Below are 56,273 nucleotides of genomic sequence, written 5' to 3' on the forward strand. Positions count from 1 at the left end.
TTATTCCGCCATAGCTCAGTTGGTAGTAGCGCATGACTGTTAATCATGATGTCGTAGGTTCGAGTCCTACTGGCGGAGTAGTTAGTTAAAGGAGGTATCAGCCTCTTTTTTATTATGTAATTAATAATCTAGGCTTTTTTCAACTGTAGTGGGTTGAAGAAAAGGCTAAGATCGAGAAAGGACACATTTCGTCCTTTCTTTTTTGATATTCAGAGCGATAAAAATCCTTTTTTTGAAGTTTTCAAAGTTCCGAAATCCAAAGGCATTTCGCTTGATAAGTTTAATGAGATTATTAGTCGCTTCTAATTTGGCGTCGTAATATGAAGTCTCTTCAAAGCAGGTAGGAGTTGCATTTTGAACCACTTTATAAATAGGAGCTATAAACTCTCCCTCTACTTTTCCTGAAACAATTGAAGTCCGCTCAAAACGCCGTCTGATAATATTTTCATAGACTTTCTCCTCTCTAGGAGCCCGTGCATCATAAGGACGATAGAGGTAGGGGGCGATTCCCGTTTCGTCAATATAGTAGATTGGAACTAGAATAGTATGTTACAACTGCTAAAAATATTTCTAGAAATTAATTTGACTTTCCTAATCGATTTATTCATCTCTTATTTCAATTTACTAGATATGCATAGCTTTATTATAACATGCGCATTTTAAACTAAGCGACTATACAAAATTAAGCATACCATCAGCTATTATAGATAATGCAAAATTACATAGATTTGAATATCTGATAATATGCGTTTTTCTTATTTTAAGATTTTTTCCTCAGTCTCTTTTAGTATTTAACGCAGTCAATAAGGTTTTTATCAAAGTCTAATTTAGGTAGTAAATTTATTTCTATTCTGTCAACTTTTCCTATTTTTTCTCTTGTTGAGGTTGGTATTTTAACAATTCAGGAGTTATTAATGATTAATTAAAATTTTTTGTTAGAATAAGATCATAAAAAGTAAAGGAGTGTATGCTTACGCTACAAAATATTTATGATCAGATGACTGATTTCTATGACAGTATCGAAGAAGAGTATGCTACTTTCTTTGATAATAGTTGGGAATGGGAACATTTTCATTTTAAATTTTTGATTTATTATTTAGTTCGATATGGCATTGGGTGTCGTAGGGATTTTATCGTTTACCATTATCGTGTTGCTTATCGTTTGTATCTTGAAAAATTGATAATGAAACAAGGTTTTGTTGCTTGTTGAGACAATGTGAGTTAATTTCCGAACAAATTTAACTTTTTGTGGAAAAATAATAATAAATAGCCGAAATTTTTTCTAAATCATTTTTTAATAGTTGGAAATAGCAAATCTTTCTATTGTTTCTTCTTGATAAAAAGGAGATTTTTTCTTATAATAAATTGTAAGATATAATTGCAGGTGAGAGTCCTGCCATGTATGTGAGAAAGGAAGAGCTTGAGGGCTCAGACAAGATTATGACTTCAGTTGTTGTTGTAGGTACCCAGTGGGGTGATGAAGGTAAAGGGAAGATTACAGACTTCCTTTCAGCGAATGCAGAAGTGATTGCGCGTTACCAAGGCGGTGATAATGCTGGTCACACGATTGTGATTGATGGTAAGAAGTTTAAATTGCACTTGATTCCATCTGGGATTTTCTTCCCTGAAAAAATCTCTGTTATTGGGAATGGTATGGTTGTAAATCCTAAATCTCTTGTAAAAGAGTTGAGCTATCTTCATGAGGAAGGTGTTACAACTGATAACTTGCGTATTTCTGATCGAGCGCATGTTATTTTGCCTTATCATATCGAGTTGGATCGTTTGCAAGAAGAGGCTAAGGGTGACAATAAGATTGGTACTACAATCAAGGGAATTGGTCCAGCTTATATGGACAAGGCTGCTCGTGTTGGGATTCGTATTGCAGATCTTTTAGATAAAGATATTTTCCGTGAGCGTTTAGAACGTAACCTTGCTGAAAAGAATCGTCTTTTTGAAAAATTGTATGACAGTAAAGCGATTGCTTTCGATGATATTTTTGAAGAGTATTACGAATATGGTCAACAAATCAAGAAATATGTGACAGACACATCTGTTATCTTGAATGATGCGCTTGATAACGGTAAACGTGTGCTTTTTGAAGGGGCACAAGGTGTTATGCTAGATATCGACCAAGGTACGTATCCATTTGTTACGTCATCAAACCCTGTGGCTGGTGGTGTGACCATTGGTTCAGGTGTTGGGCCAAGTAAGATTGATAAGGTTGTAGGTGTATGTAAAGCCTATACGAGTCGTGTAGGAGACGGTCCTTTCCCAACTGAGTTGTTTGATGAAGTGGGAGAACGTATCCGTGAAGTTGGTCATGAATATGGTACAACAACTGGTCGTCCACGTCGTGTGGGTTGGTTTGATTCAGTTGTCATGCGTCATAGCCGTCGTGTTTCTGGTATTACTAACCTTTCATTGAACTCTATCGATGTTTTGAGTGGTTTAGATACAGTGAAGATCTGTGTGGCCTATGATCTTGATGGTCAACGTATTGACTACTATCCAGCTAGTCTTGAGCAATTGAAACGTTGCAAGCCTATCTATGAAGAGTTGCCAGGTTGGTCAGAAGATATTACTGGAGTTCGTAATTTGGAAGATCTTCCTGAGAATGCGCGTAACTATGTTCGTCGTGTGAGTGAATTGGTTGGCGTTCGTATTTCTACTTTCTCAGTAGGTCCTGGTCGTGAACAAACAAATATTTTAGAAAGTGTTTGGTCCTAAGAGATTTTTAAGATTTGTTTAAGATAGGTCGGGTATACTATAGACAGTTACAAGAAGACCTCCTAACTTGTTGTAACAAATATCCTAAACTTTTCTTTTTCATAATAATCTCCCTATAAAGTCACCGCATTCGGTGGCTTTTTTTGTATTGGGATTCATGATATAATAATAAAATCGACAAGTAGTAAAAGGGAAATTGATGAATTATACAGTTGAAGAAAAAGAAGTCTTTATGAGGGAAGCTTTGAGAGAGGCTGAGATTGCTCTTGAACACGATGAAATTCCAATTGGTTGTGTGATTGTCAAAGATGGCAAAATCATTGGTCGCGGGCATAATGCGCGTGAAGAGTTGCAACGAGCGGTTATGCATGCGGAGATTATGGCCATAGAGAATGCGAATCTGAGAGAGGAGAGTTGGCGCTTGCTGGATTGCACGCTTTTTGTGACTATTGAGCCGTGTGTCATGTGTAGTGGTGCGATTGGACTCGCCCGTATTCCAAACGTGGTCTATGGGGCTAAAAACCAGAAATTTGGCGCTGCTGGGAGTTTGTACGATATCTTGACAGATGAGCGTCTCAATCATCGTGTGGAGGTTGAAACGGGAATTTTGGAAGATGAATGCGCAGCTATTATGCAGGACTTTTTTAGAAATAGACGGAAAAAATAATTTTGCTTTTAAAATGAATAGGAATGTGATATAATTAACAGTGGAGCAACAGTTCTGCGTGAAGCGGGTCAGGGGAGGAATCCAGCAACCCTAAGCGATTTGAATTGTGTGCTCTTTTTTTCGTGCTTTTTCCGAATAAATAAGATAGAATAATCTAGAATAAATGATAATAGAAAAGAGAAGATGATGAAAATTCGTGGTTTTGAATTGGTTTCTAGTTTTACAGATGAAAATTTATTGCCCAAGCGTGAGACAGCGCATGCGGCTGGTTACGACTTAAAGGTTGCTGTGCGTACGGTTATTGCGCCAGGAGAGATTGTATTGGTTCCGACAGGGGTTAAGGCTTATATGCAACCGACTGAGGTTCTTTACCTTTATGATCGTTCTTCAAACCCTCGTAAGAAGGGCTTGGTCTTGATTAACTCGGTTGGTGTCATTGATGGGGATTATTATGGAAATCCTGGAAATGAAGGGCATATTTTTGCGCAGATGAAGAATATCACAGATCAAGAGGTTGTTCTTGAAGTTGGAGAACGTGTTGTCCAAGCTGTCTTTGCTCCTTTCTTAATTGCAGATGGAGATGCGGCAGACGGCGTGCGGACTGGTGGTTTTGGATCGACTGGGCACTAGAATGAAGATTATCTTTGTACGTCATGGGGAGCCAGATTATCGTGAGGTAGAGGAGCGTTCTTATACGGGATTTGGGATAGATTTGGCACCCTTGTCTGAGAAGGGACGGCAGCAAGCCCAGAAATTGAGCACCAATCCCTTGCTTCCTTCAGCTGAAATAATCGTATCTTCTGCAGTCACAAGAGCTTTAGAAACGGCTTCTTATGTAGTTTGTGCTACGGGACTTCCTTTGAGAGTGGAGCCATTATTGCATGAATGGCAGGTTTATGAAAGTGGCACAGATAATTTTGAAAAAGCTCGTACTATGTTTCTAGAAAATAAGGGGAAGTTACTTCCTAATAGTCCTATTCGATATGAGACAGCTGCGGAGATGAAGTCTCGTTTTCTAGAATGTATGTCTAAGTATCGAGAACATCAGACTGTGGTAGTTGTTGCTCATCGAATGCTCATGCGCCAATTTGTACCAGACGAGAAGATTGATTTTTGCCAAGTGATTGAGTATGAGTTAGAGATATAGAAAGAGGTTTATCATCGCAAAGAAAAAAGCGACATTTGTATGTCAAAATTGTGGGTATAATTCCCCTAAATATCTGGGACGATGCCCCAACTGTGGGTCTTGGTCTTCTTTTGTAGAAGAGGTTGAGGTTGCCGAGGTCAAGAATGCGCGTGTGTCCTTGACAGGTGAGAAAACCAAGCCCATGAAATTGGCTGAGGTGACTTCAATCAATGTCAATCGAACCAAGACGGAGATGGAGGAATTCAACCGTGTACTTGGAGGCGGAGTGGTACCAGGAAGTCTCGTTCTCATTGGTGGGGATCCTGGGATTGGGAAATCAACCCTTCTTTTACAAGTCTCAACCCAGTTGTCTCAAGTGGGGACAGTTCTCTATGTCAGTGGGGAGGAGTCTGCCCAGCAGATTAAGCTACGAGCAGAGCGCTTGGGAGATATTGATAGCGAGTTTTATCTCTATGCAGAGACCAATATGCAGAGTGTTCGAGCTGAGGTGGAGCGCATCCAGCCAGACTTCCTCATCATCGACTCTATACAGACGATTATGTCTCCTGAGATTTCAGGAGTTCAAGGCTCTGTTTCTCAAGTGCGGGAAGTAACAGCAGAGCTCATGCAGCTGGCTAAGACCAATAACATCGCCATCTTTATTGTTGGTCATGTGACCAAGGAAGGAACCTTAGCTGGTCCGCGTATGTTGGAACATATGGTGGATACGGTGCTTTACTTTGAAGGGGAACGTCACCATACCTTTCGTATCTTGAGAGCGGTCAAAAACCGTTTTGGTTCTACCAATGAAATTGGGATTTTTGAGATGCAGTCGGGCGGTTTGGTTGAGGTACTCAATCCGAGTCAAGTTTTCCTAGAAGAGCGTTTGGATGGAGCAACTGGTTCATCAATCGTTGTGACCATGGAAGGGACGCGTCCGATTTTGGCGGAGGTTCAGGCCTTGGTAACACCGACCATGTTTGGAAATGCCAAGCGTACTACGACAGGTCTTGACTTCAATCGCGCTAGCTTGATTATGGCTGTTTTGGGAAAACGGGCAGGTCTTCTCTTACAAAATCAGGATGCCTATCTCAAATCTGCTGGGGGTGTCAAATTGGATGAACCTGCGATAGACTTGGCCGTTGCGGTTGCTATTGCTTCGAGCTATAAAGACAAGCCAACTAATCCTCAGGAATGTTTTGTAGGAGAACTTGGCTTGACTGGAGAGATTCGGCGCGTGAATCGTATTGAGCAACGTATTAATGAAGCTGCTAAACTTGGGTTTACTAAGATTTATGTACCTAAGAATTCCTTGACAGGAATCACTCCGCCCAAGGAAATACAGGTCATTGGGGTGACAACGATTCAGGAAGTTTTGAAAAAGGTCTTTGCATAATCCGTGACAAATCCTCTTAAAAATGATAAGATAGGAGAAATATTTGACTATCAAATTTTCAAGGAGGGAATCGTGTCGTATTTTGAACAGTTTATGCAAGCCAATCAGGCTTATGTTGCCCTACATGGGCAGTTAAATCTGCCACTTAAACCCAAAACCAGAGTAGCTATTGTGACCTGTATGGACTCACGTCTGCACGTTGCGCAAGCTCTAGGTTTGGCACTTGGGGATGCTCATATCTTGCGGAATGCAGGTGGCCGAGTGACTGAGGACATGATTCGTTCGCTAGTTATTTCCCAGCAACAAATGGGGACAAGAGAGATTGTGGTATTGCACCATACAGACTGTGGTGCTCAGACATTTGAAAATGGCTCTTTTCAGGAGTATTTGAAGGAAGAATTGGGTGTCGATGTGTCAGACCAGGACTTCTTGCCCTTCCAAGATATAGAGGAGAGTGTACGCGAGGATATGCAACTCCTTATCGAGTCTCCCCTAATACCAGACGATGTCATTATCTCTGGTGCTATTTACGATGTGGATACAGGAAGTATGACAGTAGTAGAATTGTAAATACTTCATTTAGAAAGAAAGTGTATGAAGAAAAACAGTATTTTATTTATTTTTATTTTATTGCTATGTATTGGTTTGCAGTATGAAACCATCTACTATACGGACGGTTCGATGTCAGGTGCGGAATATGGACTAATGGGAGTTTCTATCTTTCTAGCTCTCTTTTACATGATTCCGGCTCTTTATTTCCTTTTCCGTATTGGGAAAAAATGGGAATTGCCAAAGAACGCCTTGATCTTGTCTTTATTGGGCGGGATGTTCCTTTCAGGCTGGCTATCTAGCTTTGCGAATACCTATATCCATGATTTGCTTGGCGTTCTTTTCCCAGATAGTGCATTTTTAAATGCCTTTGAAAGTGCGATTGTGGCTCCTTTGGTAGAAGAGCCCTTGAAATTGTTGCCACTTGTCTTTGTTTTAGCTTTGATTCCTGTGCGAAAATTAAAATCTTTGTTTTTACTAGGGATTGCTTCTGGTTTGGGATTCCAAATGATTGAGGATATTGGCTACATTCGTACAGATTTGCCAGAGGGCTTTGATTTTACCATTTCAAGGATTTTGGAGCGTATCATCTCAGGAATTGCCTCTCACTGGACTTTTTCAGGTCTGGCTGTAGTGGGTGTTTACTTGCTTTACAGAGCTTATAAAGGACAGAAGGTTGGCAAGAAACAGGGACTTATTTTCCTAGGTTTAGCCTTGGGAACTCACTTCTTGTTTAATTCTCCTTTTGTAGAATTAGAGACAGAGTTGCCTTTAGCGATTCCAGTGGTTATGGCTATTACTCTCTATGGTTTTTATCAGGCTTATCGTTTTGTTGAGAAGAACGATGAGATAATGAATTAGAATATTTTTCAAAAGAATGATGCAAGGGTACAAATATGGTGCCCTTCTTTTATTTTTGATTGAAAAATAGTGTAAAAAGCGCTACAATGGTATATGGAAAATCTTGTGAAAAGCACAAGTGATACATATATACCGGAGGAAATCATGTCTTTTTCTGATTTAAAGCTGTTTGCCCTTTCTTCTAATAAAGAATTGGCAGAACGTGTGGCGCAGGAGATTGGGATAGAGTTGGGGAAATCAAGTGTTCGCCAATTTTCAGATGGAGAGATTCAGGTCAACATCGAAGAATCAATCCGTGGGAAACACGTCTTTATCCTACAATCAACTAGCTCGCCTGTAAATGACAATCTGCTTGAAATTTTGATTATGGTGGATGCTTTGAAGCGTGCGAGTGCAGAATCTGTCAATGTTGTCATGCCTTACTATGGGTATGCACGTCAGGATAGAAAGGCGAGAGCGCGTGAGCCAATCACTTCAAAACTTGTAGCAAATATGCTTGAAGTAGCTGGAGTGGATCGTTTATTGACCATCGACTTGCATGCTGCGCAGATTCAAGGATTCTTTGATATTCCTGTGGATCATTTGATGGGAGCCCCTCTGATTGCGGATTATTTTGAGCGTCGTGGCATGGTTGGTTCTGACTATGTGGTTGTCAGCCCAGACCATGGAGGGGTGACTCGTGCTCGTAAGTTGGCAGAATTTTTGAAAACATCTATCGCTATCATTGACAAACGTCGTAGCGTTGATAAGATGAATACTAGTGAAGTCATGAACATCATCGGTAAGGTAGAAGGCAAGACTTGTATCTTGATTGATGATATGATTGATACTGCTGGAACTATTTGTCACGCGGCAGATGCCCTGGCAGAAGCTGGTGCTGTTGAAGTCTATGCAAGCTGTACGCACCCAGTTCTTTCTGGTCCTGCTATGGACAATATCCAAAATTCAGCTATTAAGAAATTGGTTGTTTTGGATACCATCTATCTGCCAGAAGAGCGTTTGATTGATAAAATTGAGCAGATTTCAATCGCTCATCTCCTAGGGGATGCTATCGTTCGTATCCATGAAAAACGCCCACTTTCTCCACTTTTCAGTATTGAGAAAAAGATTTAATGACCAAGCCTGAGATGATTCTCAGGTTTTTTTCATCTCTTTTCCGAATAAATAGATAGTAGCAGTGAATCTAGTAAACCTAGATTTAAAACTGTGGTATAATAAAAGGAGGAAAAGGATGATTCTCAGACATCCGGGCATCAGCCCAACCAATGATTTGGTTGCTAAGAAGATTTTTAGCAATCCAGAAATCACTTGTCAATTTATTCGCGATATGTTGGACTTACCAGCCAAAAATGTAACTATTTTGGAGGGGAGCAATATTCATGTCTTGCCTTCCCTGCCGTACTCAGCCCAGGATTTCTATACCAGTATAGACGTCTTGGCAGAGTTAGACAATGGGACACAAGTAATTATTGAGATTCAGGTGCATCATCAGAATTTTTTCATCAATCGCCTGTGGGCTTACCTGTGCAGTCAGGTCAATCAAAATCTAGAAAAAATTCGTCAGCGAGAAGGTGATACACACCAGAGTTACAAGCATATTGCACCTGTTTACGCAATCGCTATTGTGGCTAGTAATTACTTTCAGGATGATCAAGCTTTTCATAGTTTTAGCATGCGAGAGGATACGACAGGTGAGGTCTTAACTATCACAAATAATGAACAGGAACATCATCTAGTCAAGATGGCATTCTTGGAACTAAAAAAATACAGAGAAACCAGTAAAGACGAGGTTCGCAAGCCGTGGTTGGAGTTTTTCGGGAATAAACCATTTACCCAAGAACCAGAGCGAGCCATCAGCCAAGCAGACCAACTGCTGGACTACAAGAGCTGGTCCGAGGAGGACAGGAAAATGTTTAGTCAACTACGTATGCGCGAGGAACAAGCTTTGTTAGCACAGGACTATGCCTTGGAACAAGCTGAGGAGAAAGGTTTAGAGCGTGGACGAGCAGAGGGAATTGAACAAGGTTTAGAACAGGGACTGGAGCGTGGTCGAACTGAGGGGATTGAACGAGGAAAACTCTTTGCTTTCTTGGACATGGTTCGCCAACATGCTCTAACTTCCGAATTCGCGAGTGAACAATTGGGTATGTCAGTAGCGGAGTTTGAAGCGCTGTTATAAGACCAGCACTAACGGTCAGGAAAACCATCTGGTTAAGATGGCGTTCTTGGAATTAAAAAATACAGAGAAACCAGCAAAGACGAGGTTCGAAAGCCGTGGTTAGAGTTTTTCGGGAATAAACCCTTTACCCAGCAACCTGAGCGAGCTATCAGCCAGGCAGACCAACTGCTGGACTATAAGAGCTGGTCCGAGGAGGACAGAAAAATGTTTAGTCAACTACGTATGCGTGAAGAACAAGCATTATTGGCTCAGGATTATGCCTTGGAAACTGCTAGGGCAGAGGGTATCGAAGAGGGATTAAAAGTAGGTTTAGTAAATCTCGTTCGCCAACATCTTTTAACTGCTGAGGTTGCCAGCCAGCAATTGGGTATGTCAGTAGCTGAGTTTGAGGAGCTATTGAAAGACCATCATAAATAAGACCTAAAATACAGAAAAACCAGCAAAGATGAGGTTCGCAAACCATGGTTGGAGTTTTTCGGTAACAAGCCCTTTACCCAAGAACCCGAGCGAGCCATCAGCCAGGCAGATCAACTGCCGGACTACAAGAGCTGGTCCGAGGAGGACAGGAAAATGTTTAGTCAACTACGTATGCGCGAAGAACAAGCCTTGTTAGCACAGGACTATGCCTTGGAACAAGCTGAAGAAAAAGGATTAGAACGTGGCCGTGCAGAGGGTATCGAAGAGGGGTTAAAAGTAGGTTTAGTAAATCTAGTTCACCAAGGTCACCAAGGTCTTCTAACACCTGAGGTAGCTAGCCAGCAATTAGGTATGACTGTCGCTGAGTTTGAGGCGTTGTTGTAAGATTAGCAATAATGGTCAAGAAAACCATCTAGTCAAGATGGCGTTCTTGGAACTAAAAAAATACAGAAAAACCAGCAAAGATAGCATTCGCAAGCCATGGTTGGAGTTTTTTGGGAATAAGCCATTTACCCAAGAATCTGAGCGTGCCATCAGCCAGGCAGATCAACTGCTGGACTACAAGAGCTGGTCCGAGGAGGACAGGAAGATGTTTAGTCAACTACGTATGCGCGAAGAACAAGCCTTGTTGGCACAGGACTATGCCTTGGAAACTGCTAGGGCGGAAGGTATTGAACAAGGTTTAGAACGTGGGAAACTCTTTGCCTTCTTAGACATGGTTCGCCAAGGTCTGCTGACTTCCGAGATAGCAAGCCGGCAATTAGGCATGACTGTCGCTGAATTTGAGGCTTTATTATGAGTTCAATCTTTATATAGTAGAAAGTTTATGAAATGGCAAGTGTTATCCAAATACTTGCCGTTTTTACTTGACTTTTACAAGGGTTTGTAAGATAATACCAAGGAAGTAAGTTCTGTCTAACTATCTATATAGTTTAGATATAAAAGATATCATCTGAGGGATGAGTAGTTGCGAAATGTCAACTTGGAAGCTAGAGTATTTCAGGGGGAATTTTTTCGTGAGTTAGTTTTCTTCTCCTTTTTTCGAAGAAATAGGTAAAAAGTTTAAAAAACATAAGAAAACTCTTGACAAATCCTGCAAATATTTATATACTGTATGGTAGTAAGATAGTCTTACGAAAAAATATATAATGAAAAACAAAGGAGATAAAACGATGAAAAAAGTTTTATTGACAAGCGCAGTCGCTCTTGCAGCATTTGGTGCTGTTCAAGCTGTTTCAGCAGACGTTAATGGTGGGGCTAACCTTCCAGGTGCATACGATCAACCATTAGTAGGTGGTGGAAAGTATGATGTTTATAACAGCCAAACAGAATTTATTACTGCTGATAGAGTTAATGAATATATCGCAGCTCACAATGAAGACCTCAAAGTGAAGAAAGCAGAACTTGAAAAAGTTCAAGCAGAATTAGCAAACGCTGAGGCAGAATTTAATAAAACTGTAGCAGAGTATGGTAAAGCAGAAAATGCTCCAGAAAATTTTGCTCATGACCGTGATGTACGTTTAGCTCCATACAAATTAGCAGTTGTTAAAGCTAAGACAGCTTATGAAGAAGCATATGCTAAGGTTAGAAATGAAGCGATTAAACATTTCCAAACAGTTTGGAATACAGCTGTTAAAAAAGAAGGTAAGTACTACATCTTGAATGAAACACCTGAGCAAAGAAATGCTCGTTACTTTAGAGAGCATGGTCAAGCTACTCAAGGTTGGGCTAAAAACGCTAAAGGTCAATGGACTTACTTGAAAGATGCTCAAGGAAATAAAGCAACTGGATGGCTTAAAGATAACGACACTTGGTACTACCTAGATAAAGATGGTATCATGCAAACAGGTTGGGTTAAAGACAACGGAACTTGGTACTACCTAGATGGTTCAGGCGCAATGCAAAAAGGTTGGAAATATGTAGGTGGTCACTGGTACTACCTAGATGGTGCAGGTGCAATGCAAACAGGCTGGAAATATGTAAGTGGTCACTGGTACTACCTAAATGCTTCAGGTGCTTTGCTTGTAAATACAACTACTCCTGACGGTTACACAGTTAACGCAAGTGGTGAGTTGGTATAATACCGATATATAAATAAGACTAGGAGAACAATCTCCTAGTTTTTTCTTTTTTTGACAGGTCTAGTTATTGGGGCATGAGGAATTGTATTAAATATATGCTACATAAAGAAGAGCTTTTTACCTTTAAATATTTCTACACTTTTTATGTTTTTTATTGCATTAATTATAGAAAAGGAATATAATGAAATAAATTTAATAGGTTAACAAAGGAGGTTTTTCTTATGAAGAAAACACTTACAGGTATCTTGCTAGCTACTTCTGCGCTAGCTATGGCTGCAATTCAACCAGTGAACGCTGAAAGTACAGGAACTGGTACATCGTCTACAGGTGCTCAATCGACTTCATCATTTAAGGAAATTCATTTTGTAACATTCCAAAATGGTAGACTAGTTGATATTAAAGAAGCTCTTGCAGGATCAGCTGCATCTAATACAAATCATCCAGATATTGCTAATTATAAATATACTAGCAGTAGAGAGGAAGAGGGTATTCTTTACCATATGTATGCTCCTACTAGTACCACAAGTAGTACGAATAGTATTCCAACAAATCCATATCATAGAGATAATAACCAAAACAATACTGCTAGTACTGATAATAATCACGGTTCAACATCTAGCTCCAATTTTACAATAAAGACAGTTCGCTTTGTAGAATACAAAAAGGGTAGTGATATCCCTATTGATATTAAGGCTCCCCGTACAGGAACTGCAGCATCAGATACAAGTCATCCAGATATTCCAAAATATAAATACTCTACTGGTAAATTGGTAGATGGTGTTCTTTTCCATGTGTATACACCAGAAAAATCTACAGATGATACTGGAACGACTAACAATAGTAATGTGAATAATAGTGGAAATAGCAACCCAAATAATGCTAATGCCAATAATGGTGCAGGCAATAACCAAAATCAAGGTACGAATGCAAGCGTGGGACAGTTCAAAACCGAAGATGGGAAAGTCTACTATATCAGGGATGGTAAAAAAGTTACTGGCTGGCAAAAGATTGATGGTAAGACCTACTACTTTGAAACTGATGGAGCAATGAAAAAAGGGCTACTAACCTTAGGTGATAAACAATACTATCTAAATGAAAAAGATGGTGTTTTGACACCTAATATTGTTGTAATTGATGGTAAAAAATTCTTTATTGATAATGAAGGGAACCGATCAGTTGGATGGAAGAAAATTGACGGTGACTGGTATTATTTCTCTAAAGAAGATGGAATGAAGACAGGTTGGCTTAAAGATGGCTCATGGTATTACTTGGATGAAACTGGTGTGATGGGAACTGGTTGGAAACAAGTTGATGGCAATTGGTACTATCTCAATGATTTAGGTGCCATGCAAACTGGCTGGAAACTTATAAATGGTAGTTGGTACCATCTCGACAGTTTAGGTAAAATGAGTACTAGATGGATAAAAGAAAATGGTACATGGTATTATCTAGGTGGCTCAGGTGCTATGCAAACAGGTTGGAAACTTGTAGATGGTAAGTGGTATTATCTCAATAATTCAGGTGCCATGCAAACCGGCTGGTTGAACCAAAGTGGTACATGGTATTATCTTGATGGTTCAGGCGCTATGAAGACAGGCTGGTTCCAAGTTGGAGATAAATGGTACTATGCTTATAGCTCAGGTGCCCTTGCTGTTAGCACTACAGTTGATGGTTATTACGTAAATGCCAACGGTGAGTGGGTGTAGTTTGAATTTGTTTATGTCACTAGGAGATTTTTAGCTTAGTTTTTTATAGCATATACTTGCTGATATAATACTTATCAAGCCCCAGCTGCGAAAGCAGAAGATAAGAAAGAACTTCCTAACACTGGTGGTAAAGATAATGTTGCAATTGCATCATTGGGATTCCTTGGATTGCTCCTAAGTGCACTTCCATTTGTGAAACGCAAAAACTAATTAGTTGAAGATATAAAAGAGAAGGATTTATGACCTTCTCTTTTTGGGATATGGACTATAGTGAGAATTCTGTTGAAAAGAAGAAAAAAGTGAACAAAACGATGTTTCAGCTTTGTTCACTTTTATGTTATTCTATAAACTTACAATAGTGCCTCAAACTCAGCGATGCTCATGCCGAATTGCTCACTTGCAACCTCAATGGTTAAAAGATGTTTGCGAACCATATCTAAAAAAGCAAGCAGTTTTCCATGTTCAATACCTTTTTCCTCAGCTTGCTCCAAGGCATAGTCCTGTGCCAACAATGCCAGTTCTTCTCGCATACGTAGTTGACTAAACATTTTCCTGTCCTCCTCGGACCAGCTCTTGTAGTCCAGCAGTTGGTCTGCCTGGCTAATGGCTCGCTCGGGTTGTTGAGTAAAGGGCTTATTACCGAAAAACTCCAACCACGGTTTGCGAACCTTATCTTTGCTGGTTTCTCTGTATTTTTTAGTTCTTATTTGTGATGTTCTTTCAATAGTTCTTCAAATTCAGAGACAGTCATGCCCAATTGCTCACTCGCAAATTCAGAAGTTAGAACATGTTGGCGTACTAAATCTAGAAAGGCAAAAAGTTTCCCACGTTCTAAGCCCTTTTCTTCAGCTTGCTCCAAGGCATAGTCCTGCGCTAACAAAGCTTGTTCTTCACGCATACGTAGTTGACTAAACATTTTCCTGTCCTCCTCGGACCAGCTCTTGTAGTCCAGCAGTTGGTCTGCTTGGCTGATGGCTCGCTCGGGTTGCTGGGTAAAGGGTTTATTCCCGAAAAACTCCAACCACGGTTTGCGAACCTTGTCTTTGCTGGTTTCTCTGTATTTTTTTAATTCCAAGAACGCCATCTTAACCAGATGGTTTTCTTGTCCATTATTGGTGATGGTTAAAACCTCACCTGTCGAATCCTCTCGCATGCTAAAGCTATGAAAAGCCAAGTCATCTGAGAAATAATTGCTATCCACAATAGCGATTGCGTAAACTGGTGCGATGTGTTTGTAACTCTGGTGTGTATCACCTTCTCGTTGGCGAATTTTTTCAAGATTTTGATTGACCTGACTGCACAAATAAGCCCACAGGCGATTGATGAAAAAATTCTGATGATGAACTTGAATTTCAATGATAACTTGGGTTCCATTATCCAACTCCGCCAAGACATCTATACTGGTATAGAAATCCTGAGCCGAGTAAGGTAGGGAAGGTAAGATGTGAATGTTACTCCCCTCCAAAATGGTTACATTTTTTGCTGGTAAATCCAACATATCGCGGATAAATTGACAAGTGATTTCTGGATTGCTAAAGATTTTCTTAGCAACTAAGTCATTGGTCGGGCTAATGCCCGGATGACGTAATGTCATATTCTTTCTCCTTTCATTATAGCACATTTTTAAATCTAGGTTTGCTAGATTTACTGCTACTATCTATTTATTCGGAAAAAGTTTGAAAAATACTTGCTCTAGCTCTTTCCAATGGTATTTTTTGGTGCTTTCCTTTATAATAGGTGTATGGATAAGAAAAAATTATTATTGATTGATGGGTCTTCTGTAGCTTTTCGGGCGTTTTTTGCGCTCTATCAGCAGTTGGACCGTTTTAAGAATGCGGCTGGTTTGCATACCAATGCGATTTATGGTTTCCAGTTGATGTTGAGCCATTTGTTGGAGAGGGTTGAGCCTAGTCATATTTTAGTAGCCTTTGATGCGGGAAAGACGACTTTCCGGACAGAGATGTATGCGGACTATAAGGGTGGTCGGGCTAAGACTCCTGATGAGTTTCGTGAGCAATTTCCTTTTATTCGTGAGTTGCTGGATCATATGGGGATTCGTCACTATGAGTTGGCTCAGTATGAGGCGGATGACATCATTGGGACACTGGATAAACTAGCAGAGCAGGATGGTTTTGATATTACCATTGTCAGTGGGGACAAGGACTTGATTCAGCTGACGGATGAGCATACGGTGGTTGAAATTTCCAAGAAAGGTGTAGCTGAGTTTGAGGCCTTTACGCCAGACTATCTTATGGAAAAGATGGGTATTACACCGACTCAGTTTATCGATCTCAAGGCGCTTATGGGAGATAAGTCGGATAATATCCCTGGGGTGACCAAAATCGGTGAAAAGACGGGTATCAAGCTCTTGCTGGAGCATGGTTCGCTTGAGGGAATTTATGAAAATATTGATGGGATGAAGGCTTCTAAGATGAAGGACAATCTCATCAATGATAAGGAACAGGCTTTTTTGTCTAAAACACTAGCGACCATTGATACCAAGGCACCGATTGAGATTGGTTTGAAGGATTTGGTCTATAGTGGTCCAGATGTGGAAAATCTTGGAAAATTCTACGATGAGATGGGCTTCAAACAGCTCAAGCAGGCTTTAAATGTGTCGTCAGCTGATGTCGCTGAGAGTTTGGACTTTACTATCGTTGACCAAATTAGCCAAGATATGCTGAGTGAAGAGTCTATCTTCCATTTTGAGCTTTTTGGTGAGAATTACCATACGGATGATTTGGTTGGATTTGCCTGGTCTTGTGGGGAAAAGCTCTATGCTACAGACAAGCTTGAGCTGTTGCAAGAGCCTATTTTCAAGGCCTTTTTAGAAAAAACACCTCTGAGAGTTTATGACTTTAAGAAGGCTAAAGTTCTCTTGCATCGTTTTGGTGTGGATTTGCAGGCACCTGCTTTTGACAGCCGTTTGGCTAAATACCTCCTTTCGACTGTGGAGGACAATGAAATTGCGACTATTGCTAGTCTTTATGGTCAGACATATTTGATCGATGATGAGACTTTCTATGGTAAGGGTGTCAAGAAGGCCCTTCCTGAACGTGAGAAATTCTTGGAACACTTAGCTCGTAAGCTTGCAATTTTGGTTGAGACTGAGCCTGTTTTACTTGAAAAACTCAGCGAAAATGGGCAATTAGAGCTTCTTTATGATATGGAGCAACCTCTGGCTTTTGTCCTTGCCAAGATGGAAATTGCTGGGATTACGGTCAAGAAAGAGACCTTGCTTGAGATGCAGGCTGAAAATGATCTTGTCATTGAAAAACTGACTCAGGAAATTTACGAACTGGCTGGTGAGGAGTTTAATATCAACTCGCCTAAGCAGTTGGGTGTCCTCCTATTTGAAAAGTTGGGACTTCCTCTAGAATACACTAAGAAAACCAAGACCGGTTATTCGACAGCCGTGGATGTGTTGGAGCGTCTAGCTCCTATTGCGCCAATTGTTAAGAAAATCCTGGATTACCGTCAGATTGCTAAGATTCAATCCACTTATGTAATTGGCTTGCAGGACTGGATTTTGGCTGATGGTAAGATTCATACTCGCTATGTTCAGGATTTGACCCAGACTGGGCGTTTGTCTAGTGTGGATCCAAACTTGCAAAATATTCCTGTGCGTTTGGAACAAGGTCGTCTCATTCGGAAGGCTTTTGTGCCTGAGTGGGAGGATAGTGTGCTACTCAGCTCGGATTACTCGCAGATTGAATTACGCGTTTTGGCGCATATTTCTAAGGATGAGCACTTGATCAAGGCTTTCCAAGAGGGGGCAGATATCCATACTTCGACAGCTATGCGGGTCTTTGGAATTGAGCGTTCTGAAGATGTGACTGCAAACGACCGTCGCAATGCCAAGGCCGTTAACTTTGGAGTGGTTTACGGGATTTCAGACTTTGGTTTGTCTAATAATCTGGGCATCAGCCGTAAGGAGGCCAAGGCCTACATTGATACCTACTTTGAACGCTTCCCAGGTATTAAAAACTACATGGATGAAGTGGTGCGGGAGGCGCGTGATAAGGGCTATGTAGAGACCCTCTTCAAGCGTCGTCGTGAGTTGCCAGATATCAATTCGCGCAACTTTAATATTCGTGGTTTTGCAGAGCGGACAGCTATCAACTCTCCTATCCAGGGGTCGGCGGCAGATATTCTCAAGATTGCTATGATTCAGCTGGATAAAGCCTTGGTTGCAGGTGGTTATCAGACTAAGATGCTGTTACAAGTGCACGATGAAATCGTCCTTGAAGTTCCTAAATCTGAATTGGCAGAGATGAAAAAATTGGTCAAACAAACTATGGAAGAAGCCATTCAACTCAGTGTTCCCCTCATCGCAGATGAAAATGAAGGGGCAACCTGGTACGAGGCTAAATAAAAAGGGGGCTAGTCCTCCTTTTTTGTAGTAGAATTATGCAAGCCTTTTCAAATTGTGCTATACTGATGAAAAAGGAGGATTTCTATGAGTCAAGAATTTATCAATCCAAGTGATGGTGTGATTTGTCAGTATCTAGCAACGAGTAAAACCCTTGCTGTAGTGGGTTTATCAGACCGTGAGGAAACAACCAGCAATCGAGTGACCAAGGAAATGCAGGCTCGAGGTTATAAAATCATTCCAGTCAATCCCAAGGCGGCAGGTGGAGAAATCTTGGGTGAAAAGGCTTATGCTAGTCTAGCAGAGATTCCTTTTCCTGTAGATATTGTCAATGTTTACCGTCGCAGTGAATTTTTGCCAGATGTGGCGCGTGATTTTCTCAAAGCTGATGCCAAGATTTTTTGGGCACAGCTAGGACTTGAAAGTCTAGAGGCAGAAGAAATCTTACGTGCTGGTGGATGCGATGACATCGTGATGAATCGTTGCATTAAGAGAGAACATACACGCTTAATTGAGGAAGCATAAGAAAAGGTAGCTGATGGGCTACCTTTTGTGTTATATTCAATGAAAATCAAAGGGCAAACTAGAAAACTAGCCGCAGGTTGCTCAAAACACAGTTTTGAGGTTGCAGATAAAACTGACGAAGCCAGCTCAAAGCACGGCTTTGAGGTTGTAGATAAGACTGACGAAGTCAGTCACATATATACGGCAAGGCGACGTTGACGTGGTTTGAAGAGATTTTCGAAGAGTATTAGAAAATGCCGATAAGGGTCTGTATACCAAGACTAGTGAGGATGATGGCAATCCAGCAAATAGCTCCGAGAACAATGGATTTTCCACTGGATTTGACCATAGCTACTAAATTGGTTTTGAGACCGATAGCACTCATGGCCATGATAATAAGGAATTTAGAGAGTTGTTTGAGAGGGGTAAAGAAATTACTGGACACACCGAGAGAGGTGAGTAGTGTAGTGAGGAGAGAGGCAAGGATGAAGTAAAGGATAAAAAGTGGGAAGACTTTTTTCAGTTGCAATCCTTGCTTATTTTTTTGCTCGCGGCTTTGCCAGTAGGAGAGAAAGAGAGTGATGGGGATAATAGCTAGAGTACGTGTGAGTTTGACAATGGTTGCGGATTCGAGGGTATTGGTCTGGTAGAGACTGTCCCAAGCGCTGGCTGTGGCGGTTACAGAGGAAGTATCATTGACCGCAGTTCCTGCAAAGAGGGCGAAGCCGTCATTGGATAGATGAAGCCAGGTGCCTAGGATTGGAAAGATGAGCGCAGCCAAGACATTGAAGAAAAAGATAACGGAGATGGCTTGGGCTACTTCCTTTTCCTTGGCATGGATAACGGGCGCTGTCGCCGCAATGGCAGAGCCCCCACAGATAGAAGAACCCACTCCAATCAAGGTAGCCAGTTTTGTATCCAGTGCAAAGAAGCGCTGGAAGAGGTAGGCAACAATTAAGGCTATTGAAATGGTGGACAGGATGACAGGGAGCGAAGATTGCCCTACTGCGAAGACTTGAGAGATATTGAGACCAAAACCAAGCAAGATAACGGCATACTGGAGCAATTTTTTAGAACTAAAGGTCAATCCAGCATCCAGTTGTTTATAGGGTGAGAGAAAGGGATGGAGAAGCATGCCTATGAAAATGGCAAAAACGGGCGCGCCAATCACAGGGAAGAATCCTCCTAAGTACCAAGATAGGATGGAAATGAGAAGGCAGGCCAAGATGCCTGCTCCATTTTTTGATAGAAATGACATAAAAACCTCCAAATAGGATCTGTTACCATTATAGACCTGTAAAGAGGAAAAGTAAAATAGAAAGTGGAAAGCTATTCTATCATGTATTTTTGCGGTCGGGGGGCTTTTGTAGTATAATAGAGATACGTTTTTACAGTAGGAGGTATCTATGGACTTAACTAAGCGCTTTAATAAACAGTTAGATAAGATTCAAGTTTCGTTGATTCGTCAGTTTGACCAGGCTATTTCGGAGATTCCTGGGGTCTTGCGTTTGACCTTGGGGGAACCTGATTTTACAACGCCAGATCATGTCAAGGAGGCGGCCAAGCGAGCGATTGATCAGAACCAATCCTACTATACAGGGATGAGTGGTCTGCTGACCTTACGTCAGGCGGCCAGTGATTTTGTTAAGGAAAAGTATCAACTGGACTATGCTCCTGAAAATGAAATCTTGGTTACAATTGGGGCGACAGAGGCCTTATCTGCTACTTTGACAGCTATTTTGGAAGAGGGAGACAAGGTACTCTTGCCAGCTCCTGCTTATCCGGGTTATGAACCGATTGTCAATCTAGTTGGGGCAGAGGTTGTCGAGATTGACACAACTGAAAATGGGTTTGTCTTGACTCCTGAAATGTTGGAGAAGGCCATTTTGGAGCAAGGTGACAAGCTCAAGGCGGTTATTCTCAACTATCCAGCTAATCCGACAGGAATTACCTATAGTCGGGAGCAGTTGGAAGCCTTGGCAGCTGTTTTACGCAAGTACGAGATTTTCGTCGTCTGTGATGAGGTTTACTCAGAATTGACCTACACAGGCGAAGCCCATGTGTCTCTAGGAACTATGTTGAGAGACCAGGCTATTATTATCAATGGTTTGTCTAAATCGCATGCCATGACAGGTTGGCGTTTAGGTCTGATTTTCGCTCCTGCAGCCTTTACAGCTCAGTTGATTAAGAGTCACCAGTACTTGGTCACTGCCGCAAATACCATGGCTCAACACGCTGCGGTGGAAGCCTTGACGGCTGGTAAAAACGATGCGGAACCTATGAAGAAGGAATACATCCAGCGTCGGGACTATATTATCGAGAAAATGACTGCTCTTGGTTTTGAGATTATCAAACCAGACGGTGCCTTCTATATCTTTGCTAAGATTCCAGCGGGCTACAACCAAGACTCCTTTGCCTTTCTCAAGGATTTTGCTCAGAAGAAGGCCGTTGCCTTTATCCCTGGTGCTGCCTTTGGGCGTTATGGTGAAGGCTATGTTCGCCTATCTTATGCAGCCAGCATGGAGACTATCAAAGAAGCCATGAAACGACTTGAGGAGTACATGAGAGAAGCATGATTCAGTCTATCACGAGTCAAGGCTTGGTGCTCTACAATCGCAACTTTCGTGAGGATGATAAGCTAGTCAAAATCTTTACAGAGCAGGCTGGTAAACGCATGTTTTTCGTCAAACATGCTGGTCAATCCAAACTGGCGTCTGTTATTCAGCCCTTGGTACTGGCTCGATTTCTCTTACGAATCAATGATGACGGGCTTAGCTACATTGAGGACTATCATGAGGTGATGACTTTTCCCAAGATTAATAGCGATCTCTTTGTCATGGCTTATGCGACCTACGTGGCAGCTCTTGCAGATGCTAGTTTGCAGGACAATCAGCAGGATGCTCCCTTATTTGCTTTTTTGCAAAAGACTTTAGAGTTGATGGAAGCTGGCTTGGATTATCAGGTTTTGACCAATATTTTTGAAATCCAAATCTTGACTCGATTTGGGATCAGCCTCAATTTTAATGAGTGTGTCTTTTGCCATCGGGTTGGTCAGGCTTTTGACTTTTCTTTCAAATATGGAGCCTGTCTTTGCCCAGAGCATTATCATGAGGATGAGAGATGTTGCCATCTCAATCCCAATATCCCTTATCTGCTCAATCAATTTCAAGCCATTGATTTTGAAACCTTGGAGACCATTTCGCTCAAACCTGAAATTAAGCAAGAGCTACGCCAATTTATGGATCAACTCTACGAAGAGTACGTTGGGATTCACCTAAAATCAAAGAAATTTATTGATTCCCTAGCAGACTGGGGACAATTACTAAAAGAGGAAAAGAAATGAAAAAAATCGCAGTAGATGCCATGGGAGGCGATTACGCACCTCAGGCCATCGTTGAGGGTGTCAATCAAGCCCTAGCTGACTTTTCAGATATCGAGGTTCAACTCTATGGAGATGAAGTTAAAATCAAGCAATATCTGACAGCGACAGAGCGCGTCAGCATAATCCATACGGATGAAAAGATTGATTCAGACGATGAACCTACGAGAGCTATTCGGAAGAAGAAAAATGCCAGTATGGTCTTGGCGGCCAAGGCTGTCAAAGAGGGTGAAGCAGACGCTGTCCTCTCGGCTGGGAATACAGGTGCTTTGTTGGCAGCAGGATTTTTCATCGTGGGTCGTATCAAGAATATCGATCGACCTGGGCTTATGTCGACCTTGCCGACTGTAGATGGGAAGGGTTTTGATATGCTGGATCTCGGTGCCAATGCGGAAAATACAGCCCAGCACCTCCATCAATACGCTGTCCTCGGTTCCTTTTATGCTAAAAATGTCCGTGGCATTGTGCAACCACGCGTTGGTTTGCTCAACAACGGAACAGAGAGTAGTAAGGGTGACCCCCTTCGTAAGGAAACCTATGAATTACTGGTAGCTGATGAAAGTTTGAATTTTATCGGAAACGTGGAAGCGCGTGATTTGATGAATGGCGTTGCGGATGTTGTCGTGGCAGATGGTTTCACGGGAAACGCTGTGCTCAAATCCATCGAAGGGACAGCCATGGGAATCATGGGCTTGCTCAAGACAGCTATTACAGGTGGTGGGCTTCGAGCGAAACTAGGCGCCCTCCTTCTCAAGGACAGCCTCAGAGGTTTGAAAAAACAGCTCAACTACTCAGATGTTGGTGGAGCGGTCTTGTTTGGTGTCAAGGCACCGGTTGTCAAGACTCATGGCTCAAGCGATGCCAAGGCTGTTTATAGTACAATTCGCCAGATTCGTACCATGCTAGAAACAGACGTAGTTGCCCAGACTGCGCGTGAATTTTCAGGAGAATAAAAGAGATGATAGAAAAAGAAATTTTTGACCGTATTGTGACCATTATCCAAGAGCGACAGGGAGAAGACTTTGTCGTGACAGAATCCTTGAGTCTGAAAGATGATTTGGATGCTGACTCAGTTGACTTGATGGAGTTTATCTTGACACTGGAAGATGAATTTAGTATCGAAATCAGTGACGAGGAAATTGACCAACTGCAAAGTGTAGGAGATGTGGTAGAAGTCGTCAAAAGTAAAGAATAGCAAGAAGCAACATGCAAGTCGTGTTGCTTTTTTATTGTCAGGGAAAATAAAAAATTTAGAACTTTTAGTGGGAATTACGAATAGATAGATAAGGAAGAAAAAGAGGAGTGTTTATGTATGTGACTGGTTTTTATCCATGGTTTATTAAATTATTTTTCAAATAAAATTTAATTTAGTTGTACATTTTCGAATTGTTTTTCGAATAGATAAGTAAGAGGAAAAGGAAGGAGATTAGAAATGATTATTTCAGTTATTTATCCAACTTGGCTATTTAAGTGGCTTAGAGGCTAAACATTAAAGATATAACAAAACATAAAAATTGAGGAGAAAAAAGATGACAAATTTTGACAAAATGGAGCAGAACTTTGTAGCTCTTACAGAAGAAGAGTTGGTGAATGTGGATGGAGGATTCTTTGGTCCTGTATTGTTTACTATTTGGGGAACAAAAGTATTAGTCGGCCATGCTCTATCAGCAGGTGTAGCAGTAGGTTTTGCTGCTCTAGCTACTAATTAATAGATGAAGGGGATAGATAATGAATTATAACTTTGAAAATATGAAATCAGATGAATTGGAAAAAATTTCAGGTGGCTCTGTAGTAGGTGCTCTTGCGTTAGCATGGGGTGTAACCAAGGCGCTTGGAATCATTGGTGGTACAGCTGTTTCTGTTTACGTTGCAGGAAAAAGCGTTAAAGCAATAGGCGATTGGGGACTTTCAAGATTGCGATAATTTTTTAATACTTATGAGGTGATTCAATGAAAAATGAAATAACTAGAGTAATAAAAATTGTTTTATTGTTTGTCTCTATGGCTATCATGAATTTGATGTTGCTTGGAATATTAGCTATGCTTGGTTTTTCTTTGACGGGCAGTGTGGATAGTTACCTCATGCCACCTTTATTTTCTACTCTTGTGTTGCTCTTCATTAACAAGATGATAACAAGGTTAGACAGACAGAAGGAAAAATAAGAGCTTGCTATGAAAAAATTTTTATTAGGTTTTGTTTTAACAGCTTACAGCATATTATTAATTTATTCTCTATTTAATTTAGAAAAGGTATCGTTGGAGAGCTGTATTTTGTTAGTAGCATTGACATACTATATTAATAAAAAAGAAACATTTAAACCCAAAGTGAATTATACTAATAATATTTTAGGAAGTGATTATCAGTTTACAGCAATGACAGAAAAAGAACGATAATCAATGAAAACAAGAACAGAGTAAAGAGTCTCGTAAAAGGTATATTATCGGAGGTTTATCTGATGTAGATCTAGTTACATGGGATTACTATATCTAAGATAAAACACTTTGGAGAAATCATAAATTTTCAAATAAAATTTAATTTAGTTGTACATTTTCGAATTGTTTTTCGAATAAATAAGTGAGAAGAAAAAAGAAAGGAATAAAATAATGAAAGAACATTACTATGGATTTGTTGAGCTAACTTCGGAAGAATTGACCGATATTCAAGGTGGAGAAAATTGGACGAAGACCCTTGTAGATTGGTACATTGGATTTCGTAGAGGTTTAGGTTTTTAGGAGGATAAGCGATGAATGAAATGAATGATAAGTATACTATTGAGGTATTAAAGGAAAGCGACTTAGCTTTGCTGGTGGGTGGTAGTGAGGAAAGTTATCAAGGGGGTCTAATTACAGGTCTATTGTTACGTAGTGTATTTATTGGAATCCCATTTTTTAGAAGATAAGATTTAGAGAGTAAAGTTTATCTACAACAATGAATGGCATATATGAAAAATGAAACACAAATAACTACCTTCTTCAATCGTTAATAATCAAAAAAGGAGAATAAGATGGAACAAATTAAAAATATGGAAGATAGTTTTCATTAATGAGTCATGAGGAATTGGCCGATGTAGAAGGAGGCTTGTTGTTTGGTCTAGTAGTAGTTGGAGGAGTCGCAATTGCAGGAACATTTTTATTGGGTGCGGTAGATGGTGCTTCAGGAGCACATTCTAAGCGTCGTGGACGTTAACAGGGAAGGAAGAGCGCCAATGGAACGCATAATAGAAAGTTGGATTACTAGGGTAGAGAATTTTTACAGTTTGCAGTCAATTCCTGTAAAAGTATTAATTTTCATAGTTGGAGTAGTTGGGGTTTATGCTTTAGGGACATTAATTTTAGGTCCTATTTATTGGGCAGGCCAGAAGTTTGGCGAAACAATTTACAATTATTTATTTTAATAAAAAATTCGAATAGATAAGTAAGAGGAAAAGGAAAGGAGCCTAGTTCATGTTTATATCAATGTTCTACCCATGGTTCACTGAGTTATTTTTTAAATAAATTTAATTTAGTTGTACATTTTCGAATTGTTTTTTGAATAGATAAGTAAGAGGAAACAGAAAGGAGTTTGCTTCATGTATCTACCAATTTTCTATCCATGGTTTACTAAATTATTTTTCAAATAAAATTTAATTTAGTTGTACATTTTCGAATTCTTTTTCGAATAAATAAGTAAGAAAGAAAAGGAAGGAGATTAGAAATGCTTATTTCAGTTATTTATCCAATCTGGCTATTTAAGTGGCTTAGAGGATAAACATTAAACATATAAAAACATATACAAATTGAGGAGAAAAATATGACAAATTTTGACAAAATGGAACAGAACTTTGTAGCTCTTACAGAAGAAGAGTTGATGAATGTAGATGGGGGAATTGCTTGGGAGGTAGTCTCTTTGGGTATTGCGATTAGCTGGGGGATTTACCAAGCTGGTGAAGCTGCTGGTAAAACATTCTACTATATTACTCATCCATAGTATTTGATATTTGATAAATATGAGCAAGAAAACATTTTGGATTATACTACTCGTTATTACAATTGTGGTGACTGCCGTTGGTTTAGGATTGTCTGCATATAATTATTATGTTTTTGATAGACCTTTTTTCAATAGTACTACTAAAGGACTGTTATCTGCATTTGTTATGAGTGTATTGATGATTATTATTGGTGTATTAAAAGAAAACTAATTTTTATTATTAAAATGGAGGATAAATATGTCAAATTTACAAACTATTGAACAAAATTATACTACGTTAAGTGATATTGAATTGCAAGAAGTTGATGGTGGAGGAGTGTTACTTTTGGTTGGTGGTGGTATTTTGGCTGTCGGACTATTAGCTTGGGGTGCGTATAATGGTTATCAGTCGGCATCACGAGGTGGATAAAAGGATGGTAGATTGTTTTTTAGTAAATAGGAGTCTACCATGAAAGAATACTTATTAGGTTTTGCTGAGGGTTATTTTACCATATCTCTCATAATCTACATCGCAACGTATTTGATTTTGAAAAATCCGATCAATACCCTATTTTATCCAGAAATTTACTCCGTTTTATTTGGGCTCTTTTATCTAGGATATAAGGTCAATAAAAAGCAAGTAGAGTAAGCAGCTAAGAATGACTTGTTAGTCTGCGCTGAAAATAGCTAGGCTAGAATCTAAGAATGCATCACATTGGAGTTTAATATGAAATTTGTTAAATCAATACTGAAAGTTTTGCCTGAAATTATGGTATTACTTAGTTCAATGTCTTATATCATCATCAGATTAGTAGCTGACATGAATAAAGTATCTTTACCTACTTGCTTTGATAATTTCAATATACCAACGATTGCATTATTTATGATGGTCTTCATTCTTTTATACAGAAGTAAAGAAAAAAAGAATGGATAAATTTGAGGTAGTAGACGCTCTATAGTGAATAGGTGTCTTATAGTAACGAATCAAAAAAGGAGTAACTATGAATCGTAATTTAGAACGATGTTATCTATTCTGACTAGGAATAGATCATACCAAAGGTGGCTTAGAAATAACGGGGACATTGGAAATTGAAGTAACTTTAAATAGGATGTCGTAAATGTTGCTATCAATGATTTATTTGTCCCAAGCTTGCCTAGGGTGACAGTAAAACATCAATTTCCTTTCATACCATATTTTTAGTAGGTAGGACGCTTGTTCTGCCTATTTTTTGCCAAAAGTGCAGTTGAGGTGTTTATTTGGAGTTTTACATATATTTTTGATAAAATAGGTGTAGAAATTAGGAAAGTTGAAGAAAAGAAATGAAGAAGGTTTTAAGATATTTTTTAGTATTTGTGTTTCTATTTTTGATGAATATTTTCATCTTTAAGATACTAGCAACTCTGGGATTTCAGCTGACAATGAGTGAAAAGAGTTATATTGTTCCACCGCTGTTTTCGATTATCGTGTTGTATATGATTGACAAAAGAATTAGGAAGAAAAAGAAATAAATATATATTTTAGGCATGACGTTTGTTCTGCCTATTTTTTATCCCAAAAGTGCATTTGGGAGGTAGATAGGCGCATTTGGGGAGGAAGTCCAGTTTTTGTTTGGTGATTGGGGTAAGATAGTTGTTATCAGATGAGTTTATACTCTTCGAAAATCAAATTCAAACCACGTCAACGTCGCCTTGCCGTGTAGATGTTACTGACTTCGTCAGTTCTATCTACAACCTCAAAGCCGTGCTTTGAGCAGCCTGCGGCTAGTTTCCTAGTTTGCTCTTTGATTTTCATTGAGTTTAGGAAAAAGGAGATGAATATGAAATTTGGGAAACGTCACTATCGTCCGCAGGTGGATCAGATGGACTGCGGTGTAGCTTCATTAGCCATGGTTTTTGGCTACTATGGTAGTTATTATTCTTTGGCTCACTTGCGAGAATTGGCCAAGACGACCATGGATGGGACGACGGCTTTGGGCTTGGTCAAGGTGGCAGAGGAGATTGGTTTTGAGACGCGAGCAATTAAGGCGGATATGACGCTTTTTGACTTGCCAGATTTGACTTTTCCTTTTGTTGCCCATGTGCTTAAGGAAGGGAAATTGCTCCACTACTATGTGGTGACTGGGCAGGATAAGGATAGCATTCATATTGCCGATCCAGATCCTGGGGTGAAATTGACCAAACTGCCACGTGAGCGTTTTGCGGAAGAATGGACAGGAGTGACTCTGTTTATGGCACCTAGTCCAGACTACAAGCCTCATAAGGATCAAAAGAATGGCCTGCTCTCTTTTATTCCTATATTAGTGAAGCAGCGTGGCTTGATTGCTAATATCGTTTTGGCGACACTCTTGGTAACCGTGATTAATATTGTGGGTTCTTATTATCTGCAGTCTATCATTGATACCTATGTGCCAGATCAGATGCGTTCGACGCTTGGGATTATTTCTATTGGGCTAGTTATCGTCTATATTCTCCAGCAGATCTTGTCTTACGCTCAGGAGTATCTCTTACTTGTTTTGGGGCAACGCTTGTCGATTGATGTGATTTTGTCCTATATCAAGCATGTTTTTCACCTGCCTATGTCCTTCTTTGCGACACGTCGGACAGGGGAAATCGTATCTCGTTTCACGGATGCTAACAGTATCATTGATGCGCTGGCTTCGACCATTCTTTCGATTTTCCTAGATGTGTCAACGGTTGTCATTATTTCCCTTGTTTTATTTTCACAAAATACCAATCTCTTTTTCATGACCTTATTGGCGCTTCCTATCTACACAGTGATTATCTTTGCTTTTATGAAGCCGTTTGAAAAGATGAATCGGGATACCATGGAAGCCAATGCAGTTCTGTCTTCTTCTATCATTGAGGACATCAACGGTATTGAGACTATTAAGTCCTTGACCAGTGAGAGTCAGCGTTACCAAAAAATTGACAAGGAATTTGTGGATTATCTGAAAAAATCCTTTACCTATAGTAGGGCAGAGAGTCAGCAAAAGGCTCTGAAAAAAGTTGCCCATCTCTTGCTCAATGTCGGCATTCTCTGGATGGGAGCTGTTCTGGTCATGGATGGCAAGATGAGTTTGGGGCAGTTGATTACCTATAATACCTTGCTGGTTTACTTTACCAATCCTTTGGAAAATATCATCAATCTGCAAACTAAGCTTCAGACAGCGCAGGTTGCCAATAACCGTCTGAATGAAGTTTATCTGGTAGCTTCTGAGTTTGAGGAGAAGAAAACAGTTGAGGATTTGAGTTTGATGAAGGGAGATATAGACTTCAAGCAGGTTTCCTACAAGTATGGTTATGGTCGAGATGTCTTGTCGGATATCAATTTGACTATTCCTCAAGGCTCTAAGGTGGCTTTTGTGGGGATTTCAGGGTCAGGTAAGACGACCTTGGCCAAGATGATGGTTAATTTTTACGATCCAAGTCAGGGAGAGATTAGTCTGGGTGGTGTCAATCTCAATCAGATTGATAAAAAGGCTCTGCGCCAGTATATCAACTATCTGCCTCAACAGCCCTATGTCTTTAACGGAACGATTTTGGAGAATCTTCTTTTGGGAGCCAAGGAAGGGACGACTCAAGAGGATATCTTACGGGCGGTCGAATTGGCAGAGATTCGGGAGGACATTGAGCGCATGCCTCTGAATTACCAGACAGAGTTGACTTCGGATGGGGCAGGAATCTCAGGTGGTCAACGGCAGAGAATTGCTCTGGCGCGTGCTCTCTTGACAGATGCGCCGGTCTTGATTTTGGATGAGGCAACTAGCAGTTTGGATATTCTGACAGAGAAGCGAATTGTCGATAATCTTATGGCTTTAGACAAGACCTTGATTTTCATTGCTCACCGCTTGACCATTGCTGAGCGGACAGAGAAGGTTGTTGTCTTGGATCAGGGCAAGATTGTTGAAGAAGGAAAGCATGCTGATTTGCTTGCACGGGGTGGCTTTTACGCCCATTTGGTGAATAGCTAGAAAGAGGAGAGGATGAAACCAGAATTTTTAGAAAGTGCGGAGTTTTATAATCGTCGTTACCATAATTTTTCCAGTCGGGTGATTGTACCCATGTCCCTTCTGCTTGTGTTTTTGCTTGGATTTGCAACATTTGCAGAGAAGGAGATGAGTTTGTCTACTAGAGCTACTGTTGAGCCTAGTCGTATCCTTGCAAATATCCAGTCAACTAGCAATAATCGCATTCTTGTCAATCATTTGGAAGAAAATAAGCTGGTTAAAAAGGGAGAACTGTTGGTTCGATATCAAGAAGGGGCAGAGGGTGTCCAAGCGGAGGCCTATGCCAGTCAGTTGGACATGCTCAAGGATCAAAAAAAGCAATTGGAGTATTTGCAAAAAAGTCTGCAAGAAGGGGAGAACCACTTTCCAGAGGAGGATAAGTTTGGCTACCAAGCCACCTTTCGCGACTACATCAGTCAAGCAGGCAGTCTTAGGACTAGTACATCGCAACAAAATGAGACCATCGCGTCCCAGAATGCAGCAGCTAGTCAAACCCAAGCCGAAATCGGTAACCTCATCAGCCAAACAGAGGCTAAAATTCGCGATTACCAGACAGCTAAGTCAGCTATTGAAACAGGCGCTTCCTTGGCCAGTCAGAATCTAGCCTACTCTCTCTACCAGTCCTACAAGTCTCAGGGGGAGGAAAATCCGCAAGCTAAGGCTGAGGCCGTGGCGCAGGTTGAAGCGCAGCTTTCTCAGTTAGAATCTAGTCTTGCTACTTACCGTGTTCAGTATGCAGGTTCAGGTACCCAGCAAGCCTATGCGTCAGGGTTAAGCAGTCAATTGGAATCTCTTAAATCACAACACTTGGCTAAGGTTGGTCAGGAATTGACTCTTTTAGACCAAAAAATCTTGGAGGTGGAGTCAGGCAAGAAGGTACAGGGAAGTCTTCTAGACAAGGGGAAAATTACGGCCGGTGAGGATGGGGTGCTTCATCTTAATCCTGAGACCAGTGATTCTACCATGGTAGCAGAAGGCGCCTTACTAGCCCAACTCTATCCGTCCTTGGAAAAAGAAGGGAAAGTCAAACTTACAGCTTATCTAAGTTCAAAGGATGTAGCAAGAGTCAAGATTGGGGACTCTGTTCGTTATACGACGACTCATGATACCAAGAATCAAATTTTCTTGGACTCTACGATTACCAGCATAGATGCGACAGCTACTAAGACTGAGAAAGGGAATTTCTTTAAGATTGAGGCGGAGACTAATCTGACTGCTGAGCAGGCTGAAAAACTTCGGTATGGGGTGGAAGGTCGTCTGCAGATGATTACAGGTAAGAAAAGTTACCTGAGTTATTATTTGGATCAATTTTTGAATAAAGACTAATGTTCGCGTTTTTAGAATTAAATGATTTTAAAACTGTGAGAAAGATTCTTCTTGCGGTTTTTTCTTTATGATTTTTAAGATCGCTACGTTATTTATTCGGTTAAATTCTTGTAATTTTAGGTTTTTTATGGTAGAATGTGCTCAAGTAATACGAAAGGCGAACTTTAAAATGTCAAAACAATTGATCTATTCGGGAAAAGCTAAAGATATCTATACAACTGAGGATGAAAATCTTATTATTTCAACTTACAAGGACCAGGCGACTGCTTTCAATGGTGTTAAGAAGGAGCAGATTGCTGGTAAGGGAGTGTTGAATAATCAGATTTCATCTTTTATTTTTGAGAAATTAAATGCGGCTGGTGTGGCGACTCACTTTGTGGAGAAACTTTCAGATACAGAACAACTCAATAAAAAGGTTGAAATCATTCCTTTGGAAGTCGTGCTACGCAACTACACGGCTGGTTCCTTTTCAAAACGTTTTGGTGTAGATGAAGGAATCGCATTTGAGACTCCGATTGTTGAATTTTACTACAAAAATGATGATTTGGATGACCCATTTATCAATGACGAGCATGTGAAATTCCTACAGATTGCGGATGACCAGCAAATCGCCTACTTGAAGGAAGAAACTCGTCGAATCAATGAACTCTTGAAAGTCTGGTTTGCTGAGATTGGGCTTAAGTTGATTGACTTTAAGCTAGAGTTCGGTTTTGATAAGGATGGCAAGATTATCTTGGCAGACGAATTTTCACCAGATAACTGCCGCTTGTGGGATGCGGATGGCAACCACATGGATAAGGATGTTTTCCGTAGGGGACTAGGTGAATTAACCGATGTTTATGAAGTTGTTTGGGAGAAGCTGCAAGGTTTGAAATAATCTGTTTGCAACGGAAAACCTTCGTCTCTCAACTAAAAGGACTCAGGCTGAAAAGGTCCCCCAGACCTTTTCACTCCGTAGGGGATTGGGAGAACTGACAGACGTTTACGAGATTGTTTGGGAAAAGTTGCAAGAACTAAAATAACAACCTAGAGGTCGTTTGGGAACATTGCAAGAGCTGAAATAAAGGAATAAGAATTGATGTATAAACGTATTTTTGTAGAGAAAAAGGCTGATTTTCAGGTCAAGTCAGAGAGTTTGGTAAGGGAGCTCCAGCATAACTTGGGACTTTCAAGCTTGAAAAGTATTCGTATTGTGCAGGTTTATGATGTCTTTGATTTGGCGGAGGACTTGTTTGCACCTGCAGAGAAACACATTTTCTCTGAGCAGGTGACAGACCATGTCTTGGACGAAGCGGCTGTACAGGCGGATCTTGCTAACTATGCTTTCTTTGCCATTGAAAGCCTGCCAGGGCAGTTTGACCAGCGTGCGGCATCTTCACAGGAAGCCTTGCTTTTGCTGGGAAGTTCGAGTGATGTGACCGTCAACACAGCTCAACTTTACTTGGTCAATAAGGACATTGAAGCGACTGAGCTAGAAGCGGTCAAGAACTACTTGCTCAATCCAGTTGATTCTCGTTTCAAAGATATCACGACAGGGATTGCCAAGCAGGAATTTTCTGAGTCAGACAAGACCATTCCAAAATTGACTTTCTTTGAAAGCTATACAGCAGAAGATTTTGCCCTCTACAAGGCCGAGCAAGGGATGGCTATGGAAGTGGATGATTTGCTTTTTATCCAAGACTACTTCAAGTCAATCGGGCGCGTGCCAACTGAGACGGAACTCAAGGTTTTGGATACTTACTGGTCTGACCACTGCCGTCACACGACTTTTGAGACTGAGTTGAAGCAGATTGATTTCTCAGCTTCTAAATTCCAAAAACAATTGCAGTCAACTTATGACAAGTATATTGCCATGCGTGATGAGTTGGGGCGTTCTGAAAAACCGCAAACCTTGATGGATATGGCAACTATTTTCGGTCGTTATGAGCGTGCTAATGGACGTTTGGATGATATGGAAGTGTCAGACGAAATCAATGCTTGCTCAGTAGAAATCGAAGTGGACGTTGATGGTGTGAAAGAACCATGGCTCCTCATGTTTAAAAACGAAACCCACAATCACCCAACGGAGATTGAGCCATTTGGTGGGGCGGCTACTTGTATCGGTGGTGCTATTCGTGACCCATTATCAGGTCGCTCATATGTTTACCAAGCTATGCGTATCTCAGGTGCTGGAGATATTACCGCACCGATTTCAGAAACTCGCGCTGGTAAATTGCCACAACAGGTCATTTCTAAGACAGCTGCTCATGGTTATTCTTCTTACGGAAACCAGATTGGGCTTGCAACAACCTACGTTCGTGAGTACTTCCACCCAGGTTTCGTTGCTAAGCGTATGGAGCTAGGTGCTGTTGTCGGTGCAGCTCCTAAGGGCAATGTTGTCCGTGAAAAACCGGAAGCGGGAGACGTGATTATCCTCCTCGGTGGTAAGACTGGACGTGACGGTGTCGGTGGTGCGACAGGTTCTTCTAAGGTTCAAACAGTTGAGTCCGTGGAAACTGCTGGAGCTGAAGTTCAAAAAGGGAATGCTATCGAAGAACGCAAGATTCAACGTCTGTTCCGTAATGGCGATGTGACTCGTCTTATCAAAAAATCAAATGATTTTGGCGCTGGTGGTGTCTGTGTGGCTATCGGTGAATTAGCAGACGGTCTTGAAATCGACCTTAACAAAGTGCCTCTTAAATACCAAGGCTTGAATGGTACAGAAATTGCCATCTCTGAATCTCAAGAACGGATGGCAGTTGTGGTTCGTCCTGAGGATGTAGATGCCTTCGTTGCTGAATGTAACAAAGAAAATATTGATGCTGTTGTCGTTGCTATAGTGACTGAAAAACCAAATCTTGTCATGCATTGGAATGGTGAAACCATCGTTGATTTGGAACGTCGTTTCCTTGATACAAACGGTGTACGTGTGGTTGTAGATGCTAAGGTGGTTGACAAGGATGTCAAGCTTCCAGAAGAACGCACAACAAGCGTAGAAACACTTGAAGCTGATACCCTTGCGGTTCTATCTGATTTGAACCATGCGAGTCAAAAAGGATTACAGACTATCTTTGACTGCTCTGTTGGACGCTCAACGGTCAATCACCCACTTGGTGGTCGTTACCAACTCACACCAACTGAGGCATCTGTGCAGAAATTGCCAGTTCAACACGGTGTGACTCATACTGCGTCAGTCATGGCTCAAGGTTTCAACCCTTATGTAGCAGAATGGTCTCCATACCACGGTGCTGCTTATGCGGTTATTGAAGCGACTGCTCGTTTGGTGGCTGCTGGTGCCAACTGGTCTAAGGCTCGTTTCTCTTACCAAGAGTACTTCGAACGCATGGACAAACAAGCTGAGCGTTTTGGTCAGCCAGTAGCTGCTCTTCTAGGTTCTATCGAAGCTCAGATTCAGCTTGGCTTGCCATCTATTGGTGGGAAGGACTCCATGTCTGGTACTTTTGAAGAATTGACCGTACCACCAACCTTGGTTGCCTTTGGGGTCACGACGGCAGATAGCCGTAATGTGCTCTCTCCAGAATTTAAAGCTGTTGGGGAAAATATCTACTACATCCCAGGTCAAGCCCTTGTTACAGAGATTGATTTTGACTTGATTAAGTCTAACTTTGCTCAGTTTGAATCCCTTCAAAAGGATCACAAAGTAACAGCAGCTTCAGCTGTCAAATACGGCGGTGTGGTTGAAAGTTTGGCACTTGCTACTTTTGGAAATCATATCGGTGCAGAGGTAATCTTGCCTGAACTTGAAAGTTCTTTGACAGCACAATTGGGCGGATTTGTCTTCACATCTCCTGAAGAAATTGCTGGAGTAGAGAAAATCGGTCAAACGAAAGCAGACTTTACACTGATTGTCAACGGTGTGAAGCTAGATGGACAGAAACTTGACAGTGCCTTTCAAGGAAAACTGGAAGAAGTTTACCCAACAGAATTTGCACAAGCCAAAGAACTGGCTGAAGTACCAGTTGTCGCTACTAACACAGTCATCCAAGCCAAAGAAAAGCTTGAAAAACCTGTGGTTTATATCCCAGTATTCCCGGGCACCAACTCAGAATATGATTCAGCTAAGGCCTTCGAAAAAGAAGGTGCAGAGGTCAACTTGGTGCCATTTGTGACCTTGAATGAAGAAGCCATTGTCAATTCAGTTGAAACTATGGTTGACAACATCGGCAAGGCTAACATTCTCTTCTTTGCAGGTGGTTTCTCAGCTGCGGACGAGCCAGATGGTTCCGCTAAGTTTATTGTCAACATCCTGCTTAATGAAAAAGTGCGTGTAGCAATTGATAGCTTTATCGCCCGTGGTGGCTTGATTATCGGTATCTGTAATGGCTTCCAGGCTTTGGTCAAATCAGGTCTTCTTCCATACGGGAACTTTGAAGAAGCCAGCAGTACTAGCCCAACCCTCTTCTACAATGATGCCAACCAACACGTGGCCAAGATGGTGGAAACTCGGATTGCCAATACCAACTCACCATGGTTAGCTGGGGTGCAAGTGGGCGATATCCACGCTATTCCTGTTTCACACGGTGAAGGGAAGTTTGTCGTGACGGCTGAGGAATTCGCTGAACTCCGTGACAATGGTCAAATCTTTAGCCAATACGTTGACTTTGATGGCAAGCCAAGCATGGATTCTAAGTATAATCCGAATGGTTCTGTCCATGCCATCGAAGGAATTACCAGCAAGAACGGCCAAATCATCGGTAAGATGGGCCACTCAGAACGTTATGAGGATGGTCTTTTCCAAAATATCCCAGGCAATAAAGACCAGCACCTCTTCGCATCGGCGGTTAAATACTTTACTGGGAAATAGGCTTTGCAGATGTTTTAATAGATAGTATCAGTAATGTAAAAGTCATGTAGATTTAGCTCTTGGTGCTACACAAATAAAAATTAGGTATATAAAATGACATACGAAGTAAAATCTCTTAATGAAGAATGTGGTGTTTTCGGTATTTGGGGACATCCAGATGCTGCTAAATTGACCTATTTTGGTCTCCATAGTCTTCAGCACCGTGGTCAAGAGGGGGCAGGAATCCTCTCCAATGACCAAGGGAAACTAAAGCGCCATCGTGACATGGGGCTTTTATCAGAAGTCTTCAGAAATCCAGCTAATTTGGATAAATTGACGGGAACTGGTGCGATTGGGCATGTGCGTTACGCGACTGCTGGCGAAGCTTCTGTAGATAATATCCAGCCCTTCCTCTTCCGTTTTCACGATATGAAGTTTGGCTTGGCTCATAATGGAAACTTGACTAATGCGGCCTCTCTCAAGAAAGAATTGGAAGATAGAGGAGCGATTTTCAGCGCGACTTCGGACTCGGAAATCTTGGCTCACCTCATTCGTCGGAGTCACAATCCGAACTTGATGGGAAAAATCAAGGAAGCGCTCAGCCTTGTCAAAGGTGGCTTTGCTTATATCCTGTTGTTTGAGGACAAGTTGATTGCGGCTCTTGACCCCAATGGTTTTCGTCCTCTTTCTATCGGAAAAATGGCCAACGGAGCGGTGGTGGTTTCCTCTGAAACTTGCGCTTTTGAGGTCATTGGTGCCGAGTGGATTCGTGATTTGAAACCAGGTGAGATTGTGATTATTGATGATAAGGGAATTCAGTATGACAGCTATACAGACGATACCCAGTTGGCGATTTGCTCTATGGAGTATATCTATTTTGCCCGCCCTGATTCTAATATCCACGGTGTCAATGTCCATACGGCACGTAAACGTATGGGTGCCCAATTAGCGCGAGAATTCAAGCATGAGGCGGATATCGTGGTCGGTGTGCCCAATTCTTCCCTCAGCGCAGCCATGGGATTTGCGGAAGAGTCCGGGCTACCAAATGAAATGGGCCTCATCAAGAACCAATACACCCAACGTACCTTTATCCAACCGACTCAAGAATTGCGGGAGCAAGGGGTGCGGATGAAACTATCTGCTGTTTCTGGTGTTGTAAAAGGCAAGCGTGTGGTTATGATTGATGACTCTATTGTACGTGGAACAACCTCTCGTCGTATCGTTCAGCTCTTGAAAGAAGCGGGTGCGACTGAAGTTCACGTTGCCATTGGTAGTCCAGCGCTAGCTTATCCATGTTTCTATGGGATTGATATCCAGACTCGTCAGGAACTGATTGCGGCCAATCATACGGTTGAAGAAACGCGCCAAATCATTGGAGCTGACAGCCTGACTTACCTCTCTGTTGAAGGTTTGATTGATTCGATTGGGATTGAAACAGATGCACCAAATGGTGGTCTCTGTGTCGCTTACTTTGACGGTGACTATCCAACACCTCTCTACGATTATGAAGAAGACTATCGTCGAAGTTTGGAAGAAAAGACCAGTTTTTACAAATAGATGGCAGATCTTCCGTTAAAGAAAAGGAATATAAAAATGACAAATAAGAATGCTTATGCCCAGTCTGGCGTGGATGTTGAAGCGGGTTATGAAGTTGTTGAACGGATTAAAAAGCACGTGGCTCGTACGGAGCGTGCAGGTGTCATGGGAGCGCTGGGCGGTTTTGGTGGTATGTTTGACCTTTCAAAAACAGGTGTTAAAGAACCTGTCTTGATTTCAGGGACTGATGGTGTCGGAACCAAGCTCATGTTGGCTATCAAGTATGACAAGCACGATACCATCGGTCAGGACTGTGTGGCCATGTGTGTCAATGATATCATCGCTGCAGGTGCGGAGCCCCTCTATTTCCTTGACTACGTCGCAACTGGCAAGAATGAACCAGCTAAGCTAGAACAAGTGGTGGCTGGAGTCGCTGAAGGTTGTGTGCAGGCAGGCGCAGCCCTCATCGGTGGGGAAACGGCTGAAATGCCTGGTATGTATGGCGCAGATGATTACGATCTAGCTGGTTTTGCGGTCGGTGTGGCTGAAAAATCTCAAATCATAGACGGTTCAAAAGTGTCTGAAGGAGATGTCCTTCTCGGACTTGCTTCGAGTGGGATTCACTCAAATGGGTATTCACTTGTGCGTCGTGTATTTGCCGATTACACAGGTGAGGAAGTCCTTCCAGAATTGGAAGGCAAGCAACTCAAGGACGTTCTTCTTGAGCCGACTCGTATCTATGTCAAGGCTGTTTTGCCACTCATCAAGGAAGAGTTGGTCAACGGCATTGCCCACATCACTGGTGGTGGCTTTATCGAAAATGTCCCTCGTATGTTTGCAGATGACCTAGCTGCTGAAATTGATGAAAACAAAGTTCCAGTGCTTCCGATTTTCAAAGCTCTTGAGAAATACGGTCAGATCAAACACGAAGAAATGTTTGAAATCTTCAATATGGGTGTGGGACTTATGCTAGCAGTTAGCCCTGAAAATGTAAGTCGTGTCAAGGAATTGTTGGATGAACCAGTCTATGAAATTGGTCGTATCGTCAAGAAAGAAAACGAAAGTGTCATCATCAAATGAAAAAAATAGCGGTTTTTGCCTCTGGTAATGGCTCAAATTTTCAGGTGATTGCTGAAGAATTTCCAGTGGAGTTTGTCTTTTCAGACCATCGTGACGCCTATGTGCTCGAGCGTGCAGACAAGCTCGGCGTTCTGTCCTATGCTTTTGAACTCAAGGAGTTTGAGAGCAAGGCAGACTACGAAGCAGCACTTGTTGAGCTATTAGAAGAGCACCAGATTGACTTGGTTTGTCTAGCAGGCTACATGAAAATCGTTGGGCCAACCTTATTGGCGGCTTATGAAGGTCGAATCATCAATATCCATCCAGCTTACTTGCCAGAATTTCCAGGAGCTCATGGGATTGAGGATGCTTGGAATGCTGGCGTCGCTGAGAGTGGTGTGACCATTCACTGGGTGGACTCTGGAGTGGATACAGGAAAGGTCATCAAACAAGTACGTGTACTGCGACTAGCTGATGATACGATTGAAAGTTTTGAAAATCGGATTCATGCCACCGAGTATCAGCTCTATCCTCAAGTGTTGGAGAGTTTAGGGGTGGGTAGAAGATAAGAAGTAAATCAAGTTTTGATTTTGCAATATTGCTAGGAGAAAAAATGATTGAGATAAAATTAGTAGATGAGAGCAGTTTTCAGGCAGTGCTGGATTTGAAAATATCTGAAGCTGATGAACGAGCACGTTTCGTGTCTCCAAATGTACGCTCTTTAGCTGACGCATGGCTCTACCGAGAGAATGGGGATGTGTTTCCAATGGCAATTTATTGGAATGAGCTTGTAGTTGGTTTTCTCCTGTTGGAAATAGATAAGGATGAAGCGGAATACTTTATCTGGCGGATAATGATTGGCCAGCAGTACCAAGGAAGAGGTTATGGACGAAAAGCCGTGGAATTTCTGATCAAAAAGGCTCAGATGGATAGCACTTGCAATCATATTATCGCAGATTATGTGGTTGGAAATGAAAAAATGAAGCACCTGTTGACTAGTTTGGGTTTTCAGGAAACAGGATTTATAGAAGAAAATAATGAAGTCGCTATGCGCTTGGACCTAAAGAAAGAGGAATAGAATGACGAAAAAAGCTTTAATCAGTATCTCAAACAAAGAGGGTATTGTTGAATTTGCCTAAGAACTTAAAAAAAACTCGGTTGGGACATCATCTCAACAGGTAGAACCAAGGTTGCCCTTGATAATGCTGGGGTGAGCACCATTGCCATTGATGATTCATATGATATCTTTGATTCAAAATTGGAGTCAGTGATTGTTGAAGACGGCTTCAAACGGAGGTATTTATAATGTTAGAATCTAAAAAAACAACTCGATATGTATTTTATGTCTATCTGATGTTATTAACTTGGGGAATCTTATTTAAGTTTGAGACCAATCCTGAATTTATAGCATTTTTCTTAGCTCCAAGGTACATCAATTGGATTCCATTTTCAGAACCACTAATAGTAGACGGAAAAATTGTTTTTGCTGAAATGTTATTTAATCTGATTTCCTTTATTCCATTAGGTGTTTGTTTCCCTCTGATAAAAACTAATTTATCTAATTTAAAAATAGTCGGGACAGGTTTTTTGATTAGTTTATTGTTTGAGTGCTTACAGTATATTTTAGCAATAGGTATAACAGATATAACGGATTTGACTTTAAATACGCTAGGTGTTTGTGTAGGCTTACTGATTTATCAAATTTTTATAAGAGTGTTCAAATCACAGACTAGAAAATGGGTCAATATCTTAGGTATGCTTAGCCTTGGTTTTGCTTATTTTGTTTTACTGTTACTGCATTTAATTGATGTTTAACTAATGATTAAAAAGGAGAATATAATGACTAAACGCGCCTTAATCAGCGTCTCAGACAAAGCGGGCATTGTTGAATTTGCCCAAGAACTTAAAAAACTTGGTTGGGATATTATCTCGACAGGTGGGACAAAGGTTGCCCTTGATAATGCTGGGGTAGATACCATTGCGATTGATGATGTGACCGGTTTTCCAGAAATGATGGACGGTCGTGTCAAGACCCTTCATCCAAATATCCACGGTGGACTCCTCGCTCGTCGTGACTTGGATAGTCACCTGGAAGCGGCCAAAGACAATCAAATCGAGCTCATTGACCTTGTAGTGGTCAATCTCTATCCCTTTAAAGAAACGATTCTCAAACCAGATGTGACTTATGCTGATGCGATGGAGAATATCGATATCGGCGGGCCATCTATGCTTCGTTCAGCAGCGAAGAATCATGCCAGCGTAACAGTTGTTGTAGACCCTGTTGACTATGATGTGGTGCTTAACGAATTGTCAGCCAACGGCGAAACGACTTACGAAACCCGTCAACGTCTGGCAGCTAAGGTTTTCCGTCACACAGCGGCTTATGATGCCTTGATTGCAGAATATTTCACAGCTCAAGTGGGCGAAAGCAAACCTGAAAAGTTAACCTTGACCTATGACCTCAAACAAGCCATGCGCTATGGGGAAAATCCTCAACAGGATGCCGATTTCTACCAAAAAGCTTTGCCAACGGACTATTCAATTGCTTCAGCCGAACAGCTCAATGGGAAAGAATTGTCATTCAACAATATCCGTGACGCTGATGCGGCCATTCGTATCATCCGTGACTTCAAAGACCGTCCAACCGTTGTGGCTCTCAAACATATGAACCCATGTGGAATCGGTCAGGCTGATGACATTGAGACTGCTTGGAACTACGCTTATGAGTCTGACCCAGTGTCTATCTTTGGTGGTATCGTTGTTCTCAACCGTGAGGTGGATGCTGCGACAGCTGAGAAGATGCACGGTGTTTTCCTTGAAATCATCATTGCACCAAGCTATACGGATGAAGCGCTAGCCATTTTGACCAACAAAAAGAAAAACTTGCGCATCCTTGCCTTGCCATTTGATGCTCAAGAGGCTAGCGAGGTGGAAGCAGAATACACAGGTGTAGTTGGTGGACTTCTGGTGCAAAATCAAGATGTGGTCAAGGAAAGCCCAGCCGATTGGCAAGTGGTGACCAAACGCCAACCAACTGAGACAGAAGCGACAGCTCTTGAGTTTGCTTGGAAGGCTATTAAATACGTCAAATCAAACGGAATCATTGTAACCAACGACCACATGACACTGGGTGTTGGTCCAGGTCAGACTAACCGTGTGGCTTCTGTTCGCATCGCTATTGACCAAGCTAAAGACCGTCTGGACGGCGCTGTGCTTGCTTCGGATGCCTTCTTCCCATTTGCGGATAACGTGGAAGAAATCGCCAAAGCAGGTATCAAGGCGATAATCCAGCCGGGTGGGTCCGTCCGTGACCAAGAATCCATCGAAGCAGCGAACAAGTATGGCTTGACTATGGTCTTCACAGGCGTGAGACATTTTAGACATTAAGAACGTGAGGGTGGGCGACAACCCCATTTCAGAAGAAAATGAAGCAAGTTTACACATAACAAAACGCATATTACCAAGGTTCATGTCCTGGTATTATGCGTTTTTTAATTTAAAGACTTTTAGCCCAGTCTCATGTTTTGGATTATATGAGAGGGAGAAGATTAATCATTTAGTAATGTTGAATTATATTCTGCTATAAATAGTAGAAAAGTATTTATTGTCCATAGTTTGTTATCTTTAAACATTTCATTTTGGATGGTTAATAATATTGGATATTCGAAGTCATTAATTGGTTGTAAATTACGATATTCGTATTCAGATAAAATATGTGTTGGACAGGGATAAGTTATAATGCGTTTGTATTTTAAAATTTGTAATTTTACAATTCTCTTAAGTAATCTTTTTATGTAGATATTATAAGAAAATTCACCATTGAAGTAGGTTTCAAAATTTTTATATAGATAACAGTTTAAATTTTCCTTTTTCTTGTCATCTATATTTAATTCATTGCATATTTCTTTTAGAGACTCAGAACTGTAGCAGTTTAATATTTTAGAAACTGTATCGTGTTGCAATATTGCAGAGCTACCTAGAATACTTTCTAATCGTTTTGGAATGATGAAAGGGATTTGGAATAATTTGTAAAGTTCATTATTTTTAACACTTGCTTTATATTCCTTACCCGTCACAATTTTATTTAAATATTTATTTAGAAATTGTAAGTCATTATTGATTTCTAAATCAAAATAAGATTCAACCATTGGGTAATTTATATAGAGTTGGCCATTATTGGTTACATCGCTGAAATATTTTTGTAATCGTTGTATCTTGTATATAGAAAAGTTGGGATCTTGTGCTTCGTAATCAAAAATTAAAAAAATATTTTTATAATTTCTTTTTCTACCGATAGATTCAAATCTTTGAGAATCATATTTATTTAAAACAAAAGGTAAATCCACATCATTGGAGGGAACATCCCATTCCTCTCCATATTCTTCTTGAATTTTCTGGTATAATTGGTAAATATTTGTGCCAAAAATATGTATATTCTCTTCAGTAATACTAAGTTCAGGGAAAACTTCGATAATAAGTTTAAAAAGTTCATTTTTTTCATGATGGCCTTCGACTATGAAAAGGGTTTGACCTCGTGTTACATTATTCATATTCAACAAACTCTCCGCTAATGTACATCTTTTCTAAATTATGCCCCTCTCGTAATTCTCGCTTAGTTGCTTTGTTTAAAGGTGTTATAAATCCTTTTTGAGATAAAATGAACAAGCAGTCGGGTCTAAATAACTCATTAGACATAATATTTGTATCGTGGGTAGTCAAAATGATTTGGGTGTATGGAAATATTTTTTTTAAATGACGTATCAAATTTTCAGAAAGTTCGTAATGATAAAAAGCATCAAATTCGTCGAAAAATAAAAATTTAGGAGGATTACTGACTTTGAAGTGCTCAAAGATATAGAGGATTCTAAAATAGAATTTGGCCAAAGCCAATGTTCCACTAGATGCTTCTCTAAAGAACGGAACATTTTTATTTTTATAAACAAAACAAAGCATATCGTCCCCATCTATTTGTTCTATTGAATCTAAGTGACAGTTTATACCCATGCTATTAAGAAATGCTTCCAGTCCTTTTGCTGTCTCTTTGTGATCAAGTGTACGCTGGAACCAACGATTTATAAAATGTTTCGGGGCTTCATGATTAATAAGCACCATGTTTCGTATAAATGTTCGGAGATATGTGAGAATAGAATCATCTGACTTAGAGGTGTTAGTTATCAGCCATGTTAAAAAAGATCTGTTTTCTCCGTCTAAATCTTGCTTGTCACTTGAAACCTGATCTCGATAATTATCTATTAGTATGTTGAAATCGTTGTTTATGATACCTAGTTTATTGGCTATGTCCTCCACAGCATTATATGATATTGGGTCAGTAGACAAATTTATTTTCCAAACTAATTCGTCATTTATAGATAGTGATTCTGTTTGTATAATCTGATATTCATTTTTTGTATAAATATATTTAATTTCATCGTTATTATGTAAAAATATATAACAAAAAGTAGCAATAGCGTTGTCAGAGTTGTTATTTAAAAAAGATGTTAAATTTTGATCATCAATTAAGGACCTACTGGAAAGATTTTTGGTAATATCAAATAATGCTAAACCTAAATTGGATTTTCCTGTAGCATTTCTACCATAGATAAGTACTTTACTCAAAAAATTATTTGATAAGCAGTCCTCATTAAATTTATAACCTCCGACTTGTGAAAAGTTAATTGAGATTTCATTTTCAAAGTTTTTATAATTCTTTACTGAAAAGTATTTTAGCATTTGTCAATCCTCCTATTAGGATTATTATATCACAAAAAACAATTTCCGTAAAAAAATTACGGCTCTTGAGTTCGCTTGGAAAGCCATCAAGTACGTCAAATCAAACGGTATCATCGTAACCAAAGACCATATGACACTTGGTATTGGTCCAGGTCAAACCAACCGTGTGGCTTCAGTCCGTATTGCCATTGACCAAGCTAAAGACCGTCTTGACGGTGCTGTCCTTGCTTCGGATGCCTTCTTCCCATTTGCCGATAACGTGGAAGAAATCGCTAAAGCAGGTATTAAGGCTATCATCCAGCCAGGTGGATCGGTCCGTGATCAGGAATCCATCGAAGCTGCTGACAAATACGGCTTGACTATGGTCTTCACAGGAGTGAGACATTTTAGACATTAAGAAAATAAAAGGGAAGAAAACAGTTTCTTTCCTTTTTTGCGTAAAAATGCGGAGCAAAACAAGATTAAAACGAACATTTGTGATATAATGTTATTAAATAATTCGCAAAAGAGGTTGAGAAATGAAGCTGTTAGTTGTCGGTTCGGGTGGTCGTGAACATGCGATTGCTAAGAAGTTGCTTGAATCAAAAGACGTTAAAAAGGTCTTTGTAGCTCCTGGGAATGATGGGATGACTCTGGATGGTCTGGAATTGGTAAATACCTCTATTTCCGAACATTCTAAATTGATTGACTTCGCAAAGGCCAACGATATTGCTTGGACCTTTATCGGTCCAGATGATGCCCTTGCTGCTGGTATCGTGGATGATTTTAACCAAGCTGGTCTCAAAGCCTTTGGTCCGACAAGATTGGCGGCAGAGCTAGAGTGGTCCAAGGATTTTGCCAAGGAAATCATGGTCAAATACGGCGTTCCGACAGCAGCCTATTGCACATTCTCAGATTTCGAGGAAGCCAAGGCCTATATCGAAAAGCAGGGTGCGCCTATCGTAGTCAAGGCGGATGGCTTGGCGCTTGGGAAGGGTGTCGTCGTTGCTGAGACAGTTGAGCAAGCGGTCGAAGCAGCTCATGAGATGCTTTTGGACAATAAATTTGGTGACTCAGGTGCGCGTGTAGTTATTGAGGAATTCCTTGAAGGAGAGGAATTTTCACTATTTGCCTTTGTCAATGGCGACAAGTTCTATATCATGCCGACAGCGCAAGACCACAAACGTGCCTATGATGGCGATAAGGGGCCTAACACTGGTGGGATGGGTGCCTATGCGCCAGTTCCACACTTGCCACAGAGTGTGGTTGATACAGCGGTTGACACGATTGTCAAGCCAGTCCTCGAAGGGATGATCAAAGAAGGTCGTCCGTATCTTGGTGTCCTTTACGCAGGGCTTATCTTGACAGCGGACGGTCCTAAGGTTATCGAGTTCAACGCTCGTTTTGGAGATCCTGAAACACAGATTATCTTGCCTCGTTTGACATCTGACTTTGCGCAAAATATTATTGATATTTTGGAAGGTAAAGAACCAGCCATCACTTGGACGGACAAGGGTGTGACTCTGGGTGTGGTTGTCGCATCCAACGGTTACCCGCTAGAATATGAAAAAGGTGTCAAGTTGCCAGCCAAGACAGAAGAAGACACTATCACCTATTATGCAGGGGCTAAGTTTGCGGAAAATAGCAGAGCACTGCTATCAAACGGTGGCCGTGTTTATATGCTGGTTACCACAGCAGCCACCGTCAAAGAAGCTCAAAACATTATCTACAGCGAACTTAACAAACAAAAAACAGAAGGACTCTTCTACCGAACAGATATCGGAAGTAAGGGAGTATGAATATGATTGTAAAATTAAGTATTATAATATCGTTGCTAACAGCCTTAGTTGCGGTATGGAACAGTTGGTTCACAATAAAATCATTTAATGAGACACGTAAATACGATGTCAAAAAAATGAGATATGAAAAATTATACGTCTATTATATGGAGTATATCTCAAGAAAAGAAAAATTAAATTTTTTGTCTTCGACAGATACAATCAACACATTGAATTATATATTTAGTGTTTATGATAATATTAAATTTTTAATGGATAAAGAAATTTCAGATAACCTCAATATTCTTCAAAATAATCTTGAAAAAGAGCGTAATCAATTTTTATCAGATTTTGATAAAATGAAATTGGACGAAAGAAGTAGAAGATTGGATGAGTTGATACAGGCTTCTAAAAGCTTTAACAGGGAATTTAAGAAATATTATCAGCTTCAACTATCAAAAGATTATAATAAATTAGTTTAAAAAGAGAGAAATTAAGAAAATATGAAACCCGTAATTTCCATTATCATGGGCTCAAAATCCGACTGGGCAACCATGCAAAAAACCGCCGAAGTCCTAGACCGCTTCAGCGTTGATTACGAAAAGAAGGTTGTATCTGCCCACCGCACGCCAGACATTATGTTCAAGCATGCAGAAGAAGCCCGTAGCCGTGGCATCAAGGTCATCATCGCAGGTGCAGGTGGCGCAGCTCATTTGCCAGGTATGGTCGCAGCTAAAACAACCCTTCCAGTCATTGGTGTGCCCGTAAAATCGCGTGCCCTTAGTGGTGTGGACTCGCTCTACTCTATCGTCCAGATGCCAGGTGGAGTGCCTGTAGCAACTATGGCTATCGGTGAAGCAGGTGCGACCAACGCTGCCCTCTTTGCCCTTCGTCTCCTATCAGTAGAGGATCAGGCTATCGCGACAGCTTTGGCAGATTTTGCAGAAGAACAAGGAAAAATCGCAGAGGAGTCAACAAATGAGCTCATCTAAAATAATCGGAATTATCGGTGGTGGCCAGCTGGGTCAGATGATGGCCATTTCTGCTATCTACATGGGCCACAAGGTTATCGCGCTGGATCCTGCTACGGATTGCCCAGCCTCTAGCGTGGCGGAGATCATAGTGGCTCCTTATAATGATGTGGATGCTCTTCGTCAGCTGGCAGAGCGCTGTGATGTTCTTACCTATGAATTTGAAAATGTCGACGCTGACGGTTTGGATGCCGTTATCAAGGATGGGCAACTCCCTCAAGGAACAGATCTGCTCCGCATTTCGCAAAATCGTATTTTTGAAAAGGACTTTCTCTCAAATAAGGCACAAGTCACTGTAGCACCTTACAAGGTTGTGAATTCTAGCCAAGACTTGGCAGATATTGACCTATCGAAAAACTATGTCCTTAAGACTGCGACAGGTGGATACGATGGCCATGGACAAAAGGTCATTCGCTCGGCAGAAGACTTGGAAGAAGCCCATGCACTAGCTGACTTAGCCGACTGCGTTTTGGAAGAATTTGTCAACTTTGACCTTGAAATCTCTGTTATCGTTTCTGGAAATGGTCAGGACGTGACGGTTTTCCCAGTTCAGGAAAATATCCACCGTAACAACATCCTATCTAAGACCATTGTGCCTGCTCGCATTTCAGAAAATCTAGCAGAAAAAGCCAAAGCCATGGCAGTGCGAATCGCAGAACAACTGAACTTGTCTGGAACACTTTGTGTGGAAATGTTTGCGACTGCTGATGACATCATTGTTAATGAAATTGCGCCACGTCCACACAATTCTGGTCACTACTCGATTGAAGCCTGTGATTTCTCTCAATTTGATACCCATATCTTGGGCGTTCTCGGAGCACCATTGCCAGCTATCTACCTGCATGCGCCAGCTGTCATGCTCAATGTTCTCGGCCAGCATATCGAGGTCGCTGAAAAATATGTCACAGAAAATCCAAGCGCCCACCTCCACATGTATGGTAAAATAGAAGCAAAGCACAACCGCAAGATGGGACATGTGACATTGTTTAGTGATGTGCCGGATGAGGCTGGGGAATTTGGGAAAGGGATTGATTTTTAGGACAAGTCTATGATTCAAATCATCGTTAACGCATTTGTTGAAAAGGATAAGACTGGAGCAGTCGTTGAAGTCTTGTATGCTAGTAGTGATCACGAAAAGGTAAAGGCTAAATATGAAGAACTAGTTGCACAATACCCTGAAAACTATTTAGCTATCTACGATCTACCGCTGGATACAGATTTGAACACCCTAGATCATTATCCATCTGTATGGGTTGGGAAAGAAGAGTTTGAGTGAGTAAGACAGGATTTAATTACAAGGTTCGTTGTCTTATCCTTTAAAGGTTGCCTAGTCTTGTTGTAGAGGATAAAGTCAGCAAGAGAAGACACTCGACTACTGCTAGAAGAGATTGATTGTAAAAGGGAACAGTGACTTATGAATGAGGTTACAAATAATTATAGTTTGTCAAGTAGAGCATTGGAACACGTATTTTTAGGAGAAATAAGTAGAGCTGGCTCTCCTAAAGGGTATCATTGTAATAGAAATCTTGGAGATGAAAATGCAGAGGTTCTTCCGGATACAAAAGCAATAATTAGTGGTAATATTTTTGAATATATGGTACGTAGCAAAAACACTCATATTCTAAAGGAATCCAACCGAGGGTATTCAACTTTTTTTCCAGAGACTTGGTCTAGACAGCAGGTTTTAGATATGATAGAACACTCATGTCGATTAGTCGATCCAACTAGTGGTGTTTATATTTGTAATAACATTCTTGTTAAAATTGTAAAAAGAAATAGGAATATAATAACATTTTATCCAGTTCGTGAATAGTAGGTGGGAAATGAAGTTTGAACATAAAGTATTACGTATAGAGGAAATAGATGGCTATTGGCTAACATTGGTTCCAAGAAAAGAATTTGACGAGCAGAAAGTTACGGATTTATCGTGTAAAGCTATAGTTTCTGATATACGTGAAAAGTACTTTTTATTTTTAAAGAGACCCTTTAAAGAAGAATTGAATGTATATGTATTTTACAAAGGGGATTCAATTTTAATTATAGTAAATAAAATTGAAAATGAAGTTTATTTTTTTGAAAGATATCATGAAGATATTGACGAAGAATTCGAAAAACAATTTTCAACCTTAATTAGTATTCAAAAGGTATATAGAATATTTGAAAAATTGAATTTACGTGCATTATTAAAAGAAGATTTCAAAGGTACTGGTAATATAAAAAAATTAGAAAAATATATTAATTTTTATTGTAATGTTGATTCGACTTTTTTTGAACCGTTCAATATCTTAATTGCTCTTCTCAAAGAAAAAATTGAATTTACAAAAACTAAAGAATATACTTTGCCAATTTCACCGTATAAGATTGAAGAAGCGTATTATCAAATTATTGAAAGTTATAAAAACTATTGTCAGAAAAGTATCTTAAAACTTTTAAATTCGAACATTCCCCATCAAAAAGAAAAGTGGACAGAATGGGAGGAGGCATTAAGCGATTGGAAGGATTTTTATAATTCAAATCAATTTTTTCAGGGAAACGAGGTACTTATAGAAAGATATAGGGAAAACGAATATCTTAATGATTTCAAAATTCAATGTAAATCTAGGGGAATTAATACAAATTACGGAGAAGATGTATTAAAAAATACGATTTCAAGAATTATTGAGATTATATCATATAAGAAAGGTGTAAATATTGAAACAGTAGAACTTTCGCTGAAAAAAACAATCGGAGTTAAGAAAAAAGATGAACTTAACAGTTTTTTGATAAATAATATTATAGGAGAATAAACATGATCGACCGTTACTCTCGCCCTGAGATGGCGAACATTTGGAGTGAAGAAAATAAATACCGTGCTTGGCTTGAGGTGGAAATCTTGGCTGACGAGGCATGGGCTGAGTTGGGGGAAATCCCTAAGGAAGATGTGGCTTTGATTCGCGAGAAAGCGGACTTTGACATCGACCGTATTTTGGAGATTGAGCAGGAGACTCGTCACGATGTGGTTGCCTTCACGCGTGCAGTTTCTGAAACGCTAGGGGAAGAGCGCAAGTGGGTCCACTATGGTTTGACTTCTACCGACGTGGTGGATACGGCCTACGGTTACCTCTACAAGCAAGCCAACGACATCATCCGTCGTGACCTTGAAAACTTCACCAACATCATCGCTGATAAGGCTAAGGAGCACAAGTTTACCATCATGATGGGGCGTACCCACGGTGTGCATGCTGAGCCTACAACCTTTGGTCTGAAATTGGCGACTTGGTACAGCGAAATGAAGCGAAATATCGAGCGTTTTGAGCATGCGGCTGCTGGTGTAGAAGCTGGTAAGATTTCTGGTGCGGTTGGGAACTTTGCCAACATCCCACCATTCGTTGAAAAATACGTCTGTGACAAGCTTGGTATCCGTGCTCAAGAAATCTCTACACAGGTTCTTCCTCGTGACCTTCACGCTGAGTACTTTGCAGTTCTTGCTAGCATCGCGACTTCTATCGAGCGTATGGCGACTGAGATTCGTGGTTTGCAAAAATCAGAACAACGCGAAGTAGAAGAATTCTTTGCTAAAGGGCAAAAAGGTTCATCTGCAATGCCTCACAAACGCAACCCTATCGGTTCTGAGAACATGACAGGTCTTGCGCGTGTTATCCGTGGTCATATGATTACAGCCTATGAGAACGTCGCTCTCTGGCATGAGCGTGATATCTCTCACTCATCAGCTGAGCGTATCATCACACCAGATACGACTATTCTGATCGACTACATGCTCAACCGTTTTGGAAATATCGTCAAGAACTTGACGGTCTTCCCAGAAAACATGATCCGCAACATGAACTCAACTTTCGGTTTGATTTTCAGCCAACGCGCTATGTTGACCTTGATTGAAAAAGGTATGACCCGTGAGCAAGCCTATGACTTGGTGCAACCAAAAACAGCCTACTCTTGGGACAACCAAGTAGACTTCAAACCACTGCTAGAAGCAGATCCAGAGGTGACATCACGCCTCACACAAGAAGAAATCGACGAAATTTTCAACCCTCTTTATTACACTAAACGAGTGGATGATATTTTTGAACGTCTTGGATTAGGATAATTAGAAAAAATCGAAGTACTATTACTCTATTTATAGGAGTAGCAGAACTTCGGTTTTTCTTGTTTATTAAAGCTCTTTTGCTAAAAAGATTCCCTATATTTTAGTAAAATTTAAACAAATTTAATCTATCTTCATTGACATATAGAAAATACAGTTTTGATGGGATATAATAATCATAGAAAAAAGCCCAAGCAAGGCTCAGGCTTTCTTCTTAGTGATCACGGTCACATGAAATGAATTTGATTTTGTAGTAATCCGCTCGTTTATAAGTTTCGCTGTAAGCGAGAACCTGACCAGTAGACTCTAATTTAGTAGTCTTGGTTTGTAAAACGCTAGGGAATTGTTCATCGACTCCGAGGACTGAAGCCGCATGTTCTGGAGTTGGAAATGCTATTTCATTGATTTCTTCAAAATGTTCATCATTCATGTGGATGTGATAATCCAATTTGAAACGGTTATAGATAGAGCTATAATATTCAAGATTTGGATAATTTGCGTTGATGTATTGTTCTGGAATATAAGATGTGTGATAGATGTATACGACACCATTTGTTTCGCGTACACGTTCAATCTTGTAGTAGAATTGGTTACCGCGTAGTCCAAGTTTTTCTAGGTAGCTTAGTTTGTTTCCACGCTCAATAGAAAGGACGGTCACTTTATCATCTTTAGTTTCAAAAACTTCTACATCAGAAAACTCTACGAGTTTGTGTTTGCGTGCGCGTGAAACGAATGTACCCTTTCCTTGTTGGCGGACAATATAGCCATCTTTGGCAAGGTCGTTTAAGGCGCGGACAACTGTGATAGAACTTACATCATACATAGCGATCAATTCAGCTTCAGTGTAAAATTTATCTCCACTAGCGAATTGGCCAGAAATGATTTTGTTCTTTAATTCATCTTTTATATATTGATACTTTGGAATTGCCATAATTTCACCTCGATTTTCCTTCTCCGTTAAAGATTTTACCATAAAACCGGAAAGAATAGTAGTCTTTTGAATAAAAAAATTAGAATAATAGGCTATAAGGTTAATTTACATAAAAAATAGGAGGTTTTATACATTTTTATACATGCCACCTGTTTGAAGCTATATGTCTGTAAATTTTATATCTTTATAAGTTTTTTGTGTAAAAGTTGGGGAAAAATGAAAAAAATTGTGAAAAGCTATTGACAAATGTGGTATATTGAGTTATATTCAATATATCAACAAATGAAAGCGTAAACTTTAGTTGTCAGAAGGTAAGAATATGACACGATTTGAGATACGAGATGATTTTTATCTCGATGGAAAATCATTTAAGATTTTATCTGGCGCCATTCATTATTTTAGGGTTCCTCCAGAAGATTGGTATCATTCGCTCTATAACTTGAAGGCTCTTGGTTTTAATACAGTAGAGACTTATGTGGCTTGGAATTTACACGAGCCTCGTGAGGGTGAGTTTCACTTTGAAGGGGCTCTGGATTTGGAGCGATTTCTTCAGACAGCACAAGATTTGGGTCTCTATGCGATTGTTCGTCCGTCTCCCTTTATCTGTGCGGAGTGGGAATTCGGTGGCTTACCAGCCTGGCTCTTAACAAAGAATATGAGGCTTCGTTCCTCAGATCCAGCCTATATTGAAGCTGTAGGTCGCTACTATGACCAGCTCTTGTCACGGTTGGTTCCACATCTGTTGGACAATGGTGGCAACATCCTCATGATGCAGGTTGAAAATGAGTATGGTTCTTATGGAGAAGATAAGGCTTACCTGAGAGCCATTCGACAGTTGATGGAAGAGCGTGGCGTAACCTGTCCCCTCTTTACATCAGATGGTCCATGGAGAGCTACTCTGAAAGCTGGAACCTTAATCGAAGATGACCTCTTTGTAACAGGAAACTTTGGTTCTAAAGCTCCGTACAATTTTTCACAGATGCAGGAATTCTTTGATGAACATGGCAAGAAATGGCCACTCATGTGTATGGAGTTCTGGGATGGCTGGTTCAATCGTTGGAAGGAACCGATTATCACACGGGATCCGAAAGAATTAGCAGAAGCTGTTCGAGAGGTTTTGGAACAAGGCTCTATCAATCTTTACATGTTCCATGGTGGTACAAACTTTGGCTTCATGAATGGTTGCTCAGCTCGAGGAACTTTGGACTTGCCACAAGTTACATCGTATGACTACGACGCTCTTCTTGATGAAGAAGGAAATCCAACTGCCAAATATCTGGCAGTTAAGAAGATGATGGCAACACATTTCCCAGAGTATCCGCAGTTGGAACCACTCTACAAAGAGAGTATGGAGTTGGATGCTATTCCACTGGTTGAAAAAGTTTCCTTGTTTGAAACCTTAGATAGCTTGTCTAGTCCAGTAGGAAGTCTCTATCCTAAAAAGATGGAGGAGTTGGGACAAAGCTATGGCTACCTACTTTATCGAACAGAAACAAACTGGGATGCAGAAGAAGAAAGACTTCGTATCATTGATGGTCGAGATAGAGCTCAGCTTTATGTCGATGGTCAGTGGGTTAAAACCCAATATCAGACAGAGATTGGGGAAGATATTTTTTGTCAAGGTGAAAAGAAAGCGCTGTCTAGATTGGATATCTTGATAGAAAATATGGGGCGTGTCAACTATGGTCACAAGTTCTTAGCGGATACGCAACGTAAGGGAATTCGGACAGGGGTTTGTAAGGATTTGCACTTCTTACTAAACTGGAAACACTATCCACTCCCACTAGATAATCCTGAGAAAATTGATTTTTCAAAAGGATGGACAGAAGGACAACCAGCCTTTTACGCTTATGACTTTACAGTTCAAGAGCCAAAAGATACCTACCTAGACTTGTCTGAGTTTGGGAAAGGAGTTGCCTTTGTCAATGGGCAGAATCTAGGACGTTTTTGGAACGTCGGCCCGACCCTCTCGCTTTATATCCCTCATAGTTATCTTAAGGAAGGTGCCAACCGCATCATTATCTTTGAGACAGAGGGTGAATATAAAGAAGAGATTCATTTAACTCGTAAACCTACACTAAAACACATAAAGGGGGAAAACTTATGACAATTGTAGGATGCCGTATCGATGGACGTTTGATCCACGGACAAGTAGCCAACCTTTGGGCTGGAAAACTAAATGTTTCACGTATTATGGTTGTAGATGACGAAGTTGTCAACAACGACGTTGAAAAGAGTGGTTTGAAACTTGCGACACCACCAGGTGTAAAATTGAGTATTTTGCCAATTGAAAAAGCGGCAGCCAATATTCTTGCTGGAAAATACGATAGCCAACGTCTCTTTATCGTGGCTCGTAAACCAGACCGCTTCCTTGGTTTGGTTGAAGCAGGTGTACCACTTGAAACCCTAAATGTTGGGAATATGTCTCAAACACCAGAAACTCGCCCCATCACACGTTCTATCAATGTAGTAGACAAGGATGTGGAAGACTTCCACAAATTGGCAGAAAAAGGTGTTAAACTTACTGCTCAAATGGTTCCAAATGATCCAATTTCAGACTTTTTGAGCTTATTAAAATAGGAAAAAATTTTTAGGAGGTCATTGTTATGATACAATGGTGGCAAATTTTACTTCTCACTTTGTACTCAGCTTATCAAATCTGTGATGAGTTGACGATCGTTTCATCTGCAGGTTCCCCTGTATTTGCTGGTTTCATTACTGGTTTAATCATGGGAGATGTGACTACTGGTCTACTTATCGGTGGTAACTTGCAACTATTCGTTCTTGGGGTTGGCACCTTCGGTGGTGCCTCTCGTATCGACGCAACTTCTGGTGCGGTTCTTGCGACAGCCTTCTCTGTTTCACAAGGAATTGATACAGCGCTTGCGATTACAACAATCGCTGTGCCAGTAGCAACTCTCTTGACTTACTTCGACGTTCTTGGACGTATGACAACTACTTTCTTTGCTCACCGTGTGGATGCTGCAATCGAACGCTTTGACTATAAAGGTATTGAACGCAACTACCTACTTGGTGCGATTCCTTGGGCTTTATCTCGTGCCCTTCCAGTTTTCTTTGCCCTTGCCTTTGGTGGTGCCTTTGTACAATCAGTTGTAGACTTCGTTGAAGCATACAAATGGGTTGCAGCTGGTTTGACACTTGCAGGGCGTATGCTTCCAGGTCTTGGATTTGCAATCTTGCTTCGTTACCTTCCAGTTAAACGTAACCTTCACTACCTTGCTATGGGATTTGGTTTGACAGCTATGTTGACTGTTCTTTACTCATATGTAACAGGTCTTGGTGGCGCTGTTGCTGGTATCGTAGGTACTCTTCCTGCTGAAGTTGCTGAAAAAATTGGTTTCGTGAACAACTTCAAAGGCTTGTCTATGATTGGTATCTCTATCGTAGGTATCTTCCTTGCAGTGCTTCACTTCAAAAATAGCCAAAAAGTAGCTGTAGCAGCACCTTCTACACCATCAGAAAGTGGGGAAATCGAAGATGACGAATTCTAATTACAAACTTACAAAAGAAGATTTTAACCAAATCAATAAACGTAGCTTGTTTACTTTCCAATTGGGTTGGAACTACGAACGTATGCAAGCTTCTGGTTACCTTTACATGATTTTGCCTCAATTGCGTAAAATGTATGGGGATGGAACTCCTGAATTGAAAGAAATGATGAAAGTTCATACTCAATTCTTCAATACTTCACCATTCTTCCACACCATCATCGCTGGTTTTGATCTTGCCATGGAAGAAAAAGATGGTGTAGGTTCAAAAGATGCCGTTAATGGTATCAAGACAGGTTTGATGGGACCATTCGCTCCTCTTGGAGATACAATCTTTGGTTCACTTGTACCTGCTATCATGGGATCTATCGCAGCAACTATGGCTATCGGTGGTCAACCTTGGGGTATCTTCCTTTGGATTGCAGTTGCAGTAGCGTATGATATCTTCCGTTGGAAACAGTTGGAATTTGCCTACAAAGAAGGGGTTAACCTTATCAACAACATGCAAAGTACCTTGACAGCTTTGATTGACGCTGCATCTGTACTTGGTGTCTTCATGATGGGTGCTCTTGTAGCAACAATGATCAACTTTGAAATTTCTTACAAATGGGCAA

60 protein-coding genes, 1 tRNA gene, 1 other RNA gene and 8 pseudogenes (1 of these 70 running past the window's edge) are annotated in these 56,273 nt (G+C 40.7%); 63 read left to right on the plus strand and 7 right to left on the minus strand.

Annotated features, from left to right (window positions below):
• Positions 1–4: 4 nt before the first annotated feature.
• Positions 5–78, plus strand: a tRNA-Asn gene (locus tag SMSK564_RS0102770).
• Positions 79–165: 87 nt separating this feature from the next.
• Here the strand turns inward: SMSK564_RS0102770 and SMSK564_RS09525 are convergent.
• Positions 166–321 (minus strand): annotated as a pseudogene (locus SMSK564_RS09525) (transposase); the annotation flags it as partial.
• A gap of 646 nt (positions 322–967) precedes the next feature.
• Here SMSK564_RS09525 and comW point away from each other — a divergent pair.
• The 17 genes and pseudogenes from comW to SMSK564_RS12860 form a co-directional block, all read left to right on the plus strand.
• Positions 968–1,210 (plus strand): sigma(X)-activator ComW, encoded by a 243-nt coding sequence (gene comW / locus SMSK564_RS09530; protein WP_000956963.1) that lies wholly within the window; start codon positions 968–970, stop codon positions 1,208–1,210.
• Positions 1,211–1,440: 230 nt separating this feature from the next.
• Positions 1,441–2,727 (plus strand): adenylosuccinate synthase, encoded by a 1,287-nt coding sequence (locus SMSK564_RS09535; protein WP_001832534.1) that lies wholly within the window; start codon positions 1,441–1,443, stop codon positions 2,725–2,727.
• 199 nt (positions 2,728–2,926) lie between these two features.
• Positions 2,927–3,394 carry a tRNA adenosine(34) deaminase TadA gene (gene tadA / locus SMSK564_RS09540; protein WP_001110113.1) on the plus strand — a complete coding sequence of 156 codons (468 nt, stop codon included), beginning with the start codon at positions 2,927–2,929 and terminating at the stop codon, positions 3,392–3,394.
• Between the two features lie 34 nt (positions 3,395–3,428).
• Positions 3,429–3,524, plus strand: an RNA gene (gene ffs / locus SMSK564_RS12850) — signal recognition particle sRNA small type.
• 56 nt (positions 3,525–3,580) lie between these two features.
• On the plus strand, positions 3,581–4,024 hold the full coding sequence (locus tag SMSK564_RS09545; RefSeq protein WP_000701987.1) for a dUTP diphosphatase: 444 nt from the start codon (positions 3,581–3,583) through the stop codon (positions 4,022–4,024).
• Positions 3,975–4,541 carry a histidine phosphatase family protein gene (locus SMSK564_RS09550; RefSeq protein ID WP_176602635.1) on the plus strand — a complete coding sequence of 189 codons (567 nt, stop codon included), beginning with the start codon at positions 3,975–3,977 and terminating at the stop codon, positions 4,539–4,541. Before SMSK564_RS09545 ends, SMSK564_RS09550 begins: the two co-directional genes overlap by 50 nt.
• Positions 4,542–4,554: 13 nt before the next feature.
• Positions 4,555–5,916 (plus strand): DNA repair protein RadA, encoded by a 1,362-nt coding sequence (radA, locus tag SMSK564_RS09555; RefSeq protein ID WP_080554212.1) that lies wholly within the window; start codon positions 4,555–4,557, stop codon positions 5,914–5,916.
• Positions 5,917–5,988: 72 nt separating this feature from the next.
• Complete coding sequence (locus tag SMSK564_RS09560; protein WP_004236873.1) at positions 5,989–6,486, plus strand: beta-class carbonic anhydrase; 498 nt, start codon at positions 5,989–5,991, stop codon at positions 6,484–6,486.
• 24 nt (positions 6,487–6,510) lie between these two features.
• Positions 6,511–7,326, plus strand: coding sequence for a PrsW family intramembrane metalloprotease (locus SMSK564_RS09565; protein ID WP_000742254.1), 816 nt, complete (start codon positions 6,511–6,513; stop codon positions 7,324–7,326).
• A gap of 144 nt (positions 7,327–7,470) precedes the next feature.
• Positions 7,471–8,439: a ribose-phosphate diphosphokinase gene (locus SMSK564_RS09570; RefSeq protein ID WP_000010160.1), complete on the plus strand. Its 969-nt coding sequence runs from the start codon at positions 7,471–7,473 to the stop codon at positions 8,437–8,439.
• Between the two features lie 118 nt (positions 8,440–8,557).
• Positions 8,558–9,505 (plus strand): Rpn family recombination-promoting nuclease/putative transposase, encoded by a 948-nt coding sequence (locus SMSK564_RS09575; RefSeq protein WP_000603338.1) that lies wholly within the window; start codon positions 8,558–8,560, stop codon positions 9,503–9,505.
• A 4-nt stretch (positions 9,506–9,509) separates the two neighbouring features.
• A pseudogene (locus SMSK564_RS13505) lies at positions 9,510–9,922 on the plus strand (Rpn family recombination-promoting nuclease/putative transposase); the annotation flags it as partial.
• A 6-nt stretch (positions 9,923–9,928) separates the two neighbouring features.
• A pseudogene (locus SMSK564_RS09585) lies at positions 9,929–10,306 on the plus strand (FliH/SctL family protein); the annotation flags it as partial.
• A 1-nt stretch (position 10,307) separates the two neighbouring features.
• A pseudogene (locus tag SMSK564_RS13545) lies at positions 10,308–10,721 on the plus strand (Rpn family recombination-promoting nuclease/putative transposase); the annotation flags it as partial.
• Between the two features lie 373 nt (positions 10,722–11,094).
• On the plus strand, positions 11,095–12,003 hold the full coding sequence (locus SMSK564_RS13935; RefSeq protein ID WP_000757035.1) for a PspC-like choline-binding domain-containing protein: 909 nt from the start codon (positions 11,095–11,097) through the stop codon (positions 12,001–12,003).
• A gap of 221 nt (positions 12,004–12,224) precedes the next feature.
• Positions 12,225–13,709 (plus strand): PspC family transcriptional regulator, encoded by a 1,485-nt coding sequence (locus tag SMSK564_RS13860; protein WP_000753301.1) that lies wholly within the window; start codon positions 12,225–12,227, stop codon positions 13,707–13,709.
• Between the two features lie 66 nt (positions 13,710–13,775).
• Positions 13,776–13,919: pseudogene (locus SMSK564_RS12860) on the plus strand (LPXTG cell wall anchor domain-containing protein); the annotation flags it as partial.
• A 140-nt stretch (positions 13,920–14,059) separates the two neighbouring features.
• Here the strand turns inward: SMSK564_RS12860 and SMSK564_RS12865 are convergent.
• Positions 14,060–14,416, minus strand: a pseudogene (locus tag SMSK564_RS12865) (Rpn family recombination-promoting nuclease/putative transposase); the annotation flags it as partial.
• A complete protein-coding gene (locus tag SMSK564_RS0102785; RefSeq protein ID WP_000175240.1) occupies positions 14,413–15,303 on the minus strand; it encodes an Rpn family recombination-promoting nuclease/putative transposase in 891 nt (296 codons plus the stop codon). The pseudogene SMSK564_RS12865 and the gene SMSK564_RS0102785, both read right to left, overlap by 4 nt.
• Positions 15,304–15,450: 147 nt before the next feature.
• Here SMSK564_RS0102785 and polA point away from each other — a divergent pair, with 147 nt between their 5' ends.
• Together polA and SMSK564_RS09615 are read left to right on the plus strand one after the other, a co-directional pair.
• Entirely contained in the window at positions 15,451–18,084 is a 2,634-nt protein-coding gene (gene polA, locus SMSK564_RS09610) for a DNA polymerase I (protein ID WP_000358438.1), read from the plus strand.
• An 84-nt stretch (positions 18,085–18,168) separates the two neighbouring features.
• Positions 18,169–18,606, plus strand: a complete 438-nt coding sequence (locus SMSK564_RS09615; protein ID WP_000076466.1) for a CoA-binding protein — start codon at positions 18,169–18,171, stop codon at positions 18,604–18,606.
• Between the two features lie 226 nt (positions 18,607–18,832).
• Here SMSK564_RS09615 and SMSK564_RS09625 read toward each other — a convergent pair whose 3' ends face one another.
• A complete protein-coding gene (locus tag SMSK564_RS09625) occupies positions 18,833–19,843 on the minus strand; it encodes a YeiH family protein (protein ID WP_000009135.1) in 1,011 nt (336 codons plus the stop codon).
• Positions 19,844–19,991: 148 nt separating this feature from the next.
• Between SMSK564_RS09625 and SMSK564_RS09630 the strand changes: the two genes are divergently transcribed.
• From SMSK564_RS09630 to purH, 30 genes and pseudogenes are all read left to right on the plus strand, one after another.
• The gene (locus SMSK564_RS09630) at positions 19,992–21,161 is read left to right on the plus strand and encodes a pyridoxal phosphate-dependent aminotransferase (protein WP_000366354.1); all 1,170 of its coding nucleotides are present in this window, start codon (positions 19,992–19,994) and stop codon (positions 21,159–21,161) included.
• Complete coding sequence (gene recO / locus SMSK564_RS09635) at positions 21,158–21,928, plus strand: DNA repair protein RecO (protein ID WP_000616152.1); 771 nt, start codon at positions 21,158–21,160, stop codon at positions 21,926–21,928. Before SMSK564_RS09630 ends, recO begins: the two co-directional genes overlap by 4 nt.
• Entirely contained in the window at positions 21,925–22,917 is a 993-nt protein-coding gene (plsX, locus tag SMSK564_RS09640) for a phosphate acyltransferase PlsX (protein WP_000717450.1), read from the plus strand. Before recO ends, plsX begins: the two co-directional genes overlap by 4 nt.
• Positions 22,918–22,922: 5 nt before the next feature.
• Complete coding sequence (locus SMSK564_RS09645) at positions 22,923–23,159, plus strand: acyl carrier protein (protein ID WP_000570330.1); 237 nt, start codon at positions 22,923–22,925, stop codon at positions 23,157–23,159.
• Between the two features lie 334 nt (positions 23,160–23,493).
• Complete coding sequence (locus SMSK564_RS09650) at positions 23,494–23,673, plus strand: class IIb bacteriocin, lactobin A/cerein 7B family (protein ID WP_000180832.1); 180 nt, start codon at positions 23,494–23,496, stop codon at positions 23,671–23,673.
• A 19-nt stretch (positions 23,674–23,692) separates the two neighbouring features.
• A complete protein-coding gene (locus SMSK564_RS09655; protein ID WP_001108707.1) occupies positions 23,693–23,887 on the plus strand; it encodes a ComC/BlpC family leader-containing pheromone/bacteriocin in 195 nt (64 codons plus the stop codon).
• 26 nt (positions 23,888–23,913) lie between these two features.
• The gene (locus tag SMSK564_RS09660; protein WP_000787045.1) at positions 23,914–24,126 is read left to right on the plus strand and encodes a hypothetical protein; all 213 of its coding nucleotides are present in this window, start codon (positions 23,914–23,916) and stop codon (positions 24,124–24,126) included.
• A 9-nt stretch (positions 24,127–24,135) separates the two neighbouring features.
• Positions 24,136–24,357 (plus strand): hypothetical protein, encoded by a 222-nt coding sequence (locus SMSK564_RS0102790; protein ID WP_000714131.1) that lies wholly within the window; start codon positions 24,136–24,138, stop codon positions 24,355–24,357.
• A gap of 210 nt (positions 24,358–24,567) precedes the next feature.
• Positions 24,568–24,696, plus strand: a complete 129-nt coding sequence (locus tag SMSK564_RS09665; protein WP_000658222.1) for a smi_0059.1 family bacteriocin-like peptide — start codon at positions 24,568–24,570, stop codon at positions 24,694–24,696.
• Positions 24,697–24,707: 11 nt separating this feature from the next.
• Complete coding sequence (locus SMSK564_RS09670; protein ID WP_001004582.1) at positions 24,708–24,863, plus strand: hypothetical protein; 156 nt, start codon at positions 24,708–24,710, stop codon at positions 24,861–24,863.
• 143 nt (positions 24,864–25,006) lie between these two features.
• Positions 25,007–25,150 (plus strand): hypothetical protein, encoded by a 144-nt coding sequence (locus tag SMSK564_RS09675; protein WP_000017773.1) that lies wholly within the window; start codon positions 25,007–25,009, stop codon positions 25,148–25,150.
• 19 nt (positions 25,151–25,169) lie between these two features.
• Positions 25,170–25,358 carry a hypothetical protein gene (locus SMSK564_RS09680; protein ID WP_000439599.1) on the plus strand — a complete coding sequence of 63 codons (189 nt, stop codon included), beginning with the start codon at positions 25,170–25,172 and terminating at the stop codon, positions 25,356–25,358.
• A 395-nt stretch (positions 25,359–25,753) separates the two neighbouring features.
• A complete protein-coding gene (locus tag SMSK564_RS09685) occupies positions 25,754–25,930 on the plus strand; it encodes a class IIb bacteriocin, lactobin A/cerein 7B family (RefSeq protein ID WP_000180827.1) in 177 nt (58 codons plus the stop codon).
• A gap of 19 nt (positions 25,931–25,949) precedes the next feature.
• Positions 25,950–26,141, plus strand: a complete 192-nt coding sequence (locus SMSK564_RS12870; RefSeq protein ID WP_004236903.1) for a hypothetical protein — start codon at positions 25,950–25,952, stop codon at positions 26,139–26,141.
• A 27-nt stretch (positions 26,142–26,168) separates the two neighbouring features.
• The gene (locus SMSK564_RS09690) at positions 26,169–26,339 is read left to right on the plus strand and encodes a H354_08695 family bacteriocin-like peptide (RefSeq protein WP_000067699.1); all 171 of its coding nucleotides are present in this window, start codon (positions 26,169–26,171) and stop codon (positions 26,337–26,339) included.
• Between the two features lie 39 nt (positions 26,340–26,378).
• Positions 26,379–26,558 (plus strand): hypothetical protein, encoded by a 180-nt coding sequence (locus tag SMSK564_RS09695; protein ID WP_000666416.1) that lies wholly within the window; start codon positions 26,379–26,381, stop codon positions 26,556–26,558.
• A 78-nt stretch (positions 26,559–26,636) separates the two neighbouring features.
• Positions 26,637–26,843 (plus strand): hypothetical protein, encoded by a 207-nt coding sequence (locus tag SMSK564_RS0102800; protein WP_000673797.1) that lies wholly within the window; start codon positions 26,637–26,639, stop codon positions 26,841–26,843.
• A gap of 386 nt (positions 26,844–27,229) precedes the next feature.
• Complete coding sequence (locus SMSK564_RS13735; RefSeq protein WP_000757184.1) at positions 27,230–27,418, plus strand: hypothetical protein; 189 nt, start codon at positions 27,230–27,232, stop codon at positions 27,416–27,418.
• A 308-nt stretch (positions 27,419–27,726) separates the two neighbouring features.
• Positions 27,727–29,880, plus strand: a complete 2,154-nt coding sequence (comA, locus tag SMSK564_RS09705; RefSeq protein WP_000668319.1) for a peptide cleavage/export ABC transporter ComA — start codon at positions 27,727–27,729, stop codon at positions 29,878–29,880.
• 12 nt (positions 29,881–29,892) lie between these two features.
• A complete protein-coding gene (comB, locus tag SMSK564_RS09710; RefSeq protein WP_000801597.1) occupies positions 29,893–31,242 on the plus strand; it encodes a competence pheromone export protein ComB in 1,350 nt (449 codons plus the stop codon).
• Between the two features lie 169 nt (positions 31,243–31,411).
• Positions 31,412–32,119 (plus strand): phosphoribosylaminoimidazolesuccinocarboxamide synthase, encoded by a 708-nt coding sequence (purC, locus tag SMSK564_RS09715; RefSeq protein WP_000043283.1) that lies wholly within the window; start codon positions 31,412–31,414, stop codon positions 32,117–32,119.
• 1 nt (position 32,120) lies between these two features.
• Complete coding sequence (locus tag SMSK564_RS13885; RefSeq protein WP_079211609.1) at positions 32,121–32,264, plus strand: phosphoribosylaminoimidazolesuccinocarboxamide synthase; 144 nt, start codon at positions 32,121–32,123, stop codon at positions 32,262–32,264.
• A 56-nt stretch (positions 32,265–32,320) separates the two neighbouring features.
• A complete protein-coding gene (locus tag SMSK564_RS09720) occupies positions 32,321–36,046 on the plus strand; it encodes a phosphoribosylformylglycinamidine synthase (RefSeq protein WP_000278080.1) in 3,726 nt (1,241 codons plus the stop codon).
• A 93-nt stretch (positions 36,047–36,139) separates the two neighbouring features.
• Positions 36,140–37,582 (plus strand): amidophosphoribosyltransferase, encoded by a 1,443-nt coding sequence (gene purF, locus SMSK564_RS09725; RefSeq protein ID WP_000220610.1) that lies wholly within the window; start codon positions 36,140–36,142, stop codon positions 37,580–37,582.
• A gap of 36 nt (positions 37,583–37,618) precedes the next feature.
• Positions 37,619–38,641, plus strand: coding sequence for a phosphoribosylformylglycinamidine cyclo-ligase (gene purM / locus SMSK564_RS09730; protein WP_000182565.1), 1,023 nt, complete (start codon positions 37,619–37,621; stop codon positions 38,639–38,641).
• Positions 38,638–39,189 (plus strand): phosphoribosylglycinamide formyltransferase, encoded by a 552-nt coding sequence (gene purN, locus SMSK564_RS09735; protein ID WP_000717487.1) that lies wholly within the window; start codon positions 38,638–38,640, stop codon positions 39,187–39,189. Before purM ends, purN begins: the two co-directional genes overlap by 4 nt.
• A gap of 44 nt (positions 39,190–39,233) precedes the next feature.
• On the plus strand, positions 39,234–39,698 hold the full coding sequence (locus SMSK564_RS09740; protein WP_000569798.1) for a GNAT family N-acetyltransferase: 465 nt from the start codon (positions 39,234–39,236) through the stop codon (positions 39,696–39,698).
• A gap of 1 nt (position 39,699) precedes the next feature.
• Positions 39,700–39,854 (plus strand): annotated as a pseudogene (locus SMSK564_RS13745) (bifunctional phosphoribosylaminoimidazolecarboxamide formyltransferase/IMP cyclohydrolase); the annotation flags it as partial.
• Between the two features lie 71 nt (positions 39,855–39,925).
• Positions 39,926–40,435: a VanZ family protein gene (locus SMSK564_RS09745; protein WP_000894011.1), complete on the plus strand. Its 510-nt coding sequence runs from the start codon at positions 39,926–39,928 to the stop codon at positions 40,433–40,435.
• A 24-nt stretch (positions 40,436–40,459) separates the two neighbouring features.
• Positions 40,460–42,007 carry a bifunctional phosphoribosylaminoimidazolecarboxamide formyltransferase/IMP cyclohydrolase gene (purH, locus tag SMSK564_RS09750; protein WP_000166534.1) on the plus strand — a complete coding sequence of 516 codons (1,548 nt, stop codon included), beginning with the start codon at positions 40,460–40,462 and terminating at the stop codon, positions 42,005–42,007.
• 161 nt (positions 42,008–42,168) lie between these two features.
• On the opposite strand, the gene SMSK564_RS0102810 is transcribed toward purH, so the two are convergent.
• Positions 42,169–43,170 (minus strand): hypothetical protein, encoded by a 1,002-nt coding sequence (locus SMSK564_RS0102810; protein WP_001067124.1) that lies wholly within the window; start codon positions 43,168–43,170, stop codon positions 42,169–42,171.
• Complete coding sequence (locus SMSK564_RS09755; RefSeq protein ID WP_000922354.1) at positions 43,163–44,350, minus strand: AAA family ATPase; 1,188 nt, start codon at positions 44,348–44,350, stop codon at positions 43,163–43,165. The genes SMSK564_RS0102810 and SMSK564_RS09755 overlap by 8 nt, the downstream gene beginning before the upstream one ends.
• Positions 44,351–44,408: 58 nt before the next feature.
• On the opposite strand from SMSK564_RS09755, the pseudogene SMSK564_RS09760 reads away from it, so the two are divergent.
• The 9 genes and pseudogenes from SMSK564_RS09760 to purB form a co-directional block, all read left to right on the plus strand.
• A pseudogene (locus SMSK564_RS09760) lies at positions 44,409–44,747 on the plus strand (IMP cyclohydrolase); the annotation flags it as partial.
• A 121-nt stretch (positions 44,748–44,868) separates the two neighbouring features.
• Positions 44,869–46,128 (plus strand): phosphoribosylamine--glycine ligase, encoded by a 1,260-nt coding sequence (purD, locus tag SMSK564_RS09765; RefSeq protein WP_000772238.1) that lies wholly within the window; start codon positions 44,869–44,871, stop codon positions 46,126–46,128.
• Positions 46,129–46,130: 2 nt separating this feature from the next.
• Entirely contained in the window at positions 46,131–46,589 is a 459-nt protein-coding gene (locus SMSK564_RS09770) for a hypothetical protein (RefSeq protein ID WP_004236913.1), read from the plus strand.
• Positions 46,590–46,610: 21 nt separating this feature from the next.
• Positions 46,611–47,099: a 5-(carboxyamino)imidazole ribonucleotide mutase gene (gene purE, locus SMSK564_RS09775; protein ID WP_000805612.1), complete on the plus strand. Its 489-nt coding sequence runs from the start codon at positions 46,611–46,613 to the stop codon at positions 47,097–47,099.
• The gene (gene purK / locus SMSK564_RS09780) at positions 47,086–48,177 is read left to right on the plus strand and encodes a 5-(carboxyamino)imidazole ribonucleotide synthase (RefSeq protein WP_000099004.1); all 1,092 of its coding nucleotides are present in this window, start codon (positions 47,086–47,088) and stop codon (positions 48,175–48,177) included. The genes purE and purK overlap by 14 nt, the downstream gene beginning before the upstream one ends.
• Positions 48,178–48,186: 9 nt before the next feature.
• On the plus strand, positions 48,187–48,414 hold the full coding sequence (locus SMSK564_RS09785) for a hypothetical protein (RefSeq protein WP_000614697.1): 228 nt from the start codon (positions 48,187–48,189) through the stop codon (positions 48,412–48,414).
• Positions 48,415–48,552: 138 nt separating this feature from the next.
• Positions 48,553–48,951: an EndoU domain-containing protein gene (locus SMSK564_RS0102815; protein ID WP_001006817.1), complete on the plus strand. Its 399-nt coding sequence runs from the start codon at positions 48,553–48,555 to the stop codon at positions 48,949–48,951.
• Positions 48,952–48,961: 10 nt separating this feature from the next.
• Positions 48,962–49,924: a hypothetical protein gene (locus SMSK564_RS09790; protein WP_000667210.1), complete on the plus strand. Its 963-nt coding sequence runs from the start codon at positions 48,962–48,964 to the stop codon at positions 49,922–49,924.
• Between the two features lie 2 nt (positions 49,925–49,926).
• Entirely contained in the window at positions 49,927–51,222 is a 1,296-nt protein-coding gene (purB, locus tag SMSK564_RS09795) for an adenylosuccinate lyase (RefSeq protein ID WP_000567246.1), read from the plus strand.
• A gap of 211 nt (positions 51,223–51,433) precedes the next feature.
• Here the strand turns inward: purB and SMSK564_RS09800 are convergent, their stop codons facing one another.
• Positions 51,434–52,150 carry a GntR family transcriptional regulator gene (locus SMSK564_RS09800; protein ID WP_001007194.1) on the minus strand — a complete coding sequence of 239 codons (717 nt, stop codon included), beginning with the start codon at positions 52,148–52,150 and terminating at the stop codon, positions 51,434–51,436.
• Positions 52,151–52,469: 319 nt separating this feature from the next.
• Here SMSK564_RS09800 and SMSK564_RS09805 point away from each other — a divergent pair, with 319 nt between their 5' ends.
• The 4 genes in view from SMSK564_RS09805 to SMSK564_RS09820 are tightly spaced (at most 26 nt apart) and all read left to right on the plus strand, a layout consistent with a single transcriptional unit that may run on beyond the window.
• Positions 52,470–54,257 carry a glycoside hydrolase family 35 protein gene (locus SMSK564_RS09805; RefSeq protein ID WP_000196568.1) on the plus strand — a complete coding sequence of 596 codons (1,788 nt, stop codon included), beginning with the start codon at positions 52,470–52,472 and terminating at the stop codon, positions 54,255–54,257.
• Entirely contained in the window at positions 54,254–54,730 is a 477-nt protein-coding gene (locus SMSK564_RS09810) for a PTS sugar transporter subunit IIB (RefSeq protein ID WP_000156972.1), read from the plus strand. Before SMSK564_RS09805 ends, SMSK564_RS09810 begins: the two co-directional genes overlap by 4 nt.
• 26 nt (positions 54,731–54,756) lie before the next feature.
• Positions 54,757–55,662, plus strand: coding sequence for a PTS mannose/fructose/sorbose/N-acetylgalactosamine transporter subunit IIC (locus tag SMSK564_RS09815; protein WP_000617017.1), 906 nt, complete (start codon positions 54,757–54,759; stop codon positions 55,660–55,662).
• Positions 55,649–56,273, plus strand: partial view of a PTS system mannose/fructose/sorbose family transporter subunit IID gene (locus SMSK564_RS09820; RefSeq protein ID WP_000185294.1) — the 5' portion only. The gene runs 197 nt beyond the window's last position; 625 of the gene's 822 nt are visible here — the first part of the coding sequence; the start codon lies at positions 55,649–55,651; the stop codon falls past the right edge of the window. The genes SMSK564_RS09815 and SMSK564_RS09820 overlap by 14 nt, the downstream gene beginning before the upstream one ends.

This window comes from Streptococcus mitis SK564 (assembly GCF_000148525.1).
Taxonomy (GTDB): Bacteria; Bacillota; Bacilli; order Lactobacillales; family Streptococcaceae; genus Streptococcus; species Streptococcus mitis_H.

Coding starts and splice junctions, on each gene's coding strand:
- SMSK564_RS09570 (WP_000010160.1), top strand. CDS start 7,471: ATGTCTTTTTCTGATTTAAAGCTGTTTGCCCTTTCTTCTAATAAAGAA.
- tadA (WP_001110113.1), top strand. CDS start 2,927: ATGAATTATACAGTTGAAGAAAAAGAAGTCTTTATGAGGGAAGCTTTG.
- plsX (WP_000717450.1), top strand. CDS start 21,925: ATGAAAAAAATCGCAGTAGATGCCATGGGAGGCGATTACGCACCTCAG.
- polA (WP_000358438.1), top strand. CDS start 15,451: ATGGATAAGAAAAAATTATTATTGATTGATGGGTCTTCTGTAGCTTTT.
- SMSK564_RS09785 (WP_000614697.1), top strand. CDS start 48,187: ATGATTCAAATCATCGTTAACGCATTTGTTGAAAAGGATAAGACTGGA.
- SMSK564_RS13935 (WP_000757035.1), top strand. CDS start 11,095: ATGAAAAAAGTTTTATTGACAAGCGCAGTCGCTCTTGCAGCATTTGGT.
- SMSK564_RS09695 (WP_000666416.1), top strand. CDS start 26,379: ATGAAAGAATACTTATTAGGTTTTGCTGAGGGTTATTTTACCATATCT.
- SMSK564_RS09755 (WP_000922354.1), bottom strand. CDS start 44,350: ATGCTAAAATACTTTTCAGTAAAGAATTATAAAAACTTTGAAAATGAA.
- SMSK564_RS09685 (WP_000180827.1), top strand. CDS start 25,754: ATGACAAATTTTGACAAAATGGAACAGAACTTTGTAGCTCTTACAGAA.
- recO (WP_000616152.1), top strand. CDS start 21,158: ATGATTCAGTCTATCACGAGTCAAGGCTTGGTGCTCTACAATCGCAAC.
- SMSK564_RS09545 (WP_000701987.1), top strand. CDS start 3,581: ATGAAAATTCGTGGTTTTGAATTGGTTTCTAGTTTTACAGATGAAAAT.
- SMSK564_RS0102785 (WP_000175240.1), bottom strand. CDS start 15,303: ATGACATTACGTCATCCGGGCATTAGCCCGACCAATGACTTAGTTGCT.
- SMSK564_RS09655 (WP_001108707.1), top strand. CDS start 23,693: ATGAATTATAACTTTGAAAATATGAAATCAGATGAATTGGAAAAAATT.
- SMSK564_RS09815 (WP_000617017.1), top strand. CDS start 54,757: ATGATACAATGGTGGCAAATTTTACTTCTCACTTTGTACTCAGCTTAT.
- SMSK564_RS0102800 (WP_000673797.1), top strand. CDS start 26,637: ATGAAATTTGTTAAATCAATACTGAAAGTTTTGCCTGAAATTATGGTA.
- SMSK564_RS13735 (WP_000757184.1), top strand. CDS start 27,230: ATGAAGAAGGTTTTAAGATATTTTTTAGTATTTGTGTTTCTATTTTTG.
- SMSK564_RS09535 (WP_001832534.1), top strand. CDS start 1,441: ATGACTTCAGTTGTTGTTGTAGGTACCCAGTGGGGTGATGAAGGTAAA.
- SMSK564_RS09630 (WP_000366354.1), top strand. CDS start 19,992: ATGGACTTAACTAAGCGCTTTAATAAACAGTTAGATAAGATTCAAGTT.
- purM (WP_000182565.1), top strand. CDS start 37,619: ATGACAAATAAGAATGCTTATGCCCAGTCTGGCGTGGATGTTGAAGCG.
- SMSK564_RS13860 (WP_000753301.1), top strand. CDS start 12,225: ATGAAGAAAACACTTACAGGTATCTTGCTAGCTACTTCTGCGCTAGCT.
- purB (WP_000567246.1), top strand. CDS start 49,927: ATGATCGACCGTTACTCTCGCCCTGAGATGGCGAACATTTGGAGTGAA.
- SMSK564_RS09800 (WP_001007194.1), bottom strand. CDS start 52,150: ATGGCAATTCCAAAGTATCAATATATAAAAGATGAATTAAAGAACAAA.
- SMSK564_RS09660 (WP_000787045.1), top strand. CDS start 23,914: ATGAAAAATGAAATAACTAGAGTAATAAAAATTGTTTTATTGTTTGTC.
- SMSK564_RS09615 (WP_000076466.1), top strand. CDS start 18,169: ATGAGTCAAGAATTTATCAATCCAAGTGATGGTGTGATTTGTCAGTAT.
- purF (WP_000220610.1), top strand. CDS start 36,140: ATGACATACGAAGTAAAATCTCTTAATGAAGAATGTGGTGTTTTCGGT.
- SMSK564_RS09740 (WP_000569798.1), top strand. CDS start 39,234: ATGATTGAGATAAAATTAGTAGATGAGAGCAGTTTTCAGGCAGTGCTG.
- SMSK564_RS09790 (WP_000667210.1), top strand. CDS start 48,962: ATGAAGTTTGAACATAAAGTATTACGTATAGAGGAAATAGATGGCTAT.
- SMSK564_RS09650 (WP_000180832.1), top strand. CDS start 23,494: ATGACAAATTTTGACAAAATGGAGCAGAACTTTGTAGCTCTTACAGAA.
- SMSK564_RS09565 (WP_000742254.1), top strand. CDS start 6,511: ATGAAGAAAAACAGTATTTTATTTATTTTTATTTTATTGCTATGTATT.
- SMSK564_RS09680 (WP_000439599.1), top strand. CDS start 25,170: ATGGAACGCATAATAGAAAGTTGGATTACTAGGGTAGAGAATTTTTAC.
- SMSK564_RS09550 (WP_176602635.1), top strand. CDS start 3,975: ATGCGGCAGACGGCGTGCGGACTGGTGGTTTTGGATCGACTGGGCACT.
- SMSK564_RS09665 (WP_000658222.1), top strand. CDS start 24,568: ATGAAAGAACATTACTATGGATTTGTTGAGCTAACTTCGGAAGAATTG.
- SMSK564_RS09625 (WP_000009135.1), bottom strand. CDS start 19,843: ATGTCATTTCTATCAAAAAATGGAGCAGGCATCTTGGCCTGCCTTCTC.
- SMSK564_RS09675 (WP_000017773.1), top strand. CDS start 25,007: ATGAGTCATGAGGAATTGGCCGATGTAGAAGGAGGCTTGTTGTTTGGT.
- SMSK564_RS09575 (WP_000603338.1), top strand. CDS start 8,558: ATGATTCTCAGACATCCGGGCATCAGCCCAACCAATGATTTGGTTGCT.
- SMSK564_RS09745 (WP_000894011.1), top strand. CDS start 39,926: ATGTTAGAATCTAAAAAAACAACTCGATATGTATTTTATGTCTATCTG.
- SMSK564_RS12870 (WP_004236903.1), top strand. CDS start 25,950: ATGAGCAAGAAAACATTTTGGATTATACTACTCGTTATTACAATTGTG.
- purE (WP_000805612.1), top strand. CDS start 46,611: ATGAAACCCGTAATTTCCATTATCATGGGCTCAAAATCCGACTGGGCA.
- comA (WP_000668319.1), top strand. CDS start 27,727: ATGAAATTTGGGAAACGTCACTATCGTCCGCAGGTGGATCAGATGGAC.
- purN (WP_000717487.1), top strand. CDS start 38,638: ATGAAAAAAATAGCGGTTTTTGCCTCTGGTAATGGCTCAAATTTTCAG.
- purK (WP_000099004.1), top strand. CDS start 47,086: ATGAGCTCATCTAAAATAATCGGAATTATCGGTGGTGGCCAGCTGGGT.
- purC (WP_000043283.1), top strand. CDS start 31,412: ATGTCAAAACAATTGATCTATTCGGGAAAAGCTAAAGATATCTATACA.
- comW (WP_000956963.1), top strand. CDS start 968: ATGCTTACGCTACAAAATATTTATGATCAGATGACTGATTTCTATGAC.
- comB (WP_000801597.1), top strand. CDS start 29,893: ATGAAACCAGAATTTTTAGAAAGTGCGGAGTTTTATAATCGTCGTTAC.
- SMSK564_RS09645 (WP_000570330.1), top strand. CDS start 22,923: ATGATAGAAAAAGAAATTTTTGACCGTATTGTGACCATTATCCAAGAG.
- SMSK564_RS09690 (WP_000067699.1), top strand. CDS start 26,169: ATGTCAAATTTACAAACTATTGAACAAAATTATACTACGTTAAGTGAT.
- SMSK564_RS0102790 (WP_000714131.1), top strand. CDS start 24,136: ATGAAAAAATTTTTATTAGGTTTTGTTTTAACAGCTTACAGCATATTA.
- SMSK564_RS09805 (WP_000196568.1), top strand. CDS start 52,470: ATGACACGATTTGAGATACGAGATGATTTTTATCTCGATGGAAAATCA.
- SMSK564_RS0102815 (WP_001006817.1), top strand. CDS start 48,553: ATGAATGAGGTTACAAATAATTATAGTTTGTCAAGTAGAGCATTGGAA.
- SMSK564_RS09810 (WP_000156972.1), top strand. CDS start 54,254: ATGACAATTGTAGGATGCCGTATCGATGGACGTTTGATCCACGGACAA.
- purH (WP_000166534.1), top strand. CDS start 40,460: ATGACTAAACGCGCCTTAATCAGCGTCTCAGACAAAGCGGGCATTGTT.
- SMSK564_RS09720 (WP_000278080.1), top strand. CDS start 32,321: ATGTATAAACGTATTTTTGTAGAGAAAAAGGCTGATTTTCAGGTCAAG.
- SMSK564_RS09770 (WP_004236913.1), top strand. CDS start 46,131: ATGATTGTAAAATTAAGTATTATAATATCGTTGCTAACAGCCTTAGTT.
- purD (WP_000772238.1), top strand. CDS start 44,869: ATGAAGCTGTTAGTTGTCGGTTCGGGTGGTCGTGAACATGCGATTGCT.
- SMSK564_RS09670 (WP_001004582.1), top strand. CDS start 24,708: ATGAATGAAATGAATGATAAGTATACTATTGAGGTATTAAAGGAAAGC.
- SMSK564_RS0102810 (WP_001067124.1), bottom strand. CDS start 43,170: ATGAATAATGTAACACGAGGTCAAACCCTTTTCATAGTCGAAGGCCAT.